The 57,671-nt window shown below is 68.5% G+C and carries 44 protein-coding genes, 1 tRNA gene and 1 pseudogene (2 of these 46 running past the window's edge); 18 read left to right on the forward strand and 28 right to left on the reverse strand.

Annotated elements, in window-relative coordinates; translation table 11 throughout:
* The 4 genes and pseudogenes from D7X99_RS00700 to D7X99_RS00720 all read right to left on the reverse strand — a co-directional run.
* Positions 1-334: the 5' portion of a DUF2378 family protein gene (locus tag D7X99_RS00700; protein ID WP_121775991.1), read on the reverse strand. It extends 209 nt beyond the left edge of the window; the window shows 334 of its 543 coding nt (coding positions 1-334); its start codon is at positions 332-334; its stop codon lies off the left edge, out of view.
* A 308-nt stretch (positions 335-642) separates the two neighbouring features.
* Positions 643-1,422 carry an IS630 family transposase gene (locus D7X99_RS44600; RefSeq protein WP_121775992.1) on the reverse strand — a complete coding sequence of 260 codons (780 nt, stop codon included), beginning with the start codon at positions 1,420-1,422 and terminating at the stop codon, positions 643-645.
* A 164-nt stretch (positions 1,423-1,586) separates the two neighbouring features.
* Entirely contained in the window at positions 1,587-2,147 is a 561-nt protein-coding gene (locus D7X99_RS00715) for an IS3 family transposase (protein WP_304997195.1), read from the reverse strand.
* A 21-nt stretch (positions 2,148-2,168) separates the two neighbouring features.
* Positions 2,169-3,329, reverse strand: a pseudogene (locus tag D7X99_RS00720) (IS3 family transposase).
* A gap of 514 nt (positions 3,330-3,843) precedes the next feature.
* On the opposite strand from D7X99_RS00720, the gene D7X99_RS00725 reads away from it, so the two are divergent.
* Both D7X99_RS00725 and D7X99_RS00730 read left to right on the forward strand, forming a co-directional pair.
* Complete coding sequence (locus tag D7X99_RS00725; RefSeq protein ID WP_147475983.1) at positions 3,844-10,221, forward strand: ATP-binding protein; 6,378 nt, start codon at positions 3,844-3,846, stop codon at positions 10,219-10,221.
* 61 nt (positions 10,222-10,282) lie between these two features.
* Positions 10,283-12,190, forward strand: a complete 1,908-nt coding sequence (locus tag D7X99_RS00730; RefSeq protein WP_158626890.1) for an SIR2 family protein — start codon at positions 10,283-10,285, stop codon at positions 12,188-12,190.
* A 305-nt stretch (positions 12,191-12,495) separates the two neighbouring features.
* Here the strand turns inward: D7X99_RS00730 and D7X99_RS42605 are convergent, their stop codons facing one another.
* Positions 12,496-12,663, reverse strand: coding sequence for a hypothetical protein (locus tag D7X99_RS42605; protein ID WP_158626891.1), 168 nt, complete (start codon positions 12,661-12,663; stop codon positions 12,496-12,498).
* Between D7X99_RS42605 and D7X99_RS00735 the strand changes: the two genes are divergently transcribed.
* On the forward strand, positions 12,662-13,105 hold the full coding sequence (locus D7X99_RS00735) for a transposase (RefSeq protein ID WP_233613019.1): 444 nt from the start codon (positions 12,662-12,664) through the stop codon (positions 13,103-13,105). The genes D7X99_RS42605 and D7X99_RS00735 overlap by 2 nt on opposite strands.
* A 420-nt stretch (positions 13,106-13,525) precedes the next feature.
* Here the strand turns inward: D7X99_RS00735 and D7X99_RS00740 are convergent.
* The 6 genes from D7X99_RS00740 to D7X99_RS00765 all read right to left on the reverse strand — a co-directional run bounded on the left by D7X99_RS00740 (position 13,526) and on the right by D7X99_RS00765 (position 20,215).
* Positions 13,526-13,607 (reverse strand) — tRNA-Leu (locus D7X99_RS00740).
* Positions 13,608-13,691: 84 nt separating this feature from the next.
* The gene (gene secG / locus D7X99_RS00745) at positions 13,692-14,090 is read right to left on the reverse strand and encodes a preprotein translocase subunit SecG (protein WP_121761662.1); all 399 of its coding nucleotides are present in this window, start codon (positions 14,088-14,090) and stop codon (positions 13,692-13,694) included.
* Positions 14,091-14,174: 84 nt separating this feature from the next.
* Complete coding sequence (tpiA, locus tag D7X99_RS00750) at positions 14,175-14,936, reverse strand: triose-phosphate isomerase (RefSeq protein ID WP_120568041.1); 762 nt, start codon at positions 14,934-14,936, stop codon at positions 14,175-14,177.
* Positions 14,937-14,972: 36 nt separating this feature from the next.
* A complete protein-coding gene (gene pgk / locus D7X99_RS00755) occupies positions 14,973-16,166 on the reverse strand; it encodes a phosphoglycerate kinase (RefSeq protein ID WP_120594616.1) in 1,194 nt (397 codons plus the stop codon).
* Between the two features lie 55 nt (positions 16,167-16,221).
* On the reverse strand, positions 16,222-17,235 hold the full coding sequence (gene gap, locus D7X99_RS00760) for a type I glyceraldehyde-3-phosphate dehydrogenase (protein ID WP_120568043.1): 1,014 nt from the start codon (positions 17,233-17,235) through the stop codon (positions 16,222-16,224).
* A gap of 97 nt (positions 17,236-17,332) precedes the next feature.
* Entirely contained in the window at positions 17,333-20,215 is a 2,883-nt protein-coding gene (locus D7X99_RS00765) for an N-acetylmuramoyl-L-alanine amidase (RefSeq protein WP_121775996.1), read from the reverse strand.
* Positions 20,216-20,295: 80 nt separating this feature from the next.
* Here D7X99_RS00765 and D7X99_RS00770 point away from each other — a divergent pair, with 80 nt between their 5' ends.
* Complete coding sequence (locus D7X99_RS00770; RefSeq protein WP_120594534.1) at positions 20,296-20,940, forward strand: diacylglycerol kinase; 645 nt, start codon at positions 20,296-20,298, stop codon at positions 20,938-20,940.
* 50 nt (positions 20,941-20,990) lie between these two features.
* On the opposite strand, the gene D7X99_RS00775 is transcribed toward D7X99_RS00770, so the two are convergent.
* Together D7X99_RS00775 and D7X99_RS00780 are read right to left on the reverse strand one after the other, a co-directional pair.
* Positions 20,991-21,389 carry a YciI family protein gene (locus D7X99_RS00775; protein ID WP_233613020.1) on the reverse strand — a complete coding sequence of 133 codons (399 nt, stop codon included), beginning with the start codon at positions 21,387-21,389 and terminating at the stop codon, positions 20,991-20,993.
* 194 nt (positions 21,390-21,583) lie between these two features.
* Complete coding sequence (locus D7X99_RS00780; protein WP_167548470.1) at positions 21,584-21,796, reverse strand: hypothetical protein; 213 nt, start codon at positions 21,794-21,796, stop codon at positions 21,584-21,586.
* Between the two features lie 321 nt (positions 21,797-22,117).
* Between D7X99_RS00780 and D7X99_RS00785 the strand changes: the two genes are divergently transcribed.
* From D7X99_RS00785 to D7X99_RS00805, 5 genes are all read left to right on the forward strand, one after another.
* Positions 22,118-23,713, forward strand: a complete 1,596-nt coding sequence (locus tag D7X99_RS00785) for an NAD(P)/FAD-dependent oxidoreductase (RefSeq protein ID WP_121775998.1) — start codon at positions 22,118-22,120, stop codon at positions 23,711-23,713.
* Positions 23,714-23,761: 48 nt separating this feature from the next.
* On the forward strand, positions 23,762-24,136 hold the full coding sequence (locus tag D7X99_RS00790; protein ID WP_121775999.1) for a hypothetical protein: 375 nt from the start codon (positions 23,762-23,764) through the stop codon (positions 24,134-24,136).
* Positions 24,137-24,263: 127 nt separating this feature from the next.
* Positions 24,264-25,403, forward strand: coding sequence for a class I SAM-dependent rRNA methyltransferase (locus D7X99_RS00795; RefSeq protein ID WP_121776000.1), 1,140 nt, complete (start codon positions 24,264-24,266; stop codon positions 25,401-25,403).
* A 56-nt stretch (positions 25,404-25,459) separates the two neighbouring features.
* A complete protein-coding gene (locus D7X99_RS00800; RefSeq protein WP_121776001.1) occupies positions 25,460-26,977 on the forward strand; it encodes an HD domain-containing protein in 1,518 nt (505 codons plus the stop codon).
* Between the two features lie 5 nt (positions 26,978-26,982).
* On the forward strand, positions 26,983-28,953 hold the full coding sequence (locus D7X99_RS00805) for an HD domain-containing phosphohydrolase (RefSeq protein WP_121776002.1): 1,971 nt from the start codon (positions 26,983-26,985) through the stop codon (positions 28,951-28,953).
* Here D7X99_RS00805 and D7X99_RS00810 read toward each other — a convergent pair.
* The 3 genes from D7X99_RS00810 to metG form a co-directional block, all read right to left on the reverse strand.
* Complete coding sequence (locus D7X99_RS00810; RefSeq protein ID WP_120578092.1) at positions 28,940-29,716, reverse strand: TatD family hydrolase; 777 nt, start codon at positions 29,714-29,716, stop codon at positions 28,940-28,942. The two genes, D7X99_RS00805 and D7X99_RS00810, sit on opposite strands and share 14 nt — an antisense overlap.
* Positions 29,713-30,687 (reverse strand): HEAT repeat domain-containing protein, encoded by a 975-nt coding sequence (locus D7X99_RS00815; protein ID WP_121776003.1) that lies wholly within the window; start codon positions 30,685-30,687, stop codon positions 29,713-29,715. Before D7X99_RS00815 ends, D7X99_RS00810 begins: the two co-directional genes overlap by 4 nt.
* A gap of 117 nt (positions 30,688-30,804) precedes the next feature.
* Positions 30,805-32,931 carry a methionine--tRNA ligase gene (gene metG / locus D7X99_RS00820; protein WP_121776004.1) on the reverse strand — a complete coding sequence of 709 codons (2,127 nt, stop codon included), beginning with the start codon at positions 32,929-32,931 and terminating at the stop codon, positions 30,805-30,807.
* A gap of 109 nt (positions 32,932-33,040) precedes the next feature.
* Here metG and D7X99_RS00825 point away from each other — a divergent pair, with 109 nt between their 5' ends.
* A complete protein-coding gene (locus D7X99_RS00825; protein ID WP_121776005.1) occupies positions 33,041-33,838 on the forward strand; it encodes an NRDE family protein in 798 nt (265 codons plus the stop codon).
* Between the two features lie 15 nt (positions 33,839-33,853).
* Here the strand turns inward: D7X99_RS00825 and D7X99_RS00830 are convergent, their stop codons facing one another.
* The 5 genes from D7X99_RS00830 to holB form a co-directional block, all read right to left on the reverse strand.
* Positions 33,854-34,744, reverse strand: coding sequence for a patatin-like phospholipase family protein (locus D7X99_RS00830; protein ID WP_121776006.1), 891 nt, complete (start codon positions 34,742-34,744; stop codon positions 33,854-33,856).
* A 157-nt stretch (positions 34,745-34,901) separates the two neighbouring features.
* Entirely contained in the window at positions 34,902-36,797 is a 1,896-nt protein-coding gene (locus tag D7X99_RS00835) for a M4 family metallopeptidase (protein WP_121776007.1), read from the reverse strand.
* Between the two features lie 337 nt (positions 36,798-37,134).
* Entirely contained in the window at positions 37,135-37,584 is a 450-nt protein-coding gene (locus tag D7X99_RS00840; protein WP_121776008.1) for a hypothetical protein, read from the reverse strand.
* Positions 37,585-37,609: 25 nt separating this feature from the next.
* The gene (gene holA / locus D7X99_RS00845; protein ID WP_121776009.1) at positions 37,610-38,926 is read right to left on the reverse strand and encodes a DNA polymerase III subunit delta; all 1,317 of its coding nucleotides are present in this window, start codon (positions 38,924-38,926) and stop codon (positions 37,610-37,612) included.
* Positions 38,923-39,957: a DNA polymerase III subunit delta' gene (holB, locus tag D7X99_RS00850; RefSeq protein ID WP_121761652.1), complete on the reverse strand. Its 1,035-nt coding sequence runs from the start codon at positions 39,955-39,957 to the stop codon at positions 38,923-38,925. Before holB ends, holA begins: the two co-directional genes overlap by 4 nt.
* Positions 39,958-40,040: 83 nt before the next feature.
* Here holB and D7X99_RS00855 point away from each other — a divergent pair, with 83 nt between their 5' ends.
* Entirely contained in the window at positions 40,041-41,531 is a 1,491-nt protein-coding gene (locus D7X99_RS00855; RefSeq protein WP_121776010.1) for a mechanosensitive ion channel family protein, read from the forward strand.
* A 24-nt stretch (positions 41,532-41,555) separates the two neighbouring features.
* On the opposite strand, the gene D7X99_RS00860 is transcribed toward D7X99_RS00855, so the two are convergent.
* Together D7X99_RS00860 and D7X99_RS00865 are read right to left on the reverse strand one after the other, a co-directional pair.
* The gene (locus tag D7X99_RS00860; protein ID WP_121776041.1) at positions 41,556-42,611 is read right to left on the reverse strand and encodes a lipase secretion chaperone; all 1,056 of its coding nucleotides are present in this window, start codon (positions 42,609-42,611) and stop codon (positions 41,556-41,558) included.
* Positions 42,612-42,633: 22 nt separating this feature from the next.
* Positions 42,634-43,563 carry a triacylglycerol lipase gene (locus tag D7X99_RS00865; RefSeq protein WP_121776011.1) on the reverse strand — a complete coding sequence of 310 codons (930 nt, stop codon included), beginning with the start codon at positions 43,561-43,563 and terminating at the stop codon, positions 42,634-42,636.
* A 281-nt stretch (positions 43,564-43,844) separates the two neighbouring features.
* On the opposite strand from D7X99_RS00865, the gene D7X99_RS00870 reads away from it, so the two are divergent.
* The gene (locus D7X99_RS00870; protein WP_121776012.1) at positions 43,845-44,630 is read left to right on the forward strand and encodes a hypothetical protein; all 786 of its coding nucleotides are present in this window, start codon (positions 43,845-43,847) and stop codon (positions 44,628-44,630) included.
* 12 nt (positions 44,631-44,642) lie between these two features.
* On the opposite strand, the gene D7X99_RS00875 is transcribed toward D7X99_RS00870, so the two are convergent.
* Positions 44,643-45,395 (reverse strand): pyridoxal-phosphate dependent enzyme, encoded by a 753-nt coding sequence (locus D7X99_RS00875; protein ID WP_121776042.1) that lies wholly within the window; start codon positions 45,393-45,395, stop codon positions 44,643-44,645.
* A 160-nt stretch (positions 45,396-45,555) separates the two neighbouring features.
* On the opposite strand from D7X99_RS00875, the gene D7X99_RS00880 reads away from it, so the two are divergent.
* The gene (locus tag D7X99_RS00880) at positions 45,556-46,584 is read left to right on the forward strand and encodes a lipoate--protein ligase (protein ID WP_121776013.1); all 1,029 of its coding nucleotides are present in this window, start codon (positions 45,556-45,558) and stop codon (positions 46,582-46,584) included.
* 25 nt (positions 46,585-46,609) lie between these two features.
* Here the strand turns inward: D7X99_RS00880 and D7X99_RS44365 are convergent, their stop codons facing one another.
* Positions 46,610-47,986: a hypothetical protein gene (locus D7X99_RS44365; protein WP_283247205.1), complete on the reverse strand. Its 1,377-nt coding sequence runs from the start codon at positions 47,984-47,986 to the stop codon at positions 46,610-46,612.
* Positions 47,987-48,102: 116 nt separating this feature from the next.
* On the opposite strand from D7X99_RS44365, the gene D7X99_RS00890 reads away from it, so the two are divergent.
* The 5 genes from D7X99_RS00890 to D7X99_RS00910 all read left to right on the forward strand — a co-directional run bounded on the left by D7X99_RS00890 (position 48,103) and on the right by D7X99_RS00910 (position 53,574).
* On the forward strand, positions 48,103-49,932 hold the full coding sequence (locus tag D7X99_RS00890; protein WP_121776014.1) for a HAMP domain-containing sensor histidine kinase: 1,830 nt from the start codon (positions 48,103-48,105) through the stop codon (positions 49,930-49,932).
* Positions 49,929-50,654, forward strand: coding sequence for a response regulator transcription factor (locus D7X99_RS00895; protein WP_121776015.1), 726 nt, complete (start codon positions 49,929-49,931; stop codon positions 50,652-50,654). The genes D7X99_RS00890 and D7X99_RS00895 overlap by 4 nt, the downstream gene beginning before the upstream one ends.
* 117 nt (positions 50,655-50,771) lie before the next feature.
* Positions 50,772-51,524, forward strand: a complete 753-nt coding sequence (locus tag D7X99_RS00900; protein ID WP_121776016.1) for an energy transducer TonB — start codon at positions 50,772-50,774, stop codon at positions 51,522-51,524.
* Positions 51,525-51,715: 191 nt separating this feature from the next.
* On the forward strand, positions 51,716-53,203 hold the full coding sequence (locus D7X99_RS00905; protein WP_121776017.1) for an NAD(P)/FAD-dependent oxidoreductase: 1,488 nt from the start codon (positions 51,716-51,718) through the stop codon (positions 53,201-53,203).
* A gap of 113 nt (positions 53,204-53,316) precedes the next feature.
* Positions 53,317-53,574 carry a hypothetical protein gene (locus D7X99_RS00910; RefSeq protein WP_121776018.1) on the forward strand — a complete coding sequence of 86 codons (258 nt, stop codon included), beginning with the start codon at positions 53,317-53,319 and terminating at the stop codon, positions 53,572-53,574.
* An 80-nt stretch (positions 53,575-53,654) separates the two neighbouring features.
* Here D7X99_RS00910 and eutB read toward each other — a convergent pair whose 3' ends face one another.
* The 3 genes from eutB to D7X99_RS00925 all read right to left on the reverse strand — a co-directional run.
* The gene (gene eutB / locus D7X99_RS00915; protein ID WP_121776019.1) at positions 53,655-55,892 is read right to left on the reverse strand and encodes an ethanolamine ammonia-lyase subunit EutB; all 2,238 of its coding nucleotides are present in this window, start codon (positions 55,890-55,892) and stop codon (positions 53,655-53,657) included.
* A 124-nt stretch (positions 55,893-56,016) separates the two neighbouring features.
* Positions 56,017-57,411 (reverse strand): hypothetical protein, encoded by a 1,395-nt coding sequence (locus D7X99_RS00920; RefSeq protein WP_121776020.1) that lies wholly within the window; start codon positions 57,409-57,411, stop codon positions 56,017-56,019.
* Positions 57,412-57,455: 44 nt separating this feature from the next.
* Positions 57,456-57,671, reverse strand: partial view of a hypothetical protein gene (locus D7X99_RS00925; RefSeq protein ID WP_121776021.1) — the end only. Its footprint extends 939 nt past the window's final position; 216 of the gene's 1,155 nt are visible here — the last part of the coding sequence; its start codon lies beyond the right edge, outside the window; its stop codon occupies positions 57,456-57,458.

The raw sequence follows: 57,671 nt of genomic DNA on the forward strand, positions 1-57,671 counted from the left end.
AGAAGCTCTCCTGGATGCGAACCACGACGCGCTCGGGCCCGAAGATGGGCCACATGGACACGAGCGACTTGCCGAGCACGGTCTGCTCCATCCCCTGGATGATGCCGATGCCCAGGCGCCGGTAGCCCTCGCCCATGTCGAGCTGCGGGTACAGGTGCTCGACGGTGACGCGAATGGCCTCCGCGAAGGTCTTCCGAGGGGTGTGGTGCGGAGACTGAGCATCCAGGTCCAGGCCCACGTCCTTCAGCTTCGTCCGAAGCTCCGGAGTGAGCCGATCACCAATGGAGCGGAACACCCCCTCCACCGTGTGGCGATAGACGATCTCTTCTTCCACGAAACACCCCGGCCCAAACCCGGCGGTCCCATTCCGCCGTGTCGCAAAGAAGCCTACCCCATCCCCCCGACAAATCCGAAGCCCCCTGGGGCTACGACCTGGGTCTGAGACGTCCCACCGATGTTTCACGGCTAGCCACGTTGTTTCACAATGCATGTATTGCGTGATTTCAATGACTCAGCTGGGTCCGAGTGACCTCGGCGCGCTTCTCTGGGGCAAGAGGCTCACTGTCGGACTCGGAAAGTGAAGGAGGCGCACCGGACGGCGCGGCTTTGCGCTTCTTCGGCTCCCTGCGCCGCCGAGCGCCTTTACCACCGCGTCGACGATGTCGCGAATGAGAGCTGCGCGCTTGTCGGCGTGATTTCCCGGTTCCCCTGCGTGCTGGCTGCCGAGAATAGTAACAACGGATATCCAGTCCTATGACCGGGTGAAGTCTGTGGGTTGGTAATGGAACTTCGCTCGAGCCTTCGGCACGGTGAATCGCCAACGAATCCGGATCCGGTGGCAGTTGGCCCATTTCTGCCAGGCCTGCGTTTCGCAGCGGAGCTTGTCGAGCGTGGGGATCCGCCTCCCCCCAAGCACTGACGGGAGAGCAGGGAAATCTCCACCTCCGCCTGATTGAGCCAACTGCCGTGGACGGGCGTGTAATGTGGAGTGAATCGACGCCAGAGCCGACGCCCTGCACGTACGCCGTACCGCACCTCCAGCGCATGGCGGCTGTGGGTACTGAGGTTGTCCAGCACCAGGTGAATGGTGTTCGCCTCCGGGTACCTCTTGGCGATGTCCTGGAGGGCTTCGGCAAATGCCGGACTCTTTCTATTGGGTGTGGCCTTTACGAAATGCCACCCCGCCTTGGGCTCCACCGTGCAGAAGAGATTGGCCGTGCCACAGCGGAAGTAGGCGTAGTCCCGACGTGCCTCACGCCCGGGGCTGGCAGGCGATGCTGGGCGTACCCACTCCAGCAACTGCACGGGCCGCTCATCGAAGCAAACAACGGGTTCCGTAGGACACAGGGGCCGCTGGTACAGCGCCAGCACGTCTTCCATTCGCTCGGCGTATTGGGCGTCCAACTTTGGCACGCACCACATTTTCCCGCCACGGCTTCAAGTCATGCCGCAGGAGGAGCTCGCGCACGGTTTCTCGCCCAACCTTCGGAACCAGGCCCCGGCGCACCGCTTCCTGCGTAATGAGGCGGACCGTCCAGCGGGCACGCCCCTCGGGTGAGCATCACCCGGTTCGGTGGACAGGTTGACTACGCTGCCTGCCTCTGCGCCTCAGCCGTCCTCTCGTACTCAGCGGGACTGACATAGCCGAGCGACGAGTGACGGCGCCTGCGGTTGTAGAACACCTCGATATATTCGAACAGCACAAGCCGGGCCTCCTCGCGCGTCCGGAAGCTGCGCGGATGGACGAGTTCCATCTTCAGGCTACTGAAGAAGCTCTCCACCACGGCATTGTCCCAGCAGTTGCCCTTGCGACTCATCGAGCAGGTAATGCCGCTCGTCGCCAGTCGCTCTCGGTAGTCGTCGCTGGCGTACTGACTGCCCCTGTCGGAGTGATGCAGCGCGGGTGCCTCCCGCCCCGCGAGCGCCATGTCGAGCGCGGCGAGGACCAGCTGCCGGTCGATGGACTCACTCATGATCCAGCCCACGACGCGGCGACTGAAGAGGTCGAGCACCACGGACAGGTAGAGCCAGCCCTCAGCAGTCCAGACGTAGGTGATGTCACCTGCCCAGGTGCAATTGGGCGCGGGAGGGAGGAAGTCGCGAGCCACGATGTTGGGAGCGACAGGATGCGCATGCTTGAGAGTCACCCGCTTTCGTGGACAGGTTGACTACGCTGCCTGCCTCGGTGCCTCAGTCGTTCGCTCGTACTCGGCTGGGCTGACATAGCCGAGTGAGGAGTGACGACGCCTGCGGTTGTAGAACACCTCGATGTATTCGAATAGCGCGAGCCTCGCCTCCGCGCGCGTCTTGAAGTTGCGCGTGTAGACGAGTTCCAACTTCATGCTGCTGAAGAAGCTCTCGACGACGGCATTGTCCCAGCAGTTGCCCTTGCGACTCATCGAGCAGGTGATGCCGCGCTCGGCGAGCCGCCGCCGGTAGTCCTCGCTGGCGTATTGACTCCCTCTGTCAGAGTGATGGAGCGCAGGGGCCGTCCGTCCAGTGAGCGCCATGTCGAGGGCGGCGAGCGCCAGTTGCCGGTCGATTCTCTCGCCCATGCTCCAGCCCACGACGCGGCGGCTGAAGAGGTCGAGGACGACGGCCAGGTAGAGCCAGCCCTCGGCGGTCCACACGTAGGTGATGTCGCTAGCCCAGATGCGGCCGGGCCCTGGCGGCAGGAAGTCGCGGGCCACCTCTCGGGTGAGGGTGGAGGGCGCCTTGCCGAGACTCTTGGCAATAGCGCGCAACGTGTGTCCGGCGCAGAGGCCACGGGAAATCTCCTCACGTTCAGCCGCCGTGAGTGCGTCCGGACGACGCTTGCGTGCAGCGGGAGCAATGCCGCCTCGGGCCGCCAGGTAGCCGAAGACGGATGCAGGGGCTTTACCGAGCGCGCGGCCGATGTCGCTCAGAGACTGCCCCTCCCTCCATTGCTTCCACAGCTCCGCACGCTCACTCGGAGTGAGCCCCCTCCTCTTCGCTACTTGCATGCCGACAACCTCTCAACCGGAAGAACTCAGGGTTTTGCACTCACCGGTTGAGTGTGCCGCCGCATTTTTTAACAGGTCGCGCTCCATCTCGAGTTGGCGCACGCGCTTGCGCAGTTGAGAGAGCTCCGCCCGCTCCTCACTGGCGAGCGCGCCGGGCTTGCCTTGTCCCCGGTCCGCCTTGGCCTGCTCCACCCACTTGCGGAAGGCGGTCTCCGTCAGGTCCAGGTCCCGCGCGACTTCCGCGATGGGCTTGCCCTCCTCCAGCACCAGCTTCACCGCCCCGGCCTTGAACTCCGGGCTGAAGCTACGTCGCTGCCGCCTCTGCTGCTTCTTGCTCTCCGACATCGAACACCCTTCCATCACATTGGGGGTGTCCACGGAAGCGGGTGACGCCCACCGTCCCTCCAGCCGCCCCATGCCGAGTCCATCTCGTCAAGGTAGGCGCCCAGCGCCCCGTTCAGCTGGCGCAGCTGTGCTGGTGTCAGCCTGACCGTAGAATCTGGCGGCCACCCGGATTCAAGTGACTGGGTAGTTAACCCACCTGTCCACCGAATCCGGGCAAGTGCACCCTGAATGAGGCAGGCTTCAAGTCCAAGCCGACCCTCGCACAAGTCATTCGGCAAGCTGGCTGACTGCAATGCCCGCACGCCCGAAGCTTAAATTCGCGAAAAAACCGAAGACGCTGCCAAGCGCAATGCCGAAGGCTGGTACATTCAATGCGGCTATGCAGTTTCGTCCGACTGAACACCGCTGTCGCACTCCAACTCCAGAGAGAAATGCGCCCAACTTCCACTCATGAGTTTGAAGGCCCCATCGAATCCAACGATAGTACGCTCTACGTGTGCTGACGGGGAGTTGCATGACCAAGCTGAAGCAGGGGGCAGAGATGACCCAGGACGTCCATCCGTTAGGCGCGTCTGCCACTGAGGTCGCCACTCACCCTCAGTTGCTCTCTGACTACGCACCGCTGAATCCAGATGGTGCTCTGCCTCCCGCCGTGGACAAGGAGCTGGTCCGCCGCGTCTACGAGAAGGTTGGCTTGTCTCTACTAGCCAACCTCACCGGTCCCGACAGGCAGGCACCATCTCCGCGCAGCCCAGCGTACATTGTGCTGAGGAACCGTCTCAATCTCCCCGGGTTCCGCCAGCACCTGAGGCAGACCTCTGTGCCCACGAGCCACAAGGGGGAGAAGGTCTGTGGCTTCGAACTCAATCTTTACTTTCATCTATGCCTGAAAGCGCGCGGTGTGTATGGCCAATCCATCAAACCAGCGGAGAGTCTGCGCAACGGGATCCCTTATCTGGACCCGAAGGAGTTCGCCCGGCTCGTTAAGCGTCACTGCAGGCCGCTGCGGACCACTGGCGCACTCAAAGCATACTCCGACAAAGAGTATCTAGCGCTCTTCGTTCTAGCATTCGGGCTCTTGCAGCCGGAGGATGCACCCGCCTTGGTCCGCCCCTTGCTCTCGCTCGGGGCAGGCTTCCACGAGTTCTTCAAGGTCCGGCCGGTTCCTTCCGTGGCGAGCCCCACGAGGCCGCGACTTGGCCCGGAGGTCGTGCCCCCCCACTTGCAGGTCCAGTTGCACTCCTCGGTAGGGACGACGCAGGAGCCCTCTTCAGCTGCGAGTTCGTCTCTCATCGAGATTTCGCCCGAGCAAGTCTTGGTAGAAGAAGACTTCGGGCGTCGACTTGACGAATTCGAGCAAGCACGAGGCGCGCTTCACGCGCTGCTAGAGATCGAGCTGCCCTGCGCCCCAGCGGCTGCGACCAACCTGATTGCCCTGCGCGAAGCTGTCGCCGGGTGTGAGCAAGCGCTCCTCCAATTGCAGCAAGCAGCAAACAAGACGGTAGCCCAGTGGCGCTCGCTCCGGATGTCCCTGAAACAACTCGGCGCTGAGCCGCCGCCTGAGCCTGCGATAGCAGAGGACTTCGCGCGGCTACACCCCTGGCTTGTTTCCGAGAACGCTGTGTTCCGACACCAGCTCCAGGAGCGCCAGCGTCACATCCACGAGCTAGGAGCGCGGTTGCAGCAGGCTTGCTTGGACCTTGATGGCTCCGCGCTCGGTAGTGACGGCATCTTGGCCCGAGAGGCCCTGGATGGCGTCCAGGCTGCACTTGAGACCTACAGGCTCGAGGCCGCATGCGAGGGACTGACCCTATTCCAACAGCGGTTACAGGAGTCAGTGCAAGCCCTCTCAACCGCACTTCAGCGGCTGGAGGCAGCCCGGACTGGGGCCGACCAAATCTGGCAGAGCGCAACACAGGCCGGCCTTTCCTTGCAACGCTTTGAGGCGCGAGAGGCCACCTCCATTGTCGAGCGCGAGCAGCAGGCGCGCTACTTAGAGCAGTGGACGGCCGCAATCGAACATCAGCTCAAAGAGAAGCACGAAGCGGACGCCCGGGCAGTCGCCGAAGCTGTCGCGACCGCCATGCCTTCGTCGCACGATGCTGTCTGGGAGCAGCCCCTTCGCCGTCCCCAGATAGAGGAGGATGCGGTGATCCTTGCCTGTACGCGAGGGCAGAAGCCCGATATTTGGATGGCGCTCGACAATCCTGAGGCTGTGCCCCCCATCGTCTATCTGGAGCGGCTGACTCAGTTTCGCCTCCGCGCGGCTGAGGTGGACGAGGTGCTCAGTCTGCTGGGAATCGAGGGAGGGGACACGAGCGCACGGAGCAGCCGCGCCGCGCTGGCTGGATGGCTGTGGACGCTCATCCGCAAGGACGTCGAACTCCGGAAGGATGTCGAGTCCAGCCCCCCGCAGCTCGCCGTTGCTGGGCGGCTCTGTGACGCCCTGGCCGGAGAGGGGGAGGCCGAGACCGCCTTTGTCCTGGCCCACTGTCTGTCCTCGACTGAAAGTCTTGGGACCATCCTGGACACGCTCTATCTCAAAGTAGCCCAGAAGGGCGCCGCAGCGCGTTCCCGGATCCTAGTATTCATGCCAAGATGGGAGCCCTCGGGACAGCCGCCACCGAATGCCCCTCGTGCTTGGCTAGTGGCGCTCTCAATGGTCGAGGCGGCGTTGGCGGCGCCCGAGGACCTGGAACGCAAGGACCGAGCGGCGGCGCTCATTAACGCTCTACCTAGAAACCCGACCGAACTGGCCCAGCTTCTGGCGGACGCACTTGAGCACGGAGGGGAAGCTGTTGCCCAGAGCGGGGGCTCGTCAGCAAAGCTGATTTCGGAACTTGGCACCTGGTTCTCCAACGTGCAGAAAAACCAGGACCGATGGAGAAATTGGAACCTGCGCTCCTTCGAAGAGGGCTTCATAGAGTCTATCCGCCAGCAGATTCCACTCATCGAGCAGGCCCAGTCTCCGCAAGCGCTTGAGGCCATTGAGTTCCAGGAAGTGCGCGAGAAGAAGCTGCGCAGCCTCATTTGGGAGTCCGCCAAGGGCAAAGAGGACCCCACCCAAGGAACTCGGTTTCAGAAGTTTGTTGCTGAACTCCAGGGCTACGATCGAGCGCTGCGAGACATCGTAGAGGCACGGCGTGCGGAGCTGACCACCCACTCTCACGCGGAGGAAGCTCGCGAGCGGTTGCGGAATCACCTGCCACTGATGTCTGTGCATCAATCTCTAGTCGCACGCTGTGTTCTTGGGGGGGTGAAGTGTGCGCCCGGTGAACACGAACACCTGGCCGGCGATCTCAGCTGGGACACAGAGTGGTTCTCGGTGCCGGGGCTACTGAAGGGGCTGGATGCCTCTTGCGCCCAGACTCGTAAGCAGCGCCTTCTGCTGGCCCGACAGCTCCTGGAGCGGGTGGTGGTTTCCTCCATGGGATTGGAGGAGCAGCCCATATTACGTGCCTACTTCGCGGCCCGCCTCGGAGATCAGCGAACATGCGGCCAGCAGCTCGGAGTGGCAGCGGCCCCCTTCATTCGCAAACTTGCGAAGTTCAACCACGATGCGCGTCTGGGGGAATTACGTACGATATGCGATCTAGCGGAAGATCTGCTGCGGCATGCCGCCCAGGAGGAGTACGACGCGTCCGCCGCCTCCCAGCTCCTAACAGACCTGCATCGTCGGCTCTCCGATGGGGAGCCGGGGGACATCGACACCGAAGAGGCTATGCGGCTGCTGTCGGAGCTGGGCGTCGGGGTCAGTAATCAAGCCGAGCAGAACCGTGTCGCAGCCAACCAGCTCCACATGCGGGTGAATGCGCTTGAGGAGGCAGGCAAGCTTCATTCTCCCCTCGTGCGCCGGTGCATTACTCTAGGCAAGGCAGCCATGGCCGACAGCCGCTTCGTCTTGGCTTTGGAGGCGTTCCGCCTTGCCATCGACCACGCCGCCGACAATGACGACACCGGTAAAAGCGCGCTCAAGGCGTTTCTCGACAAGATGGGGAGCTTCGAGAGCACGGAGGAGACGGACACCGAGAGTCGGCGCCCCGCATTTCACCAAGCCTTTGAGCGGCTCGAGCAGGACACCGCGCGCAAGCGGCAGGACTTCTTCGACGTCGCTGCACTTGAGAAACACTTGGAGCATATTAAGGGCTCTCTAGTGTCTGAGCAGTGGGACGCGGTTGCCGCTGGGCTTGAGCAGGCCAAGCAACAGCTAAGGGACTCTAAGCTCTGCAATGAGCCACCAGGGCTCGTCGTGCTGCTATCACCTCCCAATACGCCCCGGGCGATTCAACAGTCGGACCGCTTCACTGCGCTCCGCAAAGAATACACAGCCCTCGGCGCGGACCCGGCGCAGGTCGCTCGCCGCCTCGCCATTCTCCGTGAGTTCTCCGTACCCAGAGACGCCCCCGTCCAGCGCACTGCCTTTTTGGCTGAGCTTGCCCGGGTGCGGGCACTTGAGTACGCCTACGCGGGCGAAGGAGATGCCGCTCGCCAGTGCTGCGAGGTGGCGTTCTTTCTTCAGCGCCGTTGGGCAGTGGAGTGGCAGGTACGGAAGGTAGGCGTTCCCCGTCCGCCAGAGGATCCAATGCACGCGGTAGTGCTGCTGGTGGCTACCCATCTGCTCGCCCGCGTTCCAGTAGAGCACAAGGCCGCGTCCGCAGAGTGGCTCGCGCCATTCTTGAAAAACTCTTCCGTCACCCCCGAGCACCTGAAAGCCGCGTTGGCCGCAGACACTGCGCGCGAGCATCTCGCACGTCTGCTCGGCGTATGCTGGATGCTGCCGACGGACGACTCCGAGCGGGCCTTGGTCCAGAGCTTGCGGCGGATCAGCCTTTGGGAGGAGAGCCCGGGCTGGATCGCCGAGCACTTGGCGGGCCTGCTACGGACCGAGGCTGATCTCAATGCCCGCCGTCAGCTCAGCTATCTTCTCAGCTCCCATGTTGCCGAGGATCACGAGTGGGCGCTCGACTTCCTCGGCCATCTAGCCCGCTCCGGCCGTAGCGAGGAGGCCATGCCACATGGTGAACAGCAGACCTGGAACCTTGTCCGTAGCAACCTAGCCATTTTTGGTCGCTCCATCGGTGCCCAGCGTGTCACCCAGCGGGATCAGCTCCTGCGCCGTCTCCTACTCGCCCAACACTCCAAGCTGAGCAAGTCGTTTGCCGCAACCCTCGATGGTATCAAGGAAGCGCTCGTTGAGCTGAACGTCCCGAGCGATCCGCCCCAGCTCCATATCTTCCTGGAGGAGACACACGCCACGGTGGAGGGCTCCACGGTGGACTTCGTCCTTGCGCTTGAGAACCGAGGCATCGACATCATCGACGAGATGCGGGTCACCTCGCAGTCCCAGAGCCAGATTGTTGTGGGTGAAGACGAGCCCTTGCTTCTAACTAAGGACCTCCTTCATCCGCGCCAGACGACCATTTCCCGAGTGCAGGGCCGACTGCGCTCACCGGATGACCAAGGCAGCACCACCCTTGGCTTACGCATCACATATCGTAGCCACGACGAGCGCTCGTACGAGAAGCTGCTCAATGTTGTCATACCCACACGTGCGCGGACCGCCATCCCCGTGCTTGAGCGCGCCACTCTCAAACAGCTGTTCAGCGAGTCGGGCAACGAAGTCAGCAAGGTCGGCCAGAACTTCTTTGGCCGAGAGCGCGAACTTGAGGAACTTCAGCTACGTCTGTTAGACCAGGAACTACCCGAGGGACTGATTCTCATGGGAATGCGCCGGATCGGCAAGACCTCGCTCGCGCGCGTCTTCCTTGAGCGGGCTAAGGAGCGAGGCGCTGCGACCGCCTTCGTCGACTTCAAGCAGTACAGCGGTCGAGGGGATGGGCAGGAGTCTCCGCTGGCGCCATGGCGGACCTGCTCCTTCTTGGCCACCCGACTCCTAGAAAGCACTGTGGGGGGAACCCTCCTTGCGGCACGCCTAGGCTTCACGGGGTTTCGCTGGAAGCAGAATGTCCATCAGGAGTTCAGCAAGGCCCCGTTCCCAACAGACTTCCTGCGGGAAATTCTTGAGGAGATGGCGCGCCAGTTGGCGCCCCAGACCATGGTGGTGGTGGTTGATGAACTGGATTATCTCGTCAATTTCTGGGAGAGCTCGGCGCATCGGCGTGACGTCTATGATTTCTTCAACATGATGCGCTCGCTACTCTCACCAGGCGAGGGACCCCTACGAACATTCCGTTGGCTGCTATCAGGGTCGGACCGCTGCAGTTCCATGTTCGCCGACTACCAGAACCCGTTGCACGGAAGTATTAAGCAGCAGCCGGTACACAGTATGTCGCAGCAGGAGTGCGATCAGATCCTCCAGGAGCCCTTCGCCAGCCTGGAGGGACGGCCCATCACAATCAACGCCTCGGCGCTGCGGGAGGTTTTCGAGGTCACGGGTGGCTTCCCTTTCTTCGTGCAGATGCTCGGCAGCCGACTGTGTAACGTACTACTGGAGCGCCCTTCGGATCTCGTTAGCCGCTGGCATGTGCGCGAGGCAGTGCGGCGTAGCCTGCCCTCGGACAGCGTCGCTGAGGCCCCCGCACCGTATGACAAGGTGCTCGAGCCCATCAAGGATCATGGCGATCACCCACTGCTAGAGTACTTGCTGTCTCTGATTGCCCGAAAGACCTCTGAAGAGGAACCGCGAGTGCGCTATGAAGAGATGCTTCAGGCTTCGGAAGAACTGCTCGGAGCCGAACTGCCGCGCGCCCGGGTGATGGCAATGTGCAAGCTGCTTGCGGCATACAAAATGATTGCCATCGAGGATGAAAACGGCCGACTGTACTTTCGGATCCGATTCCCTCTCGTCCGGCGGTTGGTGCAGACCAAGTACGACTACTCACTCGCCGTGACTAAGGAACAGGCCTTGCGCCACCTCACTAATGCCGCCTGACACCCTTCCCCAATTGCTCTCGGCGGAGAATAAGCGAGAGGCACAGGACCTTGGATTGAAGATGGCCCGTGAGGAGGCGGGCGGAGCTCTGGTATTTGGCTGCGGCCTAAGCGGCCGGTACGAGATTTCTCAGCACGCGGCTCGCGAACTGCCCCGGAACAATAGGCACTGGGTGACCCTTGATGTAGCGACCGCGCCGCGGACCCCGAAGAAGTTCCTGCTCGCCCTTGCTTCCCGGATCTTCAAGCGACTGAAGCTGATGGCACCTGAGGACGCAGAGGATCTGCTGAGAAGTATTTTGGGGGAGGAGAGCCTCTTCCTTCAGCAGGAACTAGTGAAGGACGCACTACGAACCCTGAGCCCCGGTGACCAGCCGATCTTGTTCTTTCGAAACCTTGATGCGGTCGAGACTTCTCACCAGCAACTGGACAGTATCTTCGAGGCGTTGCGCGACATCCTCTTGGAGACTGGAGTCTACTGCTTCGTCACTAGCACCAAGGACATCCGCAAGTCCTCAGTGGGTGTGTCACACTTCGCGAACAACTTCACGACGCTTCGGCCTCATCCGGTAACGATAGAGGAGGTCGCGACTGCCTGGGGCAATGAGAACTGGCTTTCACCCGACGTCGCGGCCCGCGCCGTGGTCAAGGAATATGGTTTTGCGGAGCGCCGCGTCCATAAGGCGATGCAGGTTCTGCATCTACTGAAGGACCACTCCTCTGGGTGGGCAGCTCGATTGAAAGCCAATGCCTGCAGCGACTTTCCGCGGGAAGCCGAGAAGTTCTACAAACAGCTGGATCAGAGCAGCCAGCGGGTGCTGAAAAACTCGGTGCGCGGACAGGAAAGCGCGCCGGAGCATGTACAACTCATTATGCGGCACGACTGGGCCCGCTACATGTTGTGCGCCGTGTCTGACGAGTCAGTGGAGATCTATGACTCCCCACTTCTGGTATACGTGGAAGAGGAACTGCTCAAGGAGTCGGCCAGTCAAGTAAGGGAGTCATCCTCTCAGTTCCGCGAGCGCGCGATGCCTCGACTTGGCGAGAGAAACTCCTCCATTGAGGTTAAGCCCGCTGGCGCCGACAGTAATGTCCCCCTAGCAAGTCTCCCCCTATCTAGGCCCCCAATGAGCCCGCTGCTTCCGACACCTGTTCATGATGCTTACCGCACCAATACGCTGGCCATCTGTGCCGGCTCGGGTCTTTCGCTCGGCAAAGATGTTCAGGGCAACTTCCCAACATGGCAGGACTTGCCCAAACGACTGCTTGATGCTTGCGAACGCCTAGATGTGCTCGATGCGGAACTTATTCAGACCAAGCGCGACTTCTTCAAGAACTGCATGCGTCTCGAGAACATGCTGGCGGAACTTGGTTCCTTGAGAACGGCACTCGACCGTGACTATCAGAGAGCGCTCAATGATATTTTTCGCCCCGTGACCTCTGCACCGGGTTCGGTACACCGAGCACTCTGTCAACTGGGAGTTCGCGCCCTTCTTACCACCAATTATGATTCGCTTATTGAAGAGGTGGGGGAGACGCCGCGTAGGCAAGTCTATACCTGGAACCATGCCGACCTTGCGCTCAGTGACCTGCGATCGAGCCGTAAAATTCTGTTCAAGATCCATGGGACCGCAGAGCGCCACGATACCGTAATCATGACCGAGCGTGAGTATCATGAGGTACGCGCCCATCAGTCATACCGCGCGGTTCTAAGCTATTTGCTCCAAGGCCACACGTTCCTATTTCTCGGCTATGGAATGAATGATCCGCTCGACCTCGACCTCGTACTGAAATGGAACGCGGAGGCATTCAGATCCTCGGCCCAACGACACTACGCATTGATGAAGGACCCAAGCGACAGTGACCGGGAACGCTACGATCGGGAGTACTACGTTCGCGTTATTCCATACAGCGATCATGCTCAGCTGCCGGATATCCTGGAGGAACTCCATCGCGTCGCGAGCCCTTAGTGTCTGTTGAAATGGAGCGAGCGGGCCGGTTCATCGAAGGAACAAGATGCCCGACCCGCAGTGCCGGTGCGCAGTAATCGTCCGGCCAATGACGTGTCGGAGCGCTTGAAAGCAAGACCCGGCCGTGCTCGGCAGGCGCCGCGAGTCCCAGCGGGGTGTGGCCAGGATGAGTCAGCGGCGCGAAGCCGCTTCCATTCTAGTGACAGCAACTCACCAATGCGCGCATGCAGGAGTGCGGTGAGCGTCAAGGTAGTTGTCGCGTGAAAGGGTCGGTGAGCGTCAAGGTAGTTGTCGCGTGAAAGGGTTCAGCCGATGCGCTTCAGCGCCTGCACTTCCGGTGAGGGGTTGAGGCGCACGGGGCCTGCTGGCGTCCAGTCGCGGGTGTCGCGGCTCCATCGCTCGGGGTGACGGGCCCGGCCGGGCACCACCTGGGCCCCCGTAGGCCAGCCGCCTGAGTTGCGACGCATCGCCATGAGACGTGAAGTGTCCAGCGTGGTAGCGCTGGTGGTTCCCTCCAAGCACGCCAAGGCGCGCCTCTATGCGCGGCACTTCGAGGGCAGCGTGCACAGCGCCCAGGTGGTGGCGGCGCTGCGTTACTTCCGCCGCAAGGTGGACCACCCGCTGCTAGTGGTGTGGGATAAACTGGGCGCCCACCGATCAAACGAGGTGGAGCGCTTCGTCGAGTCTCACTCCCGTGACTTCGCTTTGGAGGCGCTTCCCGACTACTCGCCGGAGCTCAACCCCGAGGAAGGCTGCAACAGCCAGGTGAAGCGCTCCATGCTCAACGCCACGTCCGGGGCGATAGCGGAACTGCGCCGCCAGGTGCGCTCTGCATTCGTACACCTCGGCTGCCATCATGCGGCCCTGCGTGGCTTCTTTGGCCACGCAGGGCTCTCACTTCGCGGACTTACCTGAAGGGGATTAGAGGCCGGCGAGGTTCTCCCTCGCCGGCCTCATGACCGACGAAGAGGATACTCTTCCGGCCCAGGGCGAGATTACGAAGGGCTGCCGCAGAACCGCTGTTGTCCAGGGGCAGGCGCGAGCCCGAGACGAAGAGAGAAAGAGGGCGTCCTACTGCTTCAGCATGTAGGAACGGGCTTGGCCCATGGGGCCCTTCGGCGTGGCGCGGACCTGCGATTCGAGCCACGCGCGCACGCGGCGAGGACAGGGGGCATTGTGCTGCGTTCGTAGCTCGCGGTGGCGGCGCTGCGCACGACGCCCGCGTAGCGCGGCAGGGCTTCCACCGGCCTGATCCCCCGGGCGACGCATCGCGCATGCATGCCCAGAAACGACAAAAGCCCCCGAGTCTTTCGACTCGGAGGCTCTTGTTCGGAGTGCCCAGGGCGGGATTCGAACCCGCACACCTTTCGGCGCCACCCCCTCAAGATGGTGTGTCTACCAGTTCCACCACCTGGGCTTTCGGCGGGGTCCATCTACCGGACCCCGTGGATTCACGCAACAACCAATTCAACGGTCGCGTGAATCCGATGCTTCCTGACGACTACGGCGCGGGCGTCGTCGGCGCGGGAGCCGGCTGGCCCTCCGCCGGCGGCGTCGCGGAACGCTCCTGCTCCACCGCTCCCGGAGCAGCAGGAGCCGGCGTCGTGGCTCCCGGGGTCGCCGGGGCCGTCTTCGCCGGCGGCGTCGCCACCGAACCCGCGGCCACGGAACCGCGCAGGCCCACGAAGGACAGGCCCAGCGAGGTCAGGAAGAACAAGCCGGCGCAGACGCCCGTCAGCTTGCTCAAGAAGGTCACCGCGCCGCGCCCACCGAAGGCGCTCGTCGCGGCGCCGCCACCGAGGGCGGAACCCATGCCGGCGTCCTTCCCCGGCTGCAACAAGATGACGAAGATCATGAACACGCAGAGCAGGACGTGCACGATCGTGAAGAAGGTCAGCATGGGTGTTCCAAACGCTCCGTGAAAAGAGGGCGCAACCTACACAAAGTGGTCAACGGGTGACAACTTCTAACGGGGATAACGGCTTCAGCCAGCCGCCTTCACGATGGCCACGAAGTCCGCCGCCTTGAGGCTCGCTCCCCCCACGAGCGCCCCGTCCACGTCCGGCTGCCCCAGCAATTCCGCCGCGTTGTCCGGCTTCACGCTGCCGCCGTACTGGATGCGGACCCGCTCGGCCGTCCCCTCGTCGTACATCCGGGTCAGCAGGCCCCGGATGGCCGCGTGGACCTCCTGCGCCTGCGCCGTCGTCGCCGTCCGGCCCGTCCCAATCGCCCACACCGGCTCGTACGCCATCACGAACGTCGCCACGTCCGCCCCGGAGAAGCCCTCCAGCGCGCCCCGCACCTGGCGCTCCACCACCGTGAGCGTCTGGTTCGACTCGCGCTCGGCCAGCGTCTCACCCACGCAGACGATGGGCGTCATCCCGGCGGCCTTCACCGCCTTCGCCCGCTTGTTCACCGTGGCGTCCGTCTCACCGAAGAACTGCCGGCGCTCCGAGTGCCCCACGATGACGTAGGCACACCCCAGCTCCGCCAGCATCGGCGCGCTGATTTCACCTGTGAAGGCGCCCGAGGACTCCCAGTGACAGTTCTGCGCCGCCAGTTGCAGGGGTGCCCCCTCCAGCGCGACGTGCAGGGGCTGCAACGCGACGAACGGAGGCGCGATGGCCACCTCCACCTTGTCGCCCATTGCCGCCACCGCGCCACGAAGCTCCCGCACCAGCGCGAGCGCTTCCGGCACCGTCTTGTTCATCTTCCAGTTGCCAGCGACGATCTTCCGACGAGCCATCGAGGTGTCTCCCCCGGTGCGTACCGCGTGGGTGCCCTACTTCGTCTCCAGCGCCTTGATGCCAGGCAGCGGCTGGCCCTCCAGGAACTCCAGCGACGCGCCACCACCCGTGGACACGTGGCTCATCTTGTCCGCGTAGCCCATCTGCTCCACCGCCGCCGCGCTGTCGCCGCCGCCAATCACCGTGACGGCGTCCTTGTTGATGGACATCGCCGCGGCCACCGAGCGCGTGCCTTCCGCGAACTTGTCGACCTCGAAGCGGCCCATGGGCCCGTTCCAGATCACCGTCTTCGCGTCGCGGATGCGCTGCGTGTACATCGCGCGCGTCTTGGGACCGATGTCCAGGCCGATCATGTCCGCCGGCACCACCTGATCCGGCGTCTCCTTCACCGGGCCCTTGCCGTCGATGTCCGCGCAGACGATGTGGTCGATGGGCAGCACCAGCGGCGTCTTCAGGCGCTTGGCCGTGTCCAGCAGCTTCGCCGCCAGCGCCAGCTTGTCGCCCTCCTCCACCCGGCTCTTGCCCACTTCGATGCCCTGCGCCTTCAGGAAGGTGTACGCCATGGCGCCACCCACGAGCAGCGCGTCCACCTTGGGCAGCAGGCTCTCGATGACCTTGATCTTGTCGCTCACCTTGGAGCCGCCCAGGATGGCCACGAAGGGCTTCTGCGGATTGCGCAGCACCTTGTCGCCCAGGTACTCGATCTCCTTGCGCATCAGGAGGCCGGCGGCCTTCTCCTTCACGAAGGGCACCATGCCGGCCGTGGACGCGTGCGCGCGGTGCGCCGTGCCGAACGCGTCGTTGACGTAGACGTCCGCCAGCGCCGCCAGCTCGCGCGAGAAGGCCTCGTCGTTCGCCTCCTCCTCCTTGTGGAAGCGCAGGTTCTCCAAGAGGAGCACCTGCCCCGCCTTCAGGTCATTCACCTGCTTCTTCACGTTGTCACCCACGCAGTCGTCCGCGTGGATGACCTCGTGCTTGCCGCCCAGCAGCTCCGCCAGCCTCTCCGCGACGAGCACGGTGGACAGCTTGGGGTCCGCCCCCTTGGGCCGACCGAGGTGGGACGCCAGGATGACCTTGCCGCCCATCTCCAGCGCGCGCCGGATGGTGGGGAGCGCTTCACGGATGCGGGTGTCGTCGGTGATGCGGCGCCCCTCCAGCGGGACGTTGAAGTCCACGCGGATGAAGACGCGCTTGCCGGTCAACTGCAGGTCATCGATGTAGCGGATCATCTTGGGTGTCCCTTGTGCCTGTCTCGGTCAGCCTGGGGTGCCGGTGCGGCGCGACTTACGCCACGCCCTTGGACACGAGGAACTTCGCCGTGTCGACCATACGGTTGGAGAAGCCCCACTCGTTGTCGTACCAGGCCATGACCTTGACCATGTTGTCGCCCATCACGAAGCAGTTGGTCGCGTCGAAGATGGCCGAGTGCGGGTTGCCGTTGTAGTCCACCGACACCGTCTGCGCGTCGCTGAACTCCAGCACGCCCTTGAGCGCGCCGTTGGCGGCGGCCTTCATCGCGGCGATGACCTCTTCGGCGGTGACCTTCTTGGTGGTGTTCACCGTCAGGTCCACCAGGGACACGTTCGGGGTGGGGACGCGGACGGAGATGCCGTGCATCTTGCCCTTGAGCGACGGGATGACCTCACCGATGGCCTTCGCGGCGCCGGTGCTGGTGGGGATCATGGAGAGCGCGGCGGCGCGGGCGCGGCGCATGTCCTCGTGGGTGAGGTCCAGGATGCGCTGGTCGTTGGTGTAGCTGTGCACCGTCGTCATCAGGCCCTTCTCGATGCCGAAGTTGTCCACCAGCACCTTGGCGATGGGCGCCAGGCAGTTGGTGGTGCACGAGGCGTTGGACACGATGTGGTGCTTGGCCGGGTCGTACTCGTTCTGGTTGATGCCGTACGCGATGGTCAGGTCCGGGCCCTTGGCCGGCGCGGAGATGACGACCTTCTTGGCGCCCGCGGCCAGGTGCTTGGCGGCGGCGTCGCGCGCGGTGAAGCGGCCGGTGCACTCCAGCACCACGTCCACGTTCATGCTCTTCCACGGCAGCGCGGAGGGGTCCTTCTCCGCGGTGACGGCGATCTCCTTGCCGTTCACCACGATGCCCTTGTCCGTGTGGGAGACCTCGCCCGGCCACGTGCGGTGCACGGAGTCGTACTTGAACAGGTGGGCCAGCGCCGACGGCTTGTCGAGGTCGTTGATGGCGACGATCTCGAGGTCTTCCTTGCGGCTGAGCGCGGCGCGCAGGATGCAGCGACCGATACGACCGAAGCCGTTGATGGCGAGCTTGATGGCCATGGTGTTTTCCGTCTCCTTGCAGGAGTGGGCCTTCGCGGCCCACCGTCATGAATCTCGTAAAGAAGGCGGGCGACCGTAGGCAGGCGCCCCCGCCGAGTCAACGCTTCGCGTGGGCCGCTTTCGCGCGTGCACGCCGGAGCTGAACAATCACCCCGACCAACAGCCAGAGCCCGGAGGCCGTTCCCGCGCCGGCCCCGCATCCGCAGCCGCTGTCCCCCTTGGGGGAATAGTCATTGGGGAGCGCCGGAATGACCGTGGGTTGCGGCTCCGGGTCCACCGGGCCCGGGTCCACCGGCGGATGCGGATCCACCTCCCGCACCGCCACACAGGAAGACAGCGGCCGGGGGCTGACCGCGGGCGTCACGTCCGCGTCGGGCAGGGCCGGCGCCTGGGTGACGAGTCCTGAACGCACCAGGAACGCGCCCACCAGCCGCGACCGCTCACGATTGGACGCAAGGCCCTCGAACGGGAAGCCCAGCACCAGCACCTGGCCCGCGGGCGCCGTGCCCGCGGAGAGTACGCCCGCGCCCAGCGACGTGCCGGTGTAGCGAAGCACGTCCGCGCCGCCACCCGTCGGGGCCAGCACGTCCGTCACCCCCACCGGATAGGCGCCGAGCGTCCCATCCGCCAGCGGCGTGGCCGCCAGGTCCGCGAGGAGCCCGCCCGCCGAGCCCTGCACCCGGGCCACCGGCGCCCCCGCCGCGATGGACGCCCGGAGGATGTCCGTGAGGAACAGCTTGTCGTCCGCGGTACCCGCCGCGAGCGTGGACACCGTGCGTCCGCCCGACAGCATCAGGTGCCCGCCCCCCGTGACGAACGCGCGCAGGGCGTCCTGCTCCGTCCGCGTCAGTCCCGCGCCCCCCACGCCTCCGCGCCCGGTGGACCAGTCCACCAGCCGGTAGCCCGCGGGCGACACCAGCCCCGCCGCCACCGCGTTGCCCGTCGCGCTGTCGAAGGCCACCGCCGACTGCGCGAACGCCGCGCCGTGCTGGCGCAGGTAGCTGCCGTCGTTCATCGCCTCCAGGTAGACGCGCAGCGGGGCCTCCAGGTCGTACGGCGTCTCCAGCTCCTCGCCGCACGCCACCGTCCGGTCCAGCCGCTCGTACGCGTTGACCAGCAGCACCGGCGCCGTGTCCCCCACCCGCACGCCCACCGTGGCGGACGGGAAGGACTCGCCGCCCGCGTTCACCGCGGCCACGCGGAAGTAGCGCAGCGTGCCGGACGACAGCGTGACGGTGGCCGACGTGTTCTGGATCTCCGTGCCCTCGTCCCAGCCGAAGCCGTCCGCGCTCTGGTAGAGCCGGTAGCCCGTGGGGGCGTCGCGGCCTTCCTCCGACGCGACCTGAGGGGGGGCGGTCCACTTCACCTCCACCGCTCCGGGCGTCGCGTTGCGCGCCGCCACCGCTCCCGGCGTCTCCGGCGGGAGGTGCACCGCCGCGCCGTCGCGGGTCGCGAAGTACTTGATGAGTCCCTGGGTGATGGCTCGCGCGGCCACGTGGCGGACGCGGGCCTCCTTGAGGTTCGCCGCGTCCGTCGTGTTGTCGTGGTACGCCATCTCCAGGAGCACGCTGGGCATCTCCGGGTTGTGAGAGGGGTTCACCTCGCCCAGGTTCGCCGAGCGCAGGCTGCGCACCCGCCAGTTCGGATCCACCTCGCGCTTGATGTCCGTTTCAATCTGCGACAGCAGCGCGCGCGCCATCACGTCACTGTCCTTCACGCCCGTGAAGTTGAGCGTGCCGTCCACCGGGTTCGGTCCGTAGACGTAGGCCTCCGTCCCCCGAATCGTGCCGGACGTGCCCGCGTTGGTGTGCCACGCGACGTAGACGGCGTCCTCGCCCTCCTCATGCAGCCACGCGGCGAAGCGCGGCCGGGACGTCACGTCCGCGTTGCGCTCGTTGGACAGCGCGTTGGCTCCCGACGGCGCGTACACGCTGAACGGTGCCCCGCTGTACTGCACGTGGTAGCGCCCGCTCTCCTCGAAGCGCGGACGCAAGAGCGGCCCCTGCGCCGCGTCGCCCATCAGGCCCCGTCCACCGCCCAGTCGCACCGCGTCCACGGACAGCGTCGCGCCCGCGCCCTGCGCCGAGTCGTTCTCCAGCACCACCGCGCCGGACTCCGGGTGCTGGCTCGCCTTGAAGTAAAAGCGCCCCAGCAGCACCCACGTCCCGCCGTGGCGCTGCTGGTTCACGCGGAAGTGGCTCTCCCCTCCCGCGTGCTTCACCACGTAGTGCGCGTCCGTCGCGCGCGTGGGGTCGGAGCCGTAGGAGACGTAGACGTTGTAGGCCGCGTCCGCCGGCACGTCCGGCGTCCACGTCACCTTCGCGGTGGAGGTGGCCGCCGTGTCCAGCGTGCGCGTGGAGCCCAACGTGAAGGGCTCCACCCCGTTGCCCATGGGCACGGGCGGAGGCGCCCAGCCCTTCTGCGTGGAGGCGTGGAAGCGCGCGGCGTCCCCGTCCTCCACGTAGCCCGTGCCGCCGTTGTCCACGGTGGCGATGAGCGGGTTCAGGTCCGTCTCCCGCACGGACACCACCGTGGCGCCCGCCGCCATCAGCATGGGCTGGAGCTCCTGCGACACCACCTCCACGGAGATGAAGTCCTCCACCACGCCCCAGGTGTTGGGCCGCTGCGTCGCCCAGCGCTTCAGCCCGTTGTCGCGATAGAAGCCGTGGCCCGGGCTCAGGTAGATGACCTTGCCGGACAACGCGCCCTCGCCCCGCCGCGTCTGCGGCACGCCCGCGGTCTTCACGTTGGACTTCGCGGCTCGCGTCTCACGGCGAACCACGGCGGGCGCGTCCGGCGACAGGCGGCGCTGTTCGTGCGCCCGGGGGGGCGGAGCTGGCAGGTATTGAACACCCGGCGGCTCCAGGCCCAGGTCGTCGCCTTCAAAAGCTTCAGGAGTGCCCTGCGCATGAGCGAGGACGGAGGTGCACAGCAGGGTCAGCGCCAGCGAGCGCGACCAGGACGAAAGGAACGTTCGCATCACGCGACCGACCTTACCCCTTCACTCCCCCGCTTCAATCGGACCCGTGGGTGCTAGCCTGCCCACCCCTTCACCTTCCGATGACCGTTCCTGTAACCCCCCGTCCCCAGTTTCCCTCCCGCCGCAGCAACGGCCTGTTCGCCTCGTTCGGACATGCGTGGGCAGGGCTCATCCACACCGTGGCCTGGCAGCGCAACATGCGCATCCACCTCATCTCCGGCGTGCTGGTGGGGCTGGTGGGCAGCGGCATCCCGTTGGGGCTCGCGGAGAAGGTCACGCTCATCTTCTGCGTGCTGCTCATCTTCTTCGCGGAGATCCTCAACAGCGCGCTGGAGCAGCTGGTGGACCTGGCCGTGCAGCAGTTCGACGAGAAGGCCCGGCTCACCAAGGACGCGGCGGCCGCGGGCGTGCTCGTGCTCGCGGGCGGCACGGTGGTCATCTTCGCCGCCATCCTGATCAACTACTGGGAGACGGTGCGCACCAGCACCGACGCCATCTTCCGGCAGGTCGCGCTGGGTGTGCCGCTGGCCGCGTGCGCCACGGTGCTCGTGCTGCCTCAGCCGAGGCCCGCCGCGGTGGATGCGCTCGCGTTCCTGCTGTCGCTGGGGCTGCTCGCGCTGACGGCGTTCACGTCCGCGAGCCTCGTCTTCACCGCGCTCACCGCCGCGCTGCTCGTCATCGCCGCCGCCGCCGCCCGCGAGCGCCGTCGCCACCCCCAGCCCTGAAGGCCCGAAGACGACCCGGCGCGTCGCGCGGCCACGAAAAACCGACGGCCTCAGGCGACGCCGAGCTTCTCGCGCGTCTGGGCATCGGTCGACAGGGCCTCGGCCATGTCATCTGCCTCGAAGAACGGCCGGATTTCGATCACGTTCCGGCCCGACATGGGGTTGGGGCAGCGCTTCGCCCAGGCCACGGCCTCATCCATGTCCTTGACCTTCCAGATGGAGAAGCCGGCGATCAGCTCGCGGGTCTCGGTGAACGGCCCGTCCATGACCGTGCGGCCGGGACCTTCACAGGCGATGCGCTTGGCTTCGGAGGAGGGCTTGAGGCCGGCGCCAGCCACCAGGATGCCAGCCTTGACCAGTTCCTCGGTGTACCGCTCCATCGCCTCGAACGCCTCGGGCGTGGGGGGCACTGCGTTTTCGCTGTCCTCATTGGCGATCATGAACACCATCACCCGCATCGTCTGTCCCCTGGTTTGAGCCGGCCCTGAATGGCGTCTCACCACGGCGACGAACAGGCGTGTCGGAGATCGACAGCGTTCTTGCGAATCTTTCTGGAGCCCCCCGTCACCTCGCGGGTGGGGCGCCCGGAACCAGTCCGGAGCCCGCTCACCCGCGGAGGGTTGATGCGCTGGATTCTAATGGGCTACACGCGCTGCTGAAAGCCTGCCCCGGAGTCGGGGGCTGGCGTCGACTGGGCGGCGGCGACCGCCTTGTCGCCTTCCTTCAGGTCGGTCGTCACCAGCTCCAGGAGTTCCGTCGCGATGCCGATGACCTGGTGCGGCGTGTAACCGCTTGCGCGCAGCTGGTTGAAGAACGTGCGCGCGAGGATGCGGGTGCCCTTCTGGTCGGTGCTCACGGGAATTGCCTCCGGAATCGGCGCCACATGTCCGGCGCCGCGACTGCGTGGGAGTCCGGTCTTCAACCTCCGTGCCACCCGTTCTCTTCCAAACGGATTCCCCAGCAGTCCTCGGGGGTTGAAGCCCGGAAGCGGACGGCACGAAACGTGGAAGGTGCGAAGGGGGTTACGCACCCGGACGTCCGCCCTGCCTGGAACGGCGTTGCCGGGTGCATCAGCGGGTACGCACCCACCCCACGGGCCATCTTGTCTTTTCAAGTGCTTGCATTCCCTCCGGGGGGTGGAGCACATACGCGCCCACCACCGAGGAGTCAGAACACAATGGCGTACCGGGTGAACAACATCGGGCTGTGGCTGGACGAGCCGGAGGAGCTGCTCGGCCAGCGCGCCGCGGAGAAGCTGGGGGTCACCCGGAGCGACCTCGCCTCCGTGCGGGTGGTGCGCTCGGTGCTGGATGCGCGCAAGAAGGGCAGCCCGCGTTACATCTACACGCTGGAGGTGGAGCTGGCCCCGGGCGGCAAGGCGCCGCGGTTGCCCCCGGACGTGAGCGAGGCCCCGCCCCCGCCGGAAACGCCAGCGCGCGTGAAGGAGCCGGAGAAGCTGCCGCTCATCATCGGCACCGGACCCGCGGGGTTGTTCTGCGCGCTGGGCCTGCTGGAGCGCGGCGTGCGCAGCATCCTGCTGGAGCGCGGCAAGGAAGTGGTGACGCGCCGCAAGGACGTGGCGAAGCTCATGCGCGACGGGTCGCTCGACCGCGAGAGCAACATGAACTTCGGCGAGGGCGGCGCGGGCGCGTACACGGACGGCAAGCTGTCCACGCGCATCAACCACCCCATGGTGCGCAAGGTCATTGAAGCCTTCGCGAAGTACGGCGCGCCGGATCAAATCCTCATCGAGGGCAAGCCGCACATCGGCTCCGACCTGCTGCCCGGCGCGGTGGCGAAGCTGCGCGACGAGCTCATCGCGGGCGGCTGCCAGGTGCACTTCGAGCAGCGCGTGGATGACCTGCTCTACCGCGACGGCCGCATCGCGGGCGTGAAGATGGCGGACGGGCGCACGCTGGAGAGCGACCGCGTCATCCTGGCGCCGGGCAACTCCGCGCGCGAACTGTACGAGCGCTTCGCCGCCGACGGCCGCGTGAGCGTGGAGGCCAAGCCCTTCGCGCTGGGCTTCCGCGCGGAGCACCCGCAGTCGTTGATCAACGGCATCCAGTACGGCTCCGCGGCGAAGCACTCCAAGCTGCCTCCCGCGGACTACAAGCTGGCGGAGAACCTGGACGTGGACGGCGAGGTGCGCGGCGTCTACTCGTTCTGCATGTGCCCCGGCGGCATTGTCGTGCCCACGCCCACCGAAGAGGGGCTGCAGTGCACCAACGGCATGAGCAACTCGCGGCGCAACGCGAAGTTCGCCAACGCGGGCATCGTCGTGTCGGTGTCCGTCGCGGACTTCGCGCGCGAGGGATTCCACGGGCCGCTCGCGGGCCTGGAGTTCCAGCGGCACTGGGAGAGCGAAGCCTACAAGCTGGGCGGAGGCCGCTTCTTCGCGCCCGCGCAGACGATTCCGGACTACCTGGCCGGCCGCGTGAAGAAGGACCCGGGCGACACCAGCTACCGCCCGGGCCTGGCGCACACGGACCTGAACAAGCTCTTCCCGGAGCGGCTGACGCAGTCGCTCAAGGCGGCGCTGCGCACGTTCGACCGGAAGATGAAGGGCTTCATCAGCGACGAGGGGAAGCTCATCGGCATCGAGAGCCGGACGTCCTCCCCCGTGCGCATCACCCGGGGAGACGACCTGCAGTCCGTGTCCATGCGCGGCCTGTACCCGGTCGGTGAGGGTTGCGGCTACGCGGGGGGTATCGTGTCCTCCGCCATTGATGGACTGCGCGCCGCTGAGCAGATTGCCACCGAGCTGGCTTGAGGTCCCCGCCCCCTTCCGGGCAGGGTAGGCCGGGAGGGAGGAAGACCCATGGCGTACCGCGTGCGCACTCCGGATGGTGAGCTGATGTTCCCTTCGCTGGGCGACATCGAGCGCGCCTATGTGCAGGGCCTGGTGGACCCGGACGACGAGGTGCGCGAGGACGGCGCGGAGAAGTGGCGCAAGGCGTCCTCGCTGCCCGTCCTGGCCCGGGCGAAGAAGCCCCATGGCCAGGACAGCTCCAAGCGCGCCCAGACGCTCACCGTGGTGGGCGCGGTGGCGGCGGGGGTGCTCGCGCTCGTGCTGCTCTTCACCGGCACGAACTGGAATGTCCGGATGATGGGCATTGCCCTGGCCCTGGTGGTCAGCGGAATGCTCACCCGGGTGTCCTTCAAGGCATACAAGCGGCCTCCGCCCGTCCTCTAGCGACGCTTACTCCCCTGCCCTCCGGGGCAGCGGCACGGCCCTCGCCGCCAGCAGGCCCCACACGGCCCATGTTTGATGGAAGGCACCCCGCGGGGCGCCTTCCATCGCGCTGGAGGAGGACCGCACCTTGCTCAGCACCTACCTGTCCCGAGAAGCCGCCCGCAAGCTGCGCCACGGCGCCCCCTGGCTGCGCCGCGAGGACATCGTCTCCATGGAGGGCGAGCCGCAGCCCGGCACGCCCATGCAGCTGAAGGACGAGGACGGGCATGTCCTGGGGCTGGGAGACGTGGACCTCCAGGCCTCGTACGCCGTGCGCCGCCTGGGCCTGCCGGACGAGTCCGTGGAGGGGCTCATCCCCCGCCACGTACGCCACGCCTTCGAGCGGCGCGGCCGGCTGGTGGACGACCCGCGCTTCTGCCGCATCGTCAACGACGACGGGGACGGGCTGCCGGGCCTCATCGTGGACCGGTATGATCAGCACTTCGTCGTCCAGACGCTCACCCGCTCCATGGACGCGCGGCAGGAGGAGATCACCCGCACGCTGGGAGAGGTGACGGGGGCGGCCTCCGTGCTGCTGCGCAACGACACGCTCCGGCGCAAGGCGCTGGGCCTGCCCGCGCAGCGCCCGCACGTGATGTACGGCGCGCCGCCGCGCTGGTGCCGCCTGCTGGAGATGGGCGCGCGCTTCACGGTGGACCTCACCTACGGCCGGGGCACGGGCTACGGGTACGACCACCGCGAGCTGCGCCGCTTCCTGAGCCGCACCGGCAACGGGGACCGGGTGCTGGACGTGGCGTGCGACGTGGGCGGCCTCTTCGTCCACGCGGGGCGGCACGGGGCGAAGCAGATTCTGGCCTTCGACGGCAACGCGGACGCGGCGGACCTGGCGCGGGAGAACGCGGAGGCCAACGGGCTGCTCGGCCGGGTGACGGTGGAACAAGGCGAGCCGCTGGCCGTGCTCCGGGCCCTCAAGGACACCTTCGACCTGGTGCTGCTCGACACGCTGGGGGTGGCGTCCGAGGAGGACTTCATCGAACAGGTGCGGCTGGCCCTGCGGCGCACCCGCCATGGGGGACGGCTGCTCGTGGTCGGTTATCACCCACCGCTGGCGTTGGGCTCATTCACGGAGTGCGTGGCCACGGCCTGCGAGCAGGAGGCGCGCATCGCATTCCGGCTGGTACGGATGGGATTGCCGCCGGACCACCCGGCGCCGGTCGGCTCCCCAGGGGCCGAGTACCTGGAGGCGGTGGCGCTCGAGGTGAGCTGAAGCCCGTGCTGTTTCGCCCTCGACGGGCCCTCCTCGGTGTTAGTGTCCGCGCCGCGATGACAACCGAAAACGAATCCCAGGCCGCGACCTCTTCCACCCCGGAGGCTTCCGTCGAGACCGTCCGCAAGGTGTACGCGGCGGACCTGCGCGAGAAGGACCGGGTCAACACCGTCTTCCGCGTCACCAAGAAGGAGAAGGTGAACGCGCGCAGCGGCAAGGTGTTCCTGTCGCTGTCCCTGGCCGACAAGAGCGGCACCGTGGACGCGCGCGTGTTCGACAAGGTGGACGCGCTCGAGCCCGCCTTCCAGAGCGGTGACTTCGTCCTCGTGCAGGGCAGCGTCATCGTCTTCCACGGCCGCACCCAGGTCGTCGTGGAGGCCGTGGAGCGCCTGGATCCGGAGCCGCTCGACCCCAAGGAGTTCGAGCCGCCCCCCGCCCCTCCCGCCGAGGCGAAGGCCGAGTCCAAGTCCGTCGACGCGAAGACTGGCGACGCGAAGTCCGAGTCCAAGACTGGCGACGCGAAGTCCGAGGCCAAGTCCGGCGACGCGAAGCAGGCTGAAGGCAAGCCCGAGCGCCACGAGGGCGGCGGTGGCCCGCGCGCGGTGGGGCAGATCCGTGAGCTCATCACCGAGCGCGTCAACGACCCGTTCGTGAAGCAGCTGCTGCTGGCGTTCCTGGACGACGCGCAGGTGTCCGCGGCGCTGCCGGTGGCCTCCGCGGCCAAGGGCGTGCACCACGCGTGGCGCGGCGGGCTGGCCGAGCACGTCCTGTCGGTGATGCGCCTGACGCTGCGCGTGTCGGACCACTACCCCATGGCGGACCGCGACCTGCTCCTGGCCGGCGCGTTCCTGCACGACGTGATGAAGGGCGGCGACGGGGCGTCCGACAAGGGCTTCGACACCTCCGACGAGGGCCGGCTGGTGGGCCACGCGGTGCTGGCCGCGCAGAAGATCCGCGAGAAGACCCTGGGCATCCCAGGCTTCCCGCCGCTCCTGGAGCAGCACCTGACGCACCTGGCGATCTCCCAGGGGACGTCTGGCGCGAAGGTGCCGGTGACGCTGGAGGCGCAGATCGTCGACACGCTCAGCTCGCTCGACGCGCGCATCTCCTCGTGGGTGGAGGCCATGCAGCGCGACCCGAACGAGCGCTGGACGGACCACCTGCGCGCGTACGACCGCTCCCTCTGGAAGGGCTTCGTGCCCACCGGCCGCGGCCGGGCTCCGGTGGAGGGCGGCCGCCGCAAGCACCGCGAGGAGAAGCGCAAGGCGCGCGCCGAAAAGGGCCCGTCCGCTCCTGCCGGCGAGGGCACTGCCGCCCCCGCGCCCCAGGAGGCCCGTCCGGAGCGTCCGCCGCGGCCTCCGCGCGAGCCCCGCGCCGAGCGTCCTCCGCGTGAGGACCGTCCTCCCCGTGAGGACCGTCCTCCCCGTGAGCCCCGCGCCGAGCGTCCTCCGCGTGAGGACCGTCCTCCCCGCGACCCCAAGAGCCTGCCCGGCGAGCTGACATTCAAGCCGTTCAGCGCGCTGGCGCCGGCCACCAGGTCCGGTGGTGAGGGTGGTGGCTCCTCGGAGGGCTGAAGTCCATGGCGAAGCGGCTGGGAGAGCGGTTGATTGAGGCCGGCCTCGTGACAGCGGGGGCCGTGGAGCAGGGTCTGGAGCACCAGAAGATCACCGGCCACAAGCTGGGGGACTGTCTGGTGGAGCTGGGCCTGCTCCAGGAGGCCGCGCTGCTGCGGCTCCTGGCCAATGAGTTCCAGACCCGCTTCGTCACCGCGGACAAGCTGGCCAAGGCCCGCATCGACACGAAGGTGTTGGACAAGCTGCCGGTGCGGCTGGCGGAAGCGCAGAACGTGCTCCCGCTGGCCGTGGATCCGGAGCGCAAGCTGCTCTCGGTGGTGGCCGCCGAGCCGCAGAACAAGTCGCTGCTCGACGAGATTGCCCTCGTCACCGGCATGTCCGAGGTCTACGCGTACATCGGCCTGCGCAGCGCCATCTCCGCGGCCATCCGCAAGCACTACTACGGCGACCCCACGGCGTTCTCCACGCTGCTGGAGGGCCCCTCCGCGAACAATGGCCCGCGGCGTCCGGACACGCCGTCGAACACGCACGTGGGCGCGGAGCCCGGGCGCAGCGGGAGCTCCGCCGGACGCAGCAACGCCACCAGCCTGAGCATGCGGCTGGAGACGGACGCGCGGATGCGGCTGCAGCGCGGCGGCAGCGGCACCAACGTGGCGCGAGTCTCCACGCAGCGGCGCGAGCCGGGCGGCCCGCGCGGGCTCATCAGCGACACGGACTACGTGGAGACGCTGAGCCTGATGGTGGGCCTGCTGGAGCAGGACCGGCCACGGCACCGGGGACACTCCGCGCAGCTGGCGCGGCAGGCGGGCATCGTCGGCCAGCGCATGGGCATGCCCCACAAGGAGCTGGCGGCGCTGTCCATCGCGGCGTACCTGCACGACCTGGGCAAGCCCCCGGAGCGGCACTTCTCGCTGGCGAGCAACGCGGCCAACCCGGAGTGGAAGGCCCAGGCCAAGGCGTGCTGCCGCGCGCCCACGAAGCTCTTCGAGACGGTGCACCTGCCCGCGCAGGTGAACACCATCCTCGCGCAGCTGTACGAGGCCTGGGACGGCTCCGGCACGCCCCAGGGCGCCAAGGGCGAGGACATCACCCTGGGCGCGCGCATCCTGGCGGCGGTGGACAGCTTCCTGGAGCTGACCAAGAACCCGGGCAACGCGCACGGCCGCGTCTTCAACAAGCAGCAGGCGCTGGAGCACCTCAAGAAGAACGCGGGCGTGCTCTACGACCCGGTGGTGGCGGACATCGTCGGGCAGCTGCAGAGCGGCGCGCTGCTGGTGCACCGGCTGGCCAGCGAAGGCCGTCAGGTGCTCATCGCGGAGCCGGACGAGGCCACGCGCGGCGAGCTGCTGGAGGCGGTGCTCAAACAGGAGCTGGTAGCGCACGCGCTGTCCACGCTGGACGGCGCGCTGGACGGCCTGTCGCGGCAGGACTGCGACGTGCTGGTGGTGAGCCTGCGGCTGGGCCAGCAGGAAGTGATGGACCTGCTGGAGGCCGTGCGTTCCATGCCGGAGAACGCGGGCCTTCCCATCGCCGTGGTGGGCGAACCGGATGCCCAGGCTCGCGAGCGGCTGCTCATGGCGGGCGCGACGGCGGTGCTCTCCCCGAGCGACAAGGCGGAGGTGGCCCGCACGGTGCTGTCCCTCTTCCAGGACCGCGTGCAGCACAACGGCCCGGGCCGGGTGGTGCGCGGCAGCTTCGACGAGCTGCCCCCGAAGGAGCTGTTGCGCACGCTGGGCGGCGGAAAGAAGAGCGGGAAGCTCCAGTTGCGGAGCCACACGCTGGAGGGCTCGCTGCACCTGGAGCGCGGCCGCGTGGTGCACGCGGCGTTCGGCGGCCACGCGGGCGAACCCGCGCTGCAGGCCCTGCTGAAGCTGAAGCAGGCGGACTTCGTCTACGACCCGGACGCGCTGCTGCTGGACATGCCGCAGTTGGACCAGGACCTGGAGGCCCTGGCCAACGCGCTCACCCCAGCGTGAGGTTGAAGAGGCGGGCCGCGTTCGCCGTGGTGACGCGGGCCACCTCTTCCAGCGACACGCCCTTCAGCTCCGCGACCTTCTTCGCCGTCTCCAGCACGTGCGCGGGCTCGTTCTTGCGGCCGCGGTGGGGCACCGGCGCGAGGTAGGGACTGTCCGTCTCCACCATCAGGCGCTCCAGCGGAGCGAAGCGCACCGCGTCCTGGAGGGCCTCCGTCTTCTTGTAGGTGACGACGCCGGACAGCGACAGGAAGAAGCCCCGGTCCAGGTACTTGCGGGCCGCGGCCGTGTCGCCGGTGAAGCAGTGGATGACGCCGCTGGTGACGTCCTCGGCCGCCAGGGCCGCTTCGCAGTCGTCATGCGCGTCGCGCACGTGCACCACCAGCGGCTTGGACAGGCGCTTCGCGAGCGCGCACTGCCGCCGGAAGACGGTGGCCTGAATCTCGCGCGGCGAGTGGTCGTAGTAGTAGTCCAGCCCGGCCTCGCCCACGGCGCGCAGCTCCGGGCGGGCGCAGGTGCGCTCCAGCATCTCGAAGTCCGCTTCCGTGGCGCGGGCGGCCTCGTGCGGGTGGATGCCCAGCGTGGGCGACAGGAAGTCCGGGTGCCGGGCGGCGACCTCCAGCGCATGGCCCCAGTCACCGGGGCCGTGGAACTGCCCCACCAGCACCGCGTGCACCAGCCCCGCGGCGCGTGCGCGCTCCAGCACCGGCGCCACGTCCGCGTAGTCCTTGGGCTCCAGGTGGCAGTGCGCATCAACCAGCTTCATGGCTTCTCCTGAAACAGCTCTTCCAACTCAGTCCGTGCCTCTTCAGAGGCGAAGGTGGGCACGGCGGCGCGCAGGCGCTCCATGCCCTCCGCCACGCCCAACCGCCACACGCCGTCCGCCGCATCCAACCGGTCGTCCTCCGGCGCGCTCCGGTCTTCCAACAGGGCGAGCAGCCAGGGCAGTGCCTGCGCATCCCCCAGCCGGCCCAACCCGCGCGCGGCGGCGCCCCGGCACGGGTCCTTCGCCTCCGCGAGGATGGCCTTCAGCCGCTCCAGCGCGCCCGGGACCTTCAATTCACCGCACAGCTCCACCGCGAGCGCCCGGTCCGCGCTCCACTTCTTGCGCGTGCGCTGCATCAGCCAGTCCGCGCCCTCCGGGTCGCCCAGCTTCAGCAGCACGCCCGCGGCCTGCGTCTTGTCGAACGCGGGCAGCAGCCACTTGCCGAAGAGGCGCTTCACCGCCGGCAGCGCCCGCGCGTCCTCCAGCTCCGCGAGCGCGCCCAGCGCCCGGAAGCGCAGCGTGTCCACGTCCAGCGCGGCCACGAGCACGTCCAGGCCGGCGGGGTGCTTGAGGGCGGCGATGCCTCGCGCGGCCTCGAAGCGGACCTCCGGCGTGGGGTCCTCCAGCATTCCGGCCAGGGCGCCACGCGCGTGCGGCAGCGCGAGGTCCGCGAGCCGTCCGGTGGCCTCCAGCCGCACGCGGGTGTCCTCGTCGCGCAGCCTTGGCAGGAGCATGTCCGGGAGCTGCTCCGGCGGCAGGATGACCGACGCCAGGCTCACGCCCGAGCGGCGCACCTCCGGCTGCGCATCCGCGAGCAGCCGCACGAGCGCGTCCGTGAACTCCGCCGCGTGCGCGGGCTCCTCCGACGCAATCTGGAACAACAGGTCCGCCGCCTCGGCCCGGCTCGCCGGCCGCTTCTCACGCTCCAGGGTCAACAGAGCGCGGTCCCGCTCGGCACGCCAGTCCGCCACGTCTCGTCACCTCTCTCGCCACCGGGGATTGCTCACGCCCAGCGCGTCCTTGAAGTCCCCGCCACAGCCAGACGGGTGGGCCCTACCGCCCCACCCGTCCTTGAAGCCACATCCTCGCTACTTCACTTCGGCGCCGGGCGGCACGTCGCCCGGCTCCAGCAGGGACAGGTCCTTGCCGCCCGAGCCCGCCGTCAACAGCATGCCGCGCGACTCGATGCCCTTGAGCTTGCGCGGCTTCAGGTTCGCGACCACGACCACGCGCCGGCCCGCCAGAGCCTCGGGCGCGTACGCCTCCGCGATGCCGGACACGATGGTGCGCGGTGTGCCCTCGCCCAGGTCCACGTCCAGCTTGAGCAGCTTGTCCGCGCCCTTCACCTTCTCCGCGGCCACGATGCGCCCCGCCTTCAGCACCACCTTGGCGAAGTCCGCGTACTCGATGTCGGCCGCGGGCGCGCCTTCCGCCGCCCCCGCTCCAGGGGACGCCTGCGTGGTGGGCACCGCTTCCGGACTCTTCGCTTCCACGGGCTTCTTCTCCGTCTTCTTGTCCTTGCCGCCTGCCTTCGCGGGCTCGGCGGCCGGCGTCCCCGCGGGGACCTTGATGATGGCGTTGACGCGCTCCTCCTCCAGCCGGGGCAGCAGCGGCTCCGGCGTGCCCAGCGGACGGGTGCGGTCCAACAGCGGATACTTCGCGGTGGCGAGCGCCTGGAACGTCAGCGGCTCCGCCCCCAGCTGCGCGAACAGCCTCTCCGACACGCGCGGCGTCACCGGCGCCAGCAGCGCGCCCAGCAGGTACGCCACGTCCGCCGCGTCCGACAGGTCCGCCCGCGCGGCCTCCGCGTCCTTCTTCACCAGCGCCCACGGCGCCGACGTCTGCAGGAACGCGTTCGCGGTGGAGGCAATCTCCGTGATGACCCGGATGGCGTTGCGGTACTCCAGCTTCTCGAACGCCTCGCGCACCTCCGGCACACGCGCCAGCGCGTCCTCCACCAGCTTGCGCCCCGGCCCTTCCGCGCGGCCCGGCGCGAGCTTCTTCTCCAGCGGCCCGGCCAGCAGCGACAGCGCGCGGTTGGCCAGGTTGCCCACGTTGTTGACGAGCTCGCCGTTCACCCGGAGGCGGAAGTCCTTCAGGTTGAGGTCCAGGTCCTCCACGCCCGCGCCCAGGTTGGCCGCGTAGAAGTAGCGCAGGTAGCTGGGGTCCAGGAGCTCCAGGTAGTCACGCGCGGCCACCATGGTGCCGCGGCTCTTGCTCATCTTCTCCCCATTCACGGTCAGGTGCCCGTGCACCTTGATCTCGTTGGGGATGTGGAACCCCGCGACGTTCAGCACCGCGGGCCAGAACAGCGCGTGGAAGTAGACGATGTCCTTGCCGATGAAGTGGACGATGCGCGTGGGCGCGTCCTTGCCCCAGTACGCGAGCGCGTCCGCGACGCGGCCCGACTCCTTCGCCCACTTCTCCGTCGTGGCGATGTACCCGATGGGCGCATCCAGCCAGACGTAGAAGAACTTGTCCGTCTCACCGGGAATCGCGAAGCCGAAGTACGGCCCGTCGCGGCTGATGTCCCAGTCCGCCAGGCCCTTCTCGAAGAAGCCCTGGAGCTGGGCGGCCAGGCCCGGGTGGATGAAGCCGGGGCGCTTGAGCACTTCCTGGAGGAAGTCCGCGTGCCGCGACAGCTTGAAGAACAGGTGGACCGAATTGCGGCGCACGGGCGGCGTGCCACACAGCGCGCACTTCGGGTCGATGAGGTCCGTGGGATTGTACGTCTTGCCGCACTTCTCGCAGGCGTCGCCGTACTGCTCCGTGGCCTTGCAGTTGGGACAGGTGCCCCGGATGAAGCGGTCCGGCAGGAAGCGCTTGTCCTTCTCGCAGTAGGTCTGCTCGATGTCGCGGCGGTCGATGTCGCCCGCGTCCTTCAAGCGCCCGTAGATCAGCTCCGCGTAGTGGCGGTTCTCCGGCGAGTTGGTGGAGTGAAAGTAATCAAAGCGGATGTCGAAGTCGCGGAAGTCGCGCTGGTGCTCGTCGTGGAAGCGCGCGACGAACTGCTCCGGCGGGATGCCCTGCTTCGCGGCGTTGATTTCGATGGGCGTGCCGTGGGTGTCATCCGCGCAGAAGTAGACGACGTCCTGCCCGCACGAGCGCAGGAAGCGGACGTAGATGTCCGTCTGGATGTACTCGACAGCGTGGCCGAGGTGGATGGCGCCGTTCGCGTACGGAAGGGCGCTGGTGACGAGGGTTCTCTCCGCCATGGACTCTCCTGAGGGCGGCGGACCATAGCCGCTCGGGGATACGAGGTCATCGCCAACATGCAGTCCCGAGGCTGCATGGCGCGAAGGGGGATGTTATCGACCGGACGCCATGTGCACCGTCCTCATCCTCCGTAACGCCAACCCCGAGTGGCCGCTGGTCCTCGCCGCCAACCGGGATGAGTTCTACGCGCGTCCGGCCCACGGGCCGAAGGTCCTCTCCGAGTCCCCCCGCGTGGTGGGCGGCCAGGACGTGGAGCGGGGCGGCACGTGGATGGGGGTCACCCACGAGGGAATCGTCGTCGCCCTGACGAACCAGCGCGGCGCCAGGAGCCTGGGCCTGGCCCCCCGCTCCCGGGGCGAGGTGGTGCTGCGCGCCCTGCAGGCCGGGTCGGTGGAGGCCATCGAGCGCTACCTCGGCACCCTGCCCGCCCCGGAGTTCCTGCCCTTCAACCTGCTCTACGGGGACGCGCGCACCCTGCGGGTTGCCTACGCGAGGCCGGGCCACGCGCACCTGCTGCACGAGGACGTCCCGGACGGCGTGCACGTGCTCCCCAACGACAGCCTGGACAACCTGGCCCTCCCCAAGGTGCGGCGGGCGCATGCCCTGGCGGAAGGAGCGGCGATGCGTCCGTGGCCGGAGCTGGTGACGGGGCTCCAGGCGGCCCTGGCCGACCATGCCCTGCCGCCCCGGGAGGCCGCGACGGGGCCGCTCTCGGAGGACGGCCTGCCCGCGGACTTCCTCCAGCAGCTCCAGGCGCTGTGCATCCACACGGCAGAAGGCTACGGGACGCGCTCGTCCGCCATCGTCGCGCTCGGGCCCGGCCGCGTGGGGCACTACCTGGCCACGGACATCGCGCCCTGCCAGGGCGGCTGGCGGGACGTGACGGGCCTGCTCACTGCGCCCTGAGCGGACTGCCGTTCCTCAGTCCAGCCGCGCCCGCATCACCGCGTCGCGGCCCGCGTCGTAGGTGGCTTCGAAGGCCGGACCCCGGCCGGTGAAGGCCTCCACCGGGGGCATGGCCACATCCACGCGGACCTCCCGCACGTCGCAGCCCAGGTCGGAGCGGTAGAAGGCCGGCTCGCCGGTGACGTTGATGGCGATGAGCCGCGCGCCCGGGAACAGCTGACACGCGTCATGGATGGGCGTCGCGGACACGCGGTCCGCGCCCGGGTCGATTCGCTCCAGCGTCGCGTCCTTGAACAGGAGCGGGTTGGAGGCGCTCGCGGCGACGGCCTCGGAAAGCGGACCGCGCGTGACGGAGACGAGCCGGATGCCGCCCGCGAAGGGCTCCTGGTGGAAGGTGGCGAAGGGCACGGGGAGCTCCTCCACGCGCGCGCCCGCGTAGAAGGAATCCAGCACCTGGGTGAAGCGCTCATGGCTCAAGGGGGGCACCGTCGCCGCGCCACCCGCCGCGCCCAGCGCTCCCGCCGCCACGGCCGGTCCCAGCGCGCCGCCCGACACCAGCACCGCGAGCAGACCCACCGCCGCGCCCACCGCGCCGCGCGTCGCGGCGACCTTGCGCGTCTGCTCCTCGTAGGCGGTGAAGAAGGAATGGTAGCGCTGGCGCAGGTTGGCGCCGGGCGCGGACACGTAGAGGCCGCCCACCACCGCGCCCATGCTGTTGCCCACCACGCAGTCGATGGGCACGCCCCGGGCCACCAGTGCGTCCATTGCGCCCACGTGCGCGAGCCCCTTGGTGCCTCCCACCGACAGCACCACGCAGGTGCGCGAGGCGCGCGTGTCCCGGTGGCACGACAGGGCCCCGGAAGCCACCATCACCACCAGCAACACCCGGCCCAGCCGCCGCCCCATGCATCCTCCCGCGTGCGAAGTCGGGCCACCCTACCCCGTTCCCACGCGACAGGCGCCTGCCCCCAAAACACGACCGCCCCCGGGACAGGAGCCCCGGAGGCGGAAGGTGACCTTCACGAGGCCCGGCGTGGACTCACGCCGGACCCGCGCAAAGGGACTAGTACGTGGCCTTGAGGGACACGCCGCTGTACGCGGAGTAGCCGCGCACCATGATGTACATCTTGCCCGCCGCGGTCTTCGCCGCCGCGCTGCACGTCTCCGCGTTGCCGGAGAGGTACGGACGGCAGTCGTAGGACGTCGTCGTCGGGGCGGAGCCGAACTTGATGTACATGTCCGCGTCGCCCGTGCCGCCGCTCATCACGTAGGTGGACGCCTTGGAGACCGGCAGGTCGATGCAGTAGTAGTTCGCCGAGCTGGCGGCGCCGGACAGGCCCGTCTTCGCGACACCGTTGGTCAGCGCGGTGCAGGTCGGGGGCGGAACCGTCACGCCCACGCCCACCGCTTCCCAGGCGGCCTTCACGGAAGCCTGCGTGGCGGCGTCATAGCCCAGGGCCGTGGCGGCCTGGATGGTCCAGGTCTTCGCCTGGTCGTACGTGGTGCCGGCCGTGTAGAGGTTGGCGTTGGCGTAGTACCAGATCTGCGCCGCCTTCTGGACGCCGATGCCCGTCACGACGACGGTGCTGCGGCCGCGCGGGTGCGTGCCACCCTTGGCGAGCAGCGCGAACGCCAGGTTCGGGACGCCGGAAGTGTAGTGCACGTCCTGGCCGGAGTAGTTCGGCGCCCAGTCGATGGACGCGCCGTCCTTCGCCGGGTCGTCCATGTAGCGGAGCGCGTCACCGGCGGTGCCGGGGGTCCACACGTCCTCGCCCACCTTCCAGATGTCCGCCGCGGTGCTCCACGAGCCGGACTTCCAGCTCTCGCAGATGGCGCCGAAGGTGTCGGACATGGCCTCGTTGAGGCCGCCGGACTGGCCGGAGTACGTGAGGTTGGACTCGTTCTCCGTCACCGCGTGGGTCAGCTCGTGGACCGTGACGTCCGCGTCCTTGCCCAGCTCGATGGAGTTCACGCCGTCGCCGTCGCCGTACACCATCTGGGTGCCGTCCCAGTAGGCGTTCACGTAGTTGCGGCTGTAGTGCACCGTGCTGATCAGCGTCTGGCCCGCGTTGTTGAGCGAGTCGCGGTTGAAGTTCGTCTTGTAGCAGTCGTAGGTGTAGCCCAGCATGTCGTAGTTCGTGTCGACGTGCGCGTCACCGATGGCCGCCTGGCCCTCGCTGCGCTTGAGCGTACCCGGGGTGGTGGTGCCGTTGTTCGCGCTGTACAGCTTGCGGTTGAGCGCGGTGTGGATCTCCGGCACGCGCAGCAGCGTGGCGCCGTTGAGCGCGTCCACATAGACGCGGTCGCGCAGCGGCATCAGCTCGCTCTCGCCCGTGACCCGCACCTCGTACGCCAGGCGCAGGCGGCCGTCCTCGGCCCTCACGTACACCAGGCGCGCACCCTCCGTGGCCAGGCCCGTGCCCTTCGTGTCGCGCAGCGCCGCCGTCTGGGCCGCCTCCGCGGCGACCAGCGGACGCGCGGACACGGCGCCGCCGGAGCGAGCGGAGCCGTTCGCGCCGAAGATGGCGCCCGAGCTGTCCACGTGCACCACCAGCTCCTCGCCCACCACCGGCAGACCGTTCAGCGTCTGCGCGTAGCGGATGTGCGAAACGCCCTGCTCGTCCACGCTGATCTTGCGGACCTGCAGGTCGGAAGCGGAGAGGCGGAACAGCGACGCGATGGAGGGCAGCGACCCGGCGATGGCCGAGTGCACGTCCGCGGCCGCGAAGCCCGTCAGCGGGCGGTCCGCCTGGCCCAGGCGGCCCTGGATGGTGTGCGGCGTCCCATCCGCGTTGGTGCCGACAATCTGCGCGCCCGGAATCACGCTCAGGGCGTTCTGCACTTCGGCGACTTCATCCGGCTTCTGCTGATCCTTCTGCGTGTTGATGTCCGCGTCCCCGACGCCGCAAGCGACGAGGGGGAAGGCCAGCAGGGCTGAAACGAAACGGGTGCGAACCAAGGTACTGCCTCCTGCCCGGCGCAAAGGGGGTGGTCGCCGGGACAGCGCTCCTTTCAGCATTTGTCAGGCCAACTCATTAAGTCCGCGAAATGCCTCGCAGTACGGGAAGGCACAGAAAAACGGCTGGCACATCAGTGCCCAGTAAATCTTCTGTAATGTGGAAGTATTCGTTACGCGTCTGGCACAAAGGCCCGTTCTTACTGGGCTTTTCGCCACTCATGGGTCCCTGTCCTGAACCATGACAGTGCACACGGGGTGCGTCCTCTATTCGGACAATCCCAGGCTGACGGCTTTTTCTTGCTACGCAAAGCATAACCGCGAATTCGCGCGGCGTGTATCAGCGCCACACGCCGAGCAACACCCGCGCGCGTCCGTCCATGGAGAGCGCGGCCTCTTCCACCGTGGTGTAGCCGGCGTCGCGAGCCACGTCGGCCAGGTGCCGCATCCACGGTTTGTAGGGCATCCCATTGTCGGAGCAGCAAGGGACGACGGCGAAGCCCAGCCCGTGGCGCGCGGCGTACTCGATGATGATCCGCGTGGCGCCGTCCGGGTGCATGCCCACGACGAGCTCCGCCTCGCAGGGCTCCTCGAGCGTGAAGAGCCGCTGCGCGTACTTCACGGGCAGGTGCTTGTGGCGCAGGTCGAAGGTGGTGACCGTGCGGCCGCGCTGGGAGAGGGACTCGTTCAGCTTCCCCATGCCGCCGGCGATGTCATAGACGCGCAGGGCCTGGGGAAAGCGCGTGACGAGCAGGTCCGCGAAGAGGTCGAAACGTCGCTTGTCCGCCATGGCGGCTCCTTCAGCCCGGGCCCTTTCAGGCGCGGGTGCACACCGTCCACAACAGCCGCTCGATGACGAGCTTCCCGCTGGCGGAGGACTTCAGGGCCAGGTCCGCGTCCGCGCACGCCACCAGGGCGTTGAGCAACTCGCGGCGCTCGTAACGGGCGGCGGCCTGCATGCCGAACGCGAGCGCCCAGGCGTTGGGCGTCTTGCGCTTGGTGGCCTTCAGCTCGGCCTCCAGCTTGGGGAGGATGCGCGCCTCCACGTCGCGGCCGGTGCGCGGCGGTTGGCCGCCCGCGTACTTCTCCAGCCAGGCGTGGTTCTCCAAGAGCGAGCGGACGATGGACGCCACCGCGCCCAACAGCTGCAGCGCGTGCGTGCCCTGCCCCATCGCGTCCTCTGCGTAGGAGAGCGCGTCGCGCAGCTCGCGCTTCTGGAGCGCCTCCGTCAGCTCGAAGAACTCCTCCTCGCGCGCGTGGTGCACCAGCAGCGCCACGTGCTGCGCTTCGATGGTGGGCCCCTCCGCGTAGACGGCCAGCTTCTCCAGCTCCGACTGAAGCAGCCGGATGTTGCCGCCGATGCGCTCCTTCAGGCCCTCCAGCGCGCCCGGCCCCAGCTTCTTCTTGAAGGGGGCGAGGAACTCCCTGGAGATTTCACTGAGGTCCAGGTCCTTGTGGCGCGCGGCCACCTTGCGCTCGAAGAGGCGGCCCTTGTCCTGCGCGAACTTGAGCAGCGGGCTGCGCGAGTCCACGTCCGTGGCCGCGAGCACCAGCGCGTGCCCCGGCGGTACGCCCTTCTGGAGCAACTCCAGCAGCGCGGACGCGTCACCTTCCGGAGCGCTGATGCGCTCGTCGCGGCAGAAGGCCGCCGCCTCCTGGAGGAAGGCCAGGTCGGCCTCCGCCAGGTCCACGTTGAGCTCGTCCTTCCACTGCTCCACCGAGGGCGCGCCGGGCACGCGGGGGTCCAGTTGATCCACGCCCCAGCCCGCGCGGCCCGCGAGCGCCAGGAGCCGCCGGGCGCCCTCCTTGCGCTTGCCCGCCTTCCACGCGTCGCGCGCCTTGGCCAGCGCGTCGCCCTTGCCCTTCTTGGGCGCGAGGAACTCCGGGTCGCGCACCAGCACCACCTTGCGCCCGGGGAACAGCGGCAGCGTGGCCAACTCCTGCGCCACCTCGCGCGGGGAGGCCGCGTCCAGCACCGCGACGTTCAGCCCCATGGCGGCGTCCGGCACCAGCGTCTTCACCAGCTCGTCGGCGCCCTTCCTGACCAGGAACTCCTCGCCCCACAGGAGGTACAGCGGCCACACCTTGCCGCCCTTCACCTCCGCCAGCACCTCGTCCATGTCCGCGCTCATCGGCCCTCCACGCACAGTTCGATGAGCAGCCGCTCCAACTGCAACCGGGGCGCGCCGTTGCGCGAACCGATGGCCGTGCGCGCTGACTCCAGCAGCGAATGCCGCCGGTGCAGCGCGGCCTCCGACGTGCGCTTCGCCGCGTCCTCCGCCAGCGCCGTCATGTCGCGGTTCGCCAGCGACTCCAGCGCCCCGGCCTTCGCGAGCGACACGTCCCGCGTCCACAGGATGAGCAGCTCCAGCGCCGTGTCCGCGTCCTCGCGCGAGCCGCCGTGCGCCTCCGCGAAGCGCAGGAGGGCCGGGATGTCGTTGCCGCTCAGGGCTTCAAAGGCGGTGAGGACGTCCTTGCGCTCCTTCAGCGCGCCCACATCCAGCGCGAGCGCGCGGCCCAGGCTTCCTCCGGACATCACCGCGGCCAGGGCAGCGGTGTCCGCGTCCAGCTTGCGCTCCTGCTGCACGTGCCGAGCGACCATGTCCACGGGCAGCGGACCGAAGTAGACCTTGCTGCAGCGGCTGCGGATGGTGGGCAGCAGCCGGTCCATGGCGCTCGCCACCAGGATGAGGGTGGTCTCCGCGGGCGGCTCCTCCAGCGTCTTGAGGAACGCGTTCTGCGCCTGGACGTTCATCTGCTCCGCGCTGACCAGGATGGCCACCTTGCGCTTGGACTCCAGGCCGCGCAGCGCCAGGCGCTCCTGGAGCTGCCTTATCTGCTCCACACGCAGCTCACGGCTGGGCGTGCCGGTGAAGTCGGAGCGGCCCGCGAGTCCTCGCGACACGCGCTCGTCGTCCGGCATCACCCAGGTGACGTCCGGGTGCAGCCCCTTGGCCAGGCGCACGCAGCTGGCGCACTTGCCGCAGCCGACCTCCGGGGCCTCCGGGCACGTGAGGGCCTGGGCCAGGCCCACCGCGGCCAGCTCCTTGCCCACCCCTTCGGGCCCGGCGAACAGGTAGGCGTGATGCACCGAGCCAGACCGCAGGGCGGATTGGAGCGCGTCCATCGCGCGGGGCTGTCCCTGCACCGAGGCAAGCGTCATGGGGGGCGTGTATCCCCGCTCGGGGCCCACCCGTCAACCGCCACCTTGACCCGTGCGCGCGCCCCCGGTCTGATTCACCGGACGTGTTGAACTTCCTCGAAGGCCACCTCCCCCTGCTGGCGGGCTCCATCCTGACGGTGCTCCTGCTGGGCATCCAACGGACCACCCGCGACCCGGACCTGCGCGACGACCTGCGGGGCGCGGTGCGGATGCTGCTCGCCTTCCTGGTGCTGCGGCTGGCGGCGCGCCTGCTGCCAGAGGCCTCGACGCCGGAGGGCCTGCACAAGTTCGTGAACGTGGGCTGGATGCTCACGTTCGCATACGGCGTCATCCGGGCCGCGGTGGCGTTCGCGCTGAAGCTGGTGCGGATGCGCTCGCCGGTGACGACGCCGAAGATTCTCCGCGACGTCATCGACTTCACGCTGTACGCGCTCGCCACCGTCCCCATCCTCCAGAGCCAGCTCAACCTGGACCTGGCGGGCCTGGTCGCGTCCACCGCGGTGCTGACGGTGGTCATCGGTCTGGCGCTCCAGGAGACGCTGGGCAACCTCTTCGCGGGCCTGTCGCTGCAGTTGGACCGGCCGTTCGAGGTGGGCGACTTCATCCGCATTGGCGAGCACACCGGACGGGTGGTGCACATCGGGTGGCGCTCCATCCGCATCGCCAACTTCCGGCGTGAGGTCATCACCCTGCCCAACAGCATGGTGGGCAAGGAGCACGTGAAGAACTTCACCCAGCACCGCGAGCCCGTGGGCATCGAGGTGCAGGTGGGCGTGTCCCTGGACGCGCCGCCCAACCAGGTGAAGAAGGCACTGCTGGAGGTGGCCCGGGAGATTCCCCAGGTCCTGGTGCAGCCGCCGCCCATCGCGCGCACGGTGGCCTTCACGGAGTCCAACACGCAGTACATGGTGCGCGTGTTCCTCAATGACTTCGCGCTGTCGGACAGCGTGAAGGAGGAGCTGCACACGCGGCTGTGGTACCGGCTGCGCCGCGAGGGCATGGAACTGCCCCACGCCCAGCGCACGGTGACCCTGCGCCGCGAGACGAAGCACCACCGCCGCGAGCTGGCGGACGAAACCGTGCGCGACCTCTTGCGCCAGGTGGACCTCTTCGCGCCTCTGGGCCCGGAGGAGCTGGAGCGCCTGCAGTGCGAGGTGGTGGTGCGCCGCTTCGGCCGCAACGAGCGCATCATCCAGGAGGGCGACGAGGGCGGGACCTTCTACGTCGTGGCCTCCGGCGAGGTCAGCGTGCGCGCCGGCACGCTCCAGTCCGAAATCACGCGGCTGGGGCCGGGCCAGTACATCGGGGAGATGTCCCTGCTCACCGGCGAGCCCCGCGCCGCCACGGTGGTGGCGCTCCAGGACTCCGTGCTGATGGAGCTGGACCGGCCCACCTTCGCGCGCCTGTTCTCCGACTACCCGGGCCTCGCCCGGCAGCTCTCCGCGCTCCTCGCCCAGCGCCGCACCCAGCTGCGCGCCGTGGCCCAGGCCGCGGGCGGCGGGCCGGACCATTCACCCGAGGCGGGCCGCATCCTCGGAAGGCTGCGGTCGCTCTTCGGCCTCACGCACGAATAGGGTTCAAGCGGACCTGATGCCGCCTCACCCGCCTCCGGAACCGGTGGCTGCTTCGATGGTGTCCGCGGCCTCCACCCGGAGGCGCTCCTCCGGGGTGAACGAGTCGAACAGCAGCCGCTGCACCGCGGCCTGACGCCGGGTGGGGTCCGGCTCGCTCTGGGCCAGCGCCTCACGCTTGGCGCGGAAGTCCGCCAGCCGCTGCTTCCACTGCGCGCGCTCCGCGTCCAGCGCCTCCAGCCGCCCGGTGGCCTCTGGCCCCACGGTGGACAGCCGGTGCTGGCGCAGGTCCGCGGCCGTCGCTCCCGCCGCCAGCAGCTCCTGCTCCACGGCCTGCTGCCGCAGCGGGCGCACGGCCTCCTCGCGGCTGGCGCGCACGTCCGGGGGCAGCCGCTCCTCCAGGGCCGCCATGCGCTGCTCGCGCTCCTCCTTCGTCAGCGACGCGTCCTTCATCAGCTTCAGCCGCTCCACGGCGACGGCGTCCACCGCCTCCTCCTGCCCGAAGAGGCCGTCAGCCGCGCCGCCCAGGTGCTCCCGGCGCAGCTTGCGCAGGGACTCCAGGCGCTCGGCGGTGTCCATCGTGGCCGCGGAGCCCTTCGACCCCAGGCCCCGCGCTGCCTCCAGATAGGCCAGGTAGTCGTCCAGCACCTGCACCGCTTCGTCCATGGCGGCGGCAGGCAGCTTCTTCGCCCGCAGCGCCGCGAGGATGCGCTCGCGGATGAGCGACACCGGCTCCTCACCCGTGGCGGACAGGTAGTAGTTGAAGAGCCGGCGCAGGTCCGCGTTCGGCACCAGGTGCCCGGACGCATCCACCAGCACCGCGCCATCCTCCTCCGTGTCCTTGAGCGAACCGGGCAGTGGCGGCAGCGGCGCGCCAGCCTGCGAGTCCGGGCTCGCCGTCACGACAGCACCGGGAACGGCGGGAGACGCCCCCTGCGGCCGCGACCCCTGAGCGACGGGAACGGCGGACGGCGTTACAGCGAGTCCGGGCGCGTCCTCCGCCCGGACCTTCCACCACGAGAAGACGCCGGCACCCAGGAGGGCGCACAGCGCGACCACGAGAATGACGGCGCGGCTCTTCATGGTGGGGCGCTCCATCAACGGATTACAGGCCCGCGGTCTTCAGGCGGTTCGCCTGGGTGCGGAACACGGACTTCGGGTCCGTGAAGAACGCCGTCAGGCCCAGCACCTGGTTCACTTCGTCCAGGTGGTTCATGTCGTAGTTGTCACGGATGACCGTGCCGAAGCGCGAGCTGCAGCGGCCCACGAGGCCGTCGTTGGCCTCGCTGTAGAAGAAGGACGACAGCTTCAGCGCGTAGTCGGACGCGTCGAAGACGTTGGTGAAGGGATCCGTGCCGGACCAGGAGTAGTAGCGCTGACCCTGCGTGCCCGTCGCCGCGCCAGTGCCGCACGAGGAGGTGGGCAGACCCGCCGGGTACTTCGCGTTGTACGTGGCCGCGCCCGAAGCGGACAGCGCCGTCAGCGCGCCGATCGCGTCCTGGGACTGCGTGTGGCCGGACAGCAGGCCCAGCACCAGGCCCAGGTTGTTCGCGAAGTACGACAGCACGCCCTCCGTGAACGAACCGCCCTTGATGTTCGAGCGCAGGTAGGTGGCCAGGTCCGCGCCCTTGTGCGGCGTGCCCACCGTCGTCACGGACGCCACCAGGTCCGGCCGCACCGCCGCCACGTAGCGCACGTCCAGGCCGCCGTGGCTGTGGCCAATCAGGTTCACCTTCTTCGCGCCCGAACGCGCGAGCACGTCCTGCACCTGCGCCAGCAGCGCCTCGCCGCGCGCCTCGCTCGTGTTGAACTGCGGAACGTGCGTGATGTAGACCTTCGAGCCGCCCGACTTCAGCGTCGACTCGATGCCGTAGAAGTAGTCGAGCACCCCGAACAGCGAATCAAAACCCGCCATGCCGTGCGCCAGCACGATGGGGTACTTCGTCTGCGTGTACGTATCCGCGGCGCGCGCGGGCTGCGCCCAGAGGGCAAGAACCGCGACAGTCAGAACGAGGGTCCGGACGGCGTTTCGCATACAGGCTCCTGATTGGGGAGGGCGGATCATCGAAGGGATTGACCCGCGAATCAGCCCATAAAGCGAGACACTGATAAAAATCAAGCCAACCTCAGAATTAACTGCAAAGCGTGTCAGCTCCGGGTCAGGCCGGACGCATGGTGTGTGTTGTCCTTCCCTCCACGACACGACGCGTCAGCAACCGAGACGCGCTGCGCAATCCCAAATCAACGCAATGCATTACGATTTCAACACCCCGCGTCGGAGTGGCAGCATGCGGGCCCTTCCCGAGGAGCACGCGCTTGGACACCGCCGCCTATCAGGCCTTCACCGTGGAATTGACGCGCAGGGCTGACGCGGACGGCCGTTTCCGCGGGCTCGTGGCGCTGGGCTCGATGGCGGCGCGCGACTACGCGCCGGATGACTTCAGCGACCATGACTTCTTCGTCGTCGCATGGCCCGGACACGCTGAAACATTGAGACAGGAGCGCGGCTGGCTGCCCCGCGCGGAGGACGTGGCGCTGGCGTTCCGCGAGACGGCGCACGGCCTCAAGGTCGTGTACCGCGACGGGCACCTGTTGGAGTTCGCGGTGTTCGACCTGGAGGAGCTGTCGTTCGCGCGCGTCAACCGCTACCGAGTGCTGCTGGACAAGGGCGGCGTGACGGAGCGCATGGACGAGCGCGCGCGGGACACGGCGGCGGAGCTCCAGCGCACGGCCCCGGACGACGCGTGGCTGTTCGGGCAGTGGCTCACGCAGGTGCTGGTGGGCGTGGGGCGCCACGCGCGCGGCGAAGGGCTCAGCGGGCGCTCGCGGCTCTACGAAGCGGTGCGTCTGTTCTGCCTGCTGCTCGCGCGCCACGTCCCCGCCCCTGCTGCTTCGCTGTTGGACGGGTTGGATCCGGTGCGGCGCGTGGAGCGCGTGTATCCGGAGACAGGCGGTGAGCTGGCGCGAGCGTTGGCAGGCGATACGCCGGGCCTCGCACGCACGCTCCTGCGGCTGGCTGAACGCGAGCTGTCCCACGTGCCCGCGTACCCGCGCGACGGAGTGGCCGCCGTGCGGGCGCGGCTCGATTCGTTGCGCAGGTAGGCGAGCGGCACCTCAGGCGCGGGCGGCGTCCGGTTCCCGGGCGTTGTGCGCGATGACGAGCACCCGTTCGGGATGCGGCTGCCGGCGCGCCCAGTCCAGGAGCGCGGTGAAGGCATCCGGCGTGGAGGCGGCCGTGGCCAGGAGCATGCGCGGCTGGTGTTCGAAGAACAGGTCCTCCGCTCCCAGGTTCTGGGCCCCCCACGTGCGCCAGCCGGGCACCGACGTGCCGGGCGCGGGCTGCAGGCCGGTGACGGTGAAGCCACCGGCCATGAAGACGCGCGTCAGGCCCACCAGCGTCGCGCCCGTGCCGAAGCCACACACCACGTGCCGCACCGTGGGGAAGCGCTCGCGCACCTGCGCGCGCAAGCCCGACGCCCAGGCCTCCACGCACGCGACCATCGCTCGATTGGTGAGCTGCCGGGGCCAGCTCCAGCCCTCGCGCTCCAGGGACTGGGCCTGGTGGAACATGTCCGCCATCGAGTCCACCTGGCGCACCTGCCCCTGGAAGCCGTTGGCGCGCAGGTACGTCGCGCCCGCCGCGTCCGTCAGGGCCACCGTGGGCAGGCCCCGCTCGCGGCCCAGGAGGTCCAGCGCCAGCGCGCTCGACGCGCCGGACAGCTCCACCAGCCCGCGCGAGCCCGGCGGCATCGCGGCCAGGTAGCGCGCGAAGGTGAGGTACTTGAGGCTGCCGGACGGCTGCGCCCCACCCCACAGCACCACCGGACCGCCCGCACGAGGACGCGACAGGGAAAACACTCCACGCATGGCCGCCCCCATGGCGCGCACCCGCATTCCGCGCCCGACACGCGCCGGAGTCTTCCGGAGGCGGCCCCCCTCGGCCATTGCCCCCAGGGAGGAACGGATGTCCTGAGTGGGACGGCGCAAGTCCCTGCAAGCACGTGGCGGGCGGTTATGCTCCGCGCCCATGTCTCAAGCCCCGCGCGTCCGCATCCTGCTGTCGGAGACGTACAACCCCTGGTTCAACCTGGCGACCGAGGACTGGATCTTCCGCGAATTGGATCCCTCCACCCAGACGCTCTTCCTCTGGCGCAACGACAACACGGTCGTCGTCGGCCGCAACCAGAACCCGTGGTCCGAGTGCAACCTCGCGCGCATGGAGGAGGACAAGGTCTTCCTCGCGCGGCGCACCAGCGGCGGCGGCGCGGTGTTCCACGACCTGGGCAACACCTGCTTCACGTTCCTGTCCGCGAAGGAGGGCTACGACAAGACGGCGAACGTCCGCATCCTGCTGGACGCGCTGTCGCGGCTGGGCGTGACGGCGCAGGCGTCCGGGCGCAACGACCTGGTGATTCCGCTGGAGGACGGCCCCCGGAAGATCAGCGGCAGCGCATACCGCGAGACGAAGGACCGCGCCTTCCATCACGGCACGTTCCTCATCCACGCCAACCTGTCGCGGCTGGCCAACTACCTCACGCCGCACCCGAAGAAGCTGGAGTCCAAGGGCAGCGCGTCGGTGCGCTCGCGCGTGATGAACATCCGCGACCTCCAGCCGGAGACCTCCCATGAGTCGCTGGTGAAGGCGATGATCGGCGCCTTCTGCGACTTCCACGGCGCCACCGCGGAGCCGGAGCTGCTGGAGCCCTCGTTCCTGGAGAGCCAGCCGTCGCTCAAGCGCACCTTCGATCATTACGCGTCGTGGGACTGGCGCTTCGGCAACGCGCCCCGCTTCAGCCACCAGATGGTGGAGTACCTGTCGTGGGGCTTCTTCGAGGTCCACGTCGACACGGAGAACGGACACGTCACCCGCGCGCAGGTCTTCTCGGATGCGCTCTACCCGGACCTCGTGCAGGACCTGCAGGCGGCGCTCACCGGCAAGCCGCACAGCCGCGACGGGATGCAGCAGGCCGTCGCCGAGGTCCGCGCCCGCCACCCCTCGCAGGAGCGCGAGTTGGCGGAGCTGGAGACGTGGCTGATGGGCCAGGTCGAGGTCTGACCCGGCCCATCCGCCGTCACTTCACTCAGCGATGGCCACCACCGCCGTGGCCACCGCCGGAGCCGCCACCCCAGCCGCCGCCGCTGCCGCCGCCGCGGCTGCTGGAGCCGTGAGACGCACCGCCGCTGGAGCCGCGCGAGGAGGAGGAACCACCGCCGCGGCCGGAGCTGCCGCCACCCCAGCCGCCGCTGTTGCTGCTGGAGGACCCGCCGCCGGTCTGCTGGACGCGGCCGGAGCTGCCGCCGCCCCAACCGCCGCCGCTGCTGGACGAGGAGCGTCCCCCGCCACCCGACGGCGGACGCGCGGGGCTGGAGCCGCCACCCGACGACGGACGCCCGGGGCTGGAGCCACCATTCCAACCGCCGGAACCACCGCTGGACTGGTGCGCGCCGCCAGTCGTGCCGCGCCCACCAGGGGGCGGACTGCGCGTGCCACCCCAGCCGCCGCTGTTGCCGCTGTTGCCGTTGTTCGACGAGTGGACGCCGCTGCCCTGCGGACGGTAGGGCCCGGGACGGCTGTTGCCCCGGCCACCGTTGGACGTGTAGCGCCCGGGCGACGCGTCATGCGAGCGCGGGCTGTTGTACCGGTACGGCCCCGGGCGGGAGTAGTGGTAGCGCCCCGGGCGGTAACGGTCGTGCCCGTAGCCGTAGTAGCGCCACGACACGCCCGGATACCGGTACCACGAGCGCAGGAACAGGTTCGGACGGCCGAAGGAGAACGAGATGTGCGCGTGGCGGTAGACCGGCACGACGACGCGCACCGAGCCGTTGTAGCCCCAGCCGCCGCCCACGAACGCCCAGGACGGGCCACGGCGCACCCAGTGCGGCGACACGAACACCAGGCCCGGACGCGGCGGCTCCATCCAGGAGCCGGAGACCCACTCGTAGCCGTTGGCGCCCCAGTACCAGTAGCCCGGCGCCCACGTGTAGCCCACGGACGGCGCGGGGGGCGGCGACTCCACGCGCAGGGCCGGAGGCGCCTGGGTGGCCGTCACGTCCTCGCTGGCGACCTCCACGGGGATCTCCACCTCGGTGGAGCCCTCCTGGGCCCAGCCGCCGGACACCCAGCGCCAGACGTCGTCGTCCTGCGCCCAGTAGCCGTTGACGTACTGGTAGCCGGGCATGCGCTCCACCCAGCCGCCGGACTTGAACTGCCAGCTGTCGCCGTCCCAGTACCAGTGCCCGGACGTCCAGACCGCGCCGGCATAGGGCCGGGGGGTCGGTGACTCGGCGGGCAGGTCAGGGGGCGGAGAGGGCGCGATGGGCCCGGAATCATCCGCGTTGGACTGCTGGGCGTACCCGTCGTCATCACCCCAGTCATCCGCGGCGACCGGCGAGGTCTGCGCGAACGCCCCCTGGGTCGCCAGGCCGACAATCAAACCCATCCACCATCGAGAACCCATGACTCCGTCTCCGATCTCCAGACACCCGTGGGGACGCCGGCTGCCCCCACTTTATTCACCCTGGAGGCTCCCGGCCCGCAAACCTGTCGACACTGCTACAGTCCCAAGGGACGCGAATGCTGCGCCGACTCCTCCCCACATTGCTCGCCCTGGGCTTCGGACTGCTGGCCCTCGGATGGGGGCTGGTGAGCCTCCAGCGCATCTTCACCCAGGAGCGTGAGGACGCGCGCGCCCAGGTGCGCTCGCGGCGCATCGCCCTGGAGCAGCTGGCCGCCGAGTCCCTGCGCACCGCGCTCGCGCAGATGATGAAGTCCCACCTGCCGAAGCTCAACGCGGCCGTGGGCGACCCGCTGCTGCCCGCCGAGGGCTACTACCTGCTCTTCCGCGGCCACCAGTTCCTGCCGCGCGTGGACTGGCCCCGGGAGGGCGCGGACGTCCCGGCCCAGGCCAACTACACGATGCTGGCGCACGCGCTGGAGGATGGTCAGGCCCCCTCCCCCTACCAGGAGCGGCTGTCCCGGCTGCGCGCGGCGGAGGCCGCCCGGGCCTCCAGCAGCGAGGCGCGCAAGGACGCGGCGGTGGAGTCCCTGCTGCGCTACCACGCGGCGCACCCGCTGCCGCCGGATCAGGAGCTGCCCTTCACCCTGCTGATGGTGGAGTACCTGCAACGCGGCGAGGAAACGCAGCCCCTCATCCGGGCGCTGGTGCGCGAAGGCCTTCCGGAGGAGCTGGGCGGCATGTCGCGGGACGCGGGCCTGCAGCGCAACGTGCTGCGCTCCCGGGCCCAGCTCACGCAGCCGGACTTCAACTTCCTCCAGGCGCGCATCGTGGCGTTGAGCCGCACCCTGTCGGAGCCGTCCGACGCCTTCGTGGCGCGCGTGCAGGAGGCCGGCGCGGGCGCCCTGGTGCTGCCGGAGCCGCTGGACGGTCCCACGCTCCTGGCCGAGCAGTGGTACGTGGAGCCCGCGGCCGAGCAGGTGCACGGGCTGGCCGTGGACATGGGCGCGCTGCTCTCCGAGCTGACGCAGGAGCTGCGCGGGCGCAACCTCATCCCCCGGGATGGACAGGTGCGGCTGGGGCCCGGCGGCGTGGCGCGGCCCCTGAAGCACCCGGGGCTGGAGGTGGCCACGCCCGGGTGGGCCGCGGCGGAGGCGGACATCGAGGCGCGATACGGCCTGAAGACGCTGCTCGTGGCGGCGTGCGGCGCGCTCGCGTCGGCCATCGCGGCGCTGGCGGTGGTGGCCCAGCAGCGCAAGTACCGCTTCGTGGAGCTCAAGAGCGACTTCGTCTCCACCGTGTCCCACGAATTGCGCACGCCGCTCGCGTCCATCCGCCTGTTGGGGGAGACGCTGGAGCGCCGGCTGGGCAAGAGCCCGGAGGCGGGGGACTACCCCACCCGCATCGTGCGCGCGGCGGAGGGGCTGCACTTCCTGGTGGAGAACATCCTGTCCTTCAACCGCATCGACAAGGGGCGATGGGCGCTGAGGCCCGCGCGCGTGCGGCTGGAGGAGGCGGTGGGCAACCTGCGCGACGACTTGATGGACGCCGTCACCGTGCCGGTGGAGCTGAGCTCGGACGTGGGGGACGTGGAGCTGGACGCGGACGCGTCGCTCGTGCGGATGCTCTTCGCCAACCTGGGCCGCAACGCCTGTCTCTACAACCTGCGAAGCCCGGTGGTCCTCACGGTGCGCGCCTATCCGCAGCCGGGCTTTGGCGCCACGGTGCTCTTCAGCGACAACGGGGTGGGCATTCCCCCGGAGGAATGGGAGCGCGTGTTCCAGGACTTCTACCGACTGACGACGCCCGGGCCGGAGGTGCATGGAAGTGGCCTGGGGCTGGCGCTGTGCCGCAGAATCATGGGCCTGCACCAGGGCAGCATCCAGGTGGCCTCCTCCGGCCCCGAAGGCACGACCTTCGCCCTGACCTTTCCCGAGACGCGCAGATGACGACGCAGACGCCACCCTCCACCACCCGCCCGACCATCCTCATCGTCGAGGACGACGCCAACCTGCGCCTGGGCCTGCGCGACAACCTGCGCGACGAGGGCTACGACGTGACGGACGCCCCGTCCGCGAAGGACGCGGCGCCAATCTTGAAGTCGCGGGCGTTCGACCTGCTCATCCTGGACGTGATGCTGCCGGGCGAGGACGGCTACAGCTTCTGCCGCCGCCTGCGCGCGGAGGGCGTGAAGAGCATGGTGCTGATGCTCACCGCGCGCTCGCTGGAGGACGACCTGGTGCGCGGCTTCGAGGCCGGCGCGCAGGACTACCTCACCAAGCCCTACCGGCTGCGGGAGCTGCTCGCGCGCGTGCAGGCGCTCGTGCGCAGGGCGGGCACGGCGCCGCCGCAGGTGGTGACCTTTGGCGCCTTCACGCTGGACCTGGGCCGCCGCGCGGTGCTGCGGGCGGACGGCGGTGAAGTGGACCTGACGCGCACGGAGTTCGACCTGCTGGCGTTCCTGTTGCGCCACCGCGACCGCGCCCTGCCCCGAGGCGAAATCCTGGACGCGGTGTGGGGCCGCGACGTCGTGGTGGATCCGCGCACGGTGGACAACTTCGTGTCGAACCTGAAGAAGAAGCTCGGGTGGACGAGCACGTCCGGCTTCACCATCCACACGCTGCGCGGCGTGGGCTACCGCATGGAGGTCCTGAGCGGCGGCCCGTCATGACGCAACCATGACCAACACATGGAGCCCTGTCGGCCTTTCGACTGGCGGGACTTCGTACCTTGCATCTTGTGGGGACGGGACGCCTGGAGCGTCCGCCCCGAACAGGAGGCGGGTCAGATGTTTGAGTCGGTCATCGAACGGCGGGGAGTGCGCTCGGGACGGTTCGGCACGGGCGCGTGGGTGTCCATCGGCGTGCACGCGGGGCTCCTGGGCCTGGTGTTCTTCATCTCCGGCCGCGTGCCCGAGACCGTCGAGGCTCCCTGGGTGAACATCGTCCATCGCGGGCCCGCCATCCAGAGGGGTACGAAGCAGGCCGCGCAGCCGAAGCCGGCCACGACGACCGCACCGAAGCCGAAGCCGCGCACGGACCGCATCCCGCTGAACCCGAAGCCGCTGCCCGCGGATCCGCCGGAGGCGAAGCCGGATCCGGAGCCGACGACCATCGCGGACGCGGCGGCCACCACCGACGCGACGGGCACGGGCGAGACCGGTCAGTCGGGTGACCCGGACGGGAGTCAAGACAGTGACAGCCCCATCGGCGTCGCGGGCGTGCCGGTGATCCCGACCGCGCCCACGGGCACGGATGTGCTGCCCTTCCAGGGCGGGATGACGCCCCCGAAGATGCTGAGCGGTTCGCAGTTCAGCTACACGCTCGAAGCGCGGCGCGCGGGCGTGGAGGGGATGATCATCGCGAAGTGCGTCATCACCACGGAGGGCCGGGTGCGCGACTGCCGCATCATCAAGGGCCTGCCGTTCATGGATGACGCGGTGCTGGAGTCCCTCTCCTCGCGTCAGTACCAGCCGCTGACGTTCCAGGGCCGTCCGGTGAACGTGTCGTACACGTTCAACATCAAGCTGAAGATGCCGTAGCCGCGGGGCCGGGTGTTCGCCAGTGGAAGCGCCCGGACGCCTGTCTCCCCCTCGAGTGGGGAAAAGAATCGCGGCGGGAGTGCGGGCCCGTTAGGAGACTCCCGTCGCGCCTGGCCATGTGCGCGATACCGGCACCGGAAGGAGCGGGTCTCCCCCGGCCCGCTCCCGGTGCCGGTCCCTTTACCCGAGCAATGGCGGACACCTGGTACGACGCGGTGGTGGTGGGTGCGGGCTTCGGCGGCCTGGGTACTGCGCTGGAGTTGTGCCGCCGGGGCGCCCGGGTGGCGCTGTGCGAAGGGCTCAACTACCCGGGCGGCTGCGCGAGCACCTTCCGGCGCGGGGGCTACGCCTTCGAGTCCGGCGCCACGCTGTTCTCCGGCTTCGGTGAGCATCAGCTCTTCGGCCGGTGGATCCGCGAGCACGCGCTGGACGTGACGGTGGACTGGTTGGATCCCCTGGTGGAGCTGCGAACGCCGGGGATGCGGCTGCCCGTGCACCGGGACCGGGAGCGGCTCATCACCGAGTTCTGCGCGCTGCCCGGAGCCCCCGTGCGGGGCGTGCGGCGGTTCTTCGAGTTGCAGGCCCAGGTGGCCGGTGCGTTGTGGCCGCTGTTCGATGACCCGGACCTGTTGCCGCCGTTGAACCTGAAGACGCTGATGCGGCACGCGGGGCGCGCGTGGTCATACATGCCGCTGGCGCGGTGGCTGGGCCGTCCGCTGGGCGCGGTGCTCGCGCATCACGAACTGGAGGGCTTCACGCCGCTGCGCACGTATCTGGATGCGCTCTGTCAGATCACCGTGCAGTGCCCCGCGGCGGAGGCGGAGGCGCCGTTCGCGTTCGCGGCGATGGACTACTACTGGCGCGGCACGGGGCACGTGCGGGGCGGCATCGGCCGGTTGGCGACGGCGCTGACGAAGGCCATCTCGGCCCGGGGCGGCGACGTGTTCATGGCGAACCGGGTGCGCGCGGTGACGCCGGTGGATGGAGGCTGGCGGGTGACGGCGCGCAGGGGTGAGCTGCTCGCCCGGCATGTGGTGGCCAACGTGCTGCCTCAAGGGCTGCGCACGCTGATGGAAGTTCCGGTGGGGCGGCTTCCCCGGGTGGATGCGCTCGCGGAGCGCGTGGACGACGGCTGGGGCGCGGCGATGCTCTACCTCGTCGTGCGGCCTCCCGAGGGTGACTCCGGCGGCGCGCATCACTTCGAGCTGGTGCGCGACGAGCAAGCCCCCTTCATCGAAGGCAACCACCTCTTCGCCTCCGTGAGCGGAGCGGCGGACGAAGGGCGCGCACGGCCGGGGCAGCGCACGGTGACGGTGTCCACGCACGTGCCGTTGAGGAAGGTCGCGGGCATGACGCCTGAGGAGCAGGCGCCCTACTTCGCCGGGCTCCATGCGCGGATGCGCGAGAACCTGGAGGCGCTGCTCCCGGAGTGGATGGCCAACGTGGTGCACGTCATGACGGCGTCGCCGCGCACGTTCCAGCGCTTCACGTTGCGCGAGGCTGGCGCGGTGGGCGGAGTTCCCCGTCGCGCGGGGTTGAACAACTACCGCGTGCTGGGACCCTTCCAGGCGCAGCGCGGCGTGTGGTTGGTGGGGGACTCCGTGTTTCCGGGCCAGAGCACCCTGGCCACCGCGGTGGGGGGCGTGCGCACCGCCGCGAGCATCGCCGCGTTGCGCTGACGCTATGTTTTACAATGCAACCCGTCATCCACGGTTCCACTGAAATCCGCGACACCCTGTTTCACGCACAGTCGCATGCCGCATATGGTTTGCGTCCCCCTCAAGGAGGACACATGCGGTCATTCATTCTCGGTGGTGTGCTGGCGATGGCGGTGGGCTGTGGCGGTCCCATGGAGCAGGAGAGCGAGCCGAACCTGGCCACGCAGGAAGCTCCCCTGCCGGACTGCTCCAACGAGCCGAACGCGAACCTGCACCGGTATTACAACGACGCCGCGCACACCCAGTTGATTGGTGAGTTTGGTTGCTACTGCGGCGGGCTCTACTACTGGGGCGGCCGGTCGGTCTACTCGGAGTACATCCAGGAGTGCTGAGCCGCTGACGTCAGCAGTGGCGTGACCCGGCATTGCGCGCCGGGTCACGCATCGAAATTTCCAAAGACAGACGCACGTACCTAGGCAACCCCCGACACCATGGGGGCGGTTGAAGTCCGCGTCTCCGCGAGGATCCGCGCCAGCTCCACGGCGGCGTCCTCCGGCCGGACGCTGGTGTCCGAGATGCCGGCGATGAGCCGGGTGCGGTCGTGGTCCACCGCGCCCGGCTTCACCCAGGTGTCCGCGTCCGGCGCCGTGAGATACGCGGAGAAGGCGTGGTGCCCGGAGCCGGGGCGCTCGCCAATCACATGCACCAGGGCGCGCGGACGCGGGTCCCCTTCCGCGCCGAACAGCAACTGGCCCACCTGGTAGCCCGCGCGCACCCGGCCGTGCTTCACCACCAGCACCTCCGGCGCCACCCTCCAGCCCGTCCCCTCCAACTCCGAGCGCAGCCGCGCCAGGAACGGCGCCAGGTGGCCCTCGTCCATCAGCGAGCGCGGATCCAGCCCGTCCGAGATGACCACCTGCGCGTCGTACCGGCCCGCGTGCTGGTCGCGCAGCGCGCGCACCTTCGCCTCCGAGGCCTCGTCCAGAGACTCGCCGGACGGCGGGTGCAGGATGTAGTCGCGACGGTCCAGGGAGCGCGACTTGAGCCACGCCGCGCGCGGGATGGACTCCACCGCCGCTTCGGACAGCTCCGACCACAACCCCACCTTGCCGTCGTCGTAGAGGCCGCGCACCTCCCGCTCCAGCGTGGGCTCCAGCGTCCAGGGGGCCTCGCCGTGCCCCACCGCCAGCGGAACACCCCGGGCACGCACCTCCGCCATCTTCACTTCCGCCTCCGCCCGCAGCTCCGCCTCCGGACGCGTGTCGCCCTTGGCCCGGCGGAAGTGCACGTAGACGTGGGCCGGGTCGCCGAAGTGCTTCGTGGGCCGGCCGTCCGCATCGATGACGCCCAGGCGCTGGAAGAAGGCCCACATCCGGTCGTCCACCTTCAGGCCGTACCGCTCGCGCAGCCGCACGTGGTCCTGGAAGGACGTGGTGAGGTAGCTGAGCATCGGATCATTCCGCGTGGGCAGCGACATCATGTACGCCGGCCCGGCCTCCGCGAGCTGCTCCTGGCACCAGCCCAGGTCATCCAGCGTGACGTCCATGTGCAACGTGGAGCACACGTCCAGGCCCAGCGTGAGGCCGTGCAGCTTGCCCATCACGATGTCTTCCAGGCAGCAGCGCACCAGTTGCTCGCGCGTGCGGAAGACCTCCGGGCCAATGAAGCCCGCCACGTCGTTGACGTGCACCCACGGCGCCGCGTCCCGCCCCGTCCCCTCCTGAGCCAGGGCCACGCGGCGCTTGAGCGCTCGCGCGAAGCCGTACTTGCGCGACTCGTGGATGAGCATGTCCGTGCCGTGGTGGTGCCCGTTCGTCGCGTCCGCCCCCTGCCCCGTCTCGAAGTACAGGCCCCACTTGCCGGTGCGCGACGCCGCGTGCGCCACCATCTTCTCCAGCGTCACGTCGAAGGTGCGGTTGGCCGCTTCGTTTCCACCGAGGCTCTGGAACCAGATGCCCGTGGTGCCCGGCCGCATCGCCTCCACCTGCGCCTGCACGTCGATGTGCGAGAGCACGCAGTGGGGCATCACCTCCTCCAACCCGAACGTCACCAGCACGTCGTGCAGCGCGGACTCCACCGCGGCCACCGACGCCACGTCCGAGGACACCGGGTTGGTCCCCAGCACCACGTCGCCCACCGCGAAGGACCACCCGTTGAGGACCTGCCAGCAGATGTCCTCTGGATGATCCGTGGGCGAGTTGGGCTGCAAGCGCGCCCCCAGGTAGCCCTTCGCGCCCACGCAACTGCCCGGCAACGGATGGAAGATGCGCCCACCGACTGTCTTCAGCTCCGCGTCGTCCATCAGCTTCACGACGCACGCGATGACGTCGCTGGGCAGCCCGTCCAGGACGTCAAGCACCTGGGGCTCCGGCGCGGTGAGCAGGAAGTCCTTGAGCTGGCCCAACGTCCAGTCCGCCACGCGCTTCCAGCGCGCCGCGTCCCACGCCTCCAGGTTGAAGACATACAGCCGGTCCTCGAACGGAGGATGCGCGTGCAGGTCGTCCAGCTGCGTGCGCGACAACAGGGTCCGCGCGTTGCGCCGCGAAGCCTCGTCCGCCGCCGCGACGCCGATGGCCTCGTCGCCTTCCTTGAACGCATTCGCCGCGCCCAGCACCTGCTGATACAGGCGCGCATCGAAGCCGCCGCTCAGGCGCTGCACGTAGTCGATGACATCTTCGTGGGGGAGGACGTCGGGGAGACAGACGCTCATGGGGCGAGAGCTTTAACCGGCGCCCCCACCGCGCCACCATCCCCCGAGGGCCGTGTCGCCTGCGTGACGCCCGGACGCCTGCCCTCCGCGATGCTTGGTGTTACAATCGTTAGCGCGCTGAAGCTCACCCGCCGTTCTTGCCAGGGACGCAGCCCGCCGCGGGCTTCCAGGTGAGCAGCGCGTCCACCCGCGCGTCCTGGACCTTCGACACGCCCTCTGGTGCGTCGACGCGATTGACGCCGGGCCCTCGCGTGAAGTCGAGCTCCCGGACAGGGACGGGCAATGCCGGGCAGCCCTCCTGCAACGTGGCTTCTGCTTCGGTCATGAGCACGTTCGCGTGGTCCTCGCCGGGAGCCCACGAGTAGGGAAACCTGAAATCGCCAGAGAGAGGCTCCGCGCCTCCGGGAGGAAACCACTTCCAGCTCAAGGTCGTCTGCGCGGTGGATCCTCCGAAGACCCCACCGGCGATTCCGCCCTCGCGCCCTTCATCGGTCGCGGGCCACTCGACGCGGAGGCCCTTCGGCACCGGCACGCGCACGGCCTCCACCTGCACCCGGTCCTTCACCTCTGGCTCCAGCAACAGCATCCACATCAGTTCGCGGATCCGCTCCGGCGACACGCGCCCCACCCTCACACCGGACTGCCGTGCGGCGTCCGTTCCCGCCACGTCCACCTTGCCGTCGGACTTCAACGCCAGGTTGGAGCAGCTGCTCGAGCGGAACGTGGTCCCCGTCGCCAGGTGGTAGGCGTCGAGCTGATCACAGAACGCGTAATGCCCCCGTCTGCCCCGTATCACCAGCCAGCCGTCCGTCGGCGCTCGGATGCGTCCCAGTGGAAGCGCGGGCAGAACGTGCCGTGCCCCCGGGCTTAACGCCAGGCATGCGCGCCACGTCATGTAGCGATGGAGGGATGGCTGTTTCCGGGCTTCCTTCATGCAGTCTGGCGGAGTCTGAGCATCCTCGTCGAACGTGCCGGGGCGACGGTTCTCCGGACGGAAGGACTTCTCCGCCCGCGCGCGCCAGGCCTCGGTCTCCGCGCCGCAATCCCCCACCTTCATGGGACACAGCAGGGAGGCCAGCCGATGCCTCGGTGACGCCTCGCGCGACAGCACGTCGCGAACGTCCGGCGGAATCACGATGGTCTGCGCCCCTGGACCGCCCAGCTCCAGATAGGACGTGAAGTACGCCTTGCCCCCGTCGCGCCACCACGTCTTCAACGCGAGCGCGGGCACGGAGCCCTCCTCGTTCTGGGTCAGCGCTTCCAGCCCCTCCTCCTCGCGGGCGATCCGGAAGCAGCGGTGGCCCAGCAGGGACAGGAGCCCGGTCTGTGCCGCCACCACCTCTCCGTCGTCCGCGAGCGCCTCCATCCGCGCGTCGAACGCGGTCAACTGCTCCCGCGCCGACTTCCAATCGGCGGAGTCCGGCGTACACGGGACGATGCGCCCCGCCTGCGAGGGCGATGCCGCCAACAGCCAAACCAGCCCGAACGACACCATGAGGGACACGGACATGACCGCCATGGCACCCGTTCCCAGGCTCGGACGTCAAGTCGCGTGGCGGCGCACTACTCGCCGAGGAGGGCCGACCAGAAGCGCACCATCTTCAGCGCCTCCATCGCGCTGGCCTGCCGGTCCATCTCCGCGTGGGTGATGAGCGGCGTGGGCCGCAGGTGCACCTGCGTGTGGGGCTCCAGCGCGCGCGCCAGCAACGTGGATTCGATGGCGGGGATGACGGAGTCGTCCGTCCCGTGCAGCAGGTACACCGGCGCCCGGGGCGAGGG

The organism is Corallococcus sp. AB032C (assembly GCF_003668935.1).
In the GTDB taxonomy this organism is placed as follows: domain Bacteria; phylum Myxococcota; class Myxococcia; order Myxococcales; family Myxococcaceae; genus Corallococcus; species Corallococcus exiguus.

Bases quoted from the DNA above. Each gene is read 5' to 3' on its own strand.
- D7X99_RS00920 (WP_121776020.1), bottom strand. From the start codon at position 57,411: ATGGCGGTCATGTCCGTGTCCCTCATGGTGTCGTTCGGGCTGGTTTGG.
- D7X99_RS00730 (WP_158626890.1), top strand. From the start codon at position 10,283: ATGGCCCGTGAGGAGGCGGGCGGAGCTCTGGTATTTGGCTGCGGCCTA.
- metG (WP_121776004.1), bottom strand. From the start codon at position 32,931: ATGGCGGAGAGAACCCTCGTCACCAGCGCCCTTCCGTACGCGAACGGC.
- gap (WP_120568043.1), bottom strand. From the start codon at position 17,235: ATGGCCATCAAGCTCGCCATCAACGGCTTCGGTCGTATCGGTCGCTGC.
- D7X99_RS00805 (WP_121776002.1), top strand. From the start codon at position 26,983: ATGGCGAAGCGGCTGGGAGAGCGGTTGATTGAGGCCGGCCTCGTGACA.
- D7X99_RS00880 (WP_121776013.1), top strand. From the start codon at position 45,556: ATGTCTCAAGCCCCGCGCGTCCGCATCCTGCTGTCGGAGACGTACAAC.
- D7X99_RS00875 (WP_121776042.1), bottom strand. From the start codon at position 45,395: ATGCGTGGAGTGTTTTCCCTGTCGCGTCCTCGTGCGGGCGGTCCGGTG.
- D7X99_RS00775 (WP_233613020.1), bottom strand. From the start codon at position 21,389: ATGGTGTTCATGATCGCCAATGAGGACAGCGAAAACGCAGTGCCCCCC.
- D7X99_RS00890 (WP_121776014.1), top strand. From the start codon at position 48,103: ATGCTGCGCCGACTCCTCCCCACATTGCTCGCCCTGGGCTTCGGACTG.
- D7X99_RS42605 (WP_158626891.1), bottom strand. From the start codon at position 12,663: ATGGCGATGCGTCGCAACTCAGGCGGCTGGCCTACGGGGGCCCAGGTG.
- holA (WP_121776009.1), bottom strand. From the start codon at position 38,926: ATGAGCGCGGACATGGACGAGGTGCTGGCGGAGGTGAAGGGCGGCAAG.
- D7X99_RS00910 (WP_121776018.1), top strand. From the start codon at position 53,317: ATGCGGTCATTCATTCTCGGTGGTGTGCTGGCGATGGCGGTGGGCTGT.
- D7X99_RS00900 (WP_121776016.1), top strand. From the start codon at position 50,772: ATGTTTGAGTCGGTCATCGAACGGCGGGGAGTGCGCTCGGGACGGTTC.
- D7X99_RS00860 (WP_121776041.1), bottom strand. From the start codon at position 42,611: ATGAAGAGCCGCGCCGTCATTCTCGTGGTCGCGCTGTGCGCCCTCCTG.
- D7X99_RS44365 (WP_283247205.1), bottom strand. From the start codon at position 47,986: ATGGGTTCTCGATGGTGGATGGGTTTGATTGTCGGCCTGGCGACCCAG.
- D7X99_RS00840 (WP_121776008.1), bottom strand. From the start codon at position 37,584: ATGGCGGACAAGCGACGTTTCGACCTCTTCGCGGACCTGCTCGTCACG.
- eutB (WP_121776019.1), bottom strand. From the start codon at position 55,892: ATGAGCGTCTGTCTCCCCGACGTCCTCCCCCACGAAGATGTCATCGAC.
- D7X99_RS44600 (WP_121775992.1), bottom strand. From the start codon at position 1,422: ATGTGGTGCGTGCCAAAGTTGGACGCCCAATACGCCGAGCGAATGGAA.
- D7X99_RS00770 (WP_120594534.1), top strand. From the start codon at position 20,296: ATGACCGTTCCTGTAACCCCCCGTCCCCAGTTTCCCTCCCGCCGCAGC.
- D7X99_RS00800 (WP_121776001.1), top strand. From the start codon at position 25,460: ATGACAACCGAAAACGAATCCCAGGCCGCGACCTCTTCCACCCCGGAG.
- D7X99_RS00825 (WP_121776005.1), top strand. From the start codon at position 33,041: ATGTGCACCGTCCTCATCCTCCGTAACGCCAACCCCGAGTGGCCGCTG.
- tpiA (WP_120568041.1), bottom strand. From the start codon at position 14,936: ATGGCTCGTCGGAAGATCGTCGCTGGCAACTGGAAGATGAACAAGACG.
- D7X99_RS00810 (WP_120578092.1), bottom strand. From the start codon at position 29,716: ATGAAGCTGGTTGATGCGCACTGCCACCTGGAGCCCAAGGACTACGCG.
- secG (WP_121761662.1), bottom strand. From the start codon at position 14,090: ATGCTGACCTTCTTCACGATCGTGCACGTCCTGCTCTGCGTGTTCATG.
- D7X99_RS00895 (WP_121776015.1), top strand. From the start codon at position 49,929: ATGACGACGCAGACGCCACCCTCCACCACCCGCCCGACCATCCTCATC.
- D7X99_RS00830 (WP_121776006.1), bottom strand. From the start codon at position 34,744: ATGGGGCGGCGGCTGGGCCGGGTGTTGCTGGTGGTGATGGTGGCTTCC.
- D7X99_RS00765 (WP_121775996.1), bottom strand. From the start codon at position 20,215: ATGCGAACGTTCCTTTCGTCCTGGTCGCGCTCGCTGGCGCTGACCCTG.
- D7X99_RS00725 (WP_147475983.1), top strand. From the start codon at position 3,844: ATGACCAAGCTGAAGCAGGGGGCAGAGATGACCCAGGACGTCCATCCG.
- holB (WP_121761652.1), bottom strand. From the start codon at position 39,957: ATGACGCTTGCCTCGGTGCAGGGACAGCCCCGCGCGATGGACGCGCTC.
- D7X99_RS00865 (WP_121776011.1), bottom strand. From the start codon at position 43,563: ATGCGAAACGCCGTCCGGACCCTCGTTCTGACTGTCGCGGTTCTTGCC.
- D7X99_RS00905 (WP_121776017.1), top strand. From the start codon at position 51,716: ATGGCGGACACCTGGTACGACGCGGTGGTGGTGGGTGCGGGCTTCGGC.
- D7X99_RS00735 (WP_233613019.1), top strand. From the start codon at position 12,662: ATGAGACGTGAAGTGTCCAGCGTGGTAGCGCTGGTGGTTCCCTCCAAG.
- pgk (WP_120594616.1), bottom strand. From the start codon at position 16,166: ATGATCCGCTACATCGATGACCTGCAGTTGACCGGCAAGCGCGTCTTC.
- D7X99_RS00785 (WP_121775998.1), top strand. From the start codon at position 22,118: ATGGCGTACCGGGTGAACAACATCGGGCTGTGGCTGGACGAGCCGGAG.
- D7X99_RS00790 (WP_121775999.1), top strand. From the start codon at position 23,762: ATGGCGTACCGCGTGCGCACTCCGGATGGTGAGCTGATGTTCCCTTCG.